The following is a 56,203-nucleotide window of genomic DNA, read 5'->3' as shown; positions in this document are numbered from 1 at the left end:
CGGATGGCTGCCGGTGCCGAAGGCCAGGCCCGGATCCAGCTCGAGGATGAGCCCATTCGGATCCGGCGCCTCGTGCCAGCTCGGCACGACCCAGATGTTCTTGCCGATGTGGATGGGCTCGAACTGCGACTGCGTCAGGCGCACCCAGTCGGCGTCCGCCACCGCGCGGGTGGTGAAGGAGGGCACGACGGGCAGCTTGATGGCGTTGGCGGCTTCCTGCACGATCGCGAACTGGTCGGCGTCGGTGTCGGTCAGCGCGACCACGCGCGAATGGTCCCACGCCGTTTCGGTCGGTTCCATGCCCGGCTCGCCGAACAGCGGCTTTTCCGCGTCCGTGCCTTCGTCCGCGTCTTCCACCGAGACCGACAGGGCGCCCGCTTCCATCAGGGCGTCCGACAGGGCCTCCGCGTGGTCTCGCGCTACTTCGATGACGACTTCCGTCCAGCTCATGCGTTGGTTTCCGATTTGGCGCCGATGCCCGTTTCCTTCGGCAGGTCCGGCTTGGAAGCCAGCTTGTGCTCCAGGTAGTGGATGTTGGTGCCGCCCTCGATGAAGCGGGCGTCGACCATCAGCTCACGGTGCAGCGGGATATTGGTGAGAATACCTTCAACCACCATTTCCGAGAGCGCGATTTGCATGCGGCGAATTGCCTGCTCGCGCGTCGCACCGTAGGAAATTACCTTGCCGATCATCGAGTCGTAATGAGGTGGAACATAATATCCTGCATACGAGTGCGAATCGACACGGATGCCGGGACCGCCCGGCGGGTGCCAACCGGTGATGCGGCCCGGCGACGGGGTGAACTTGAACGGATCTTCGGCGTTGATGCGGCACTCGATCGCGTGGCCCGACAGCATGATGTCGCGCTGGCGGAAGCGCAGCTTCTCGCCGCAGGCGATGCGGATCTGTTCCTGCACGATGTCGATCCCGGTGATCATCTCGGTGACCGGGTGTTCCACCTGCACGCGGGTGTTCATCTCGATGAAGTAGAACTCGCCGTTCTCGTACAGGAATTCGAAGGTGCCGGCGCCGCGGTAGCCGATCTTGCGGCAGGCTTCGGCGCAGCGGTCGCCGATCTTCTCGATCAGCTTGCGCGGGATGCCCGGCGCCGGCGCTTCTTCGATGACTTTCTGGTGGCGGCGCTGCATCGAGCAGTCGCGCTCGCCCAGCCAGACGGCGTTCTTGTGCTCGTCGGCCAGCACCTGGATCTCCACGTGGCGCGGATTTTCCAGGAACTTCTCCATATAGACTTCCGGATTGCCGAAGGCGGTGCCGGCTTCGGTCTTGGTCATCTGCACGGCGCCCAGCAGCGCGGCTTCGGTATGCACCACGCGCATGCCGCGGCCGCCGCCGCCGCCGGCGGCCTTGATGATGACCGGGTAGCCGATCTTGCGCGCGGTCGTGATGATTTCCTTGGGATCGTCCGGCAGGGCACCGTCCGAACCCGGCACGCAGGGCACGCCGGCCTTGATCATGGCCTGCTTGGCCGAGACCTTGTCGCCCATCAGGCGGATCGAGTCCGAACGCGGGCCGATGAAGACGAAGCCCGATTTCTCGACGCGCTCGGCGAAGTCGGCGTTCTCCGACAGGAAGCCGTAGCCCGGGTGGATAGCCTCGGCGTCCGTCACTTCGGCGGCGCTGATAATCGCCGGCATGTTCAGGTAGCTGAGCGCCGACTGGGCCGGGCCGATGCAGACGGATTCGTCCGCCAGCTTCACGTACTTGGCGTCCTTGTCCGCCTCGGAGTGAACGACGACCGTCTTGATGCCCAGTTCGCGGCAGGCGCGCTGGATACGCAGCGCGATTTCACCACGGTTGGCGATGAGGATTTTTTCAAACATGGTAGGTTCGGTGTTTCAGTGAAAACCGGCGCAACAGTCTGGATCAGAAAGCGCGCCGGACACGACATGGATGGGCTAGCGGCAGGACGCCGCCGGGCCGGACAGAGATCGGCTAACAAAACCCCAGGGCAAGGCGCATCGTCGAAGACAGTACGCTAGTACGGCGAGACGATGCAACGCCGCCATGGGGAATTTGTTAGGCGATCTTAGCCGATCACGAACAGCGGCTGGCCAAATTCGACCGGCTGGCCGTTTTCCACGAGAATCTTGGTGACCGTGCCGGCGACGTCGGCATCGATCTCGTTCAGGAGCTTCATCGCTTCGATGATGCACAGGGTGTCGCCCGACTTGATGCTCTGGCCGACTTCGACGAACGCCGGGGCGCCCGGAGCCGACGAGCGGTAGAAGGTGCCGACCATCGGCGACTTGACCACGTGGCCGGTTTGCTCGGCGGCGGCAGGGGCGGCGGCCGGAGCGGCTGCTGCGGGTGCCGGTGCGGCCTGCACGGCCGGCGCGGCGTAGTGCTGCACGGCCTGCTGCGGCAGCATCATCATCTGGCCTTGCGGGTTTGCGGACGACTTGACGATGCGGACCTTGCTTTCGCCTTCGGTGACTTCGAGTTCAGCGATGTCCGATTCGGCGACCAGGTCGATCAAGGTCTTGAGTTTTCTGAGATCCATGTGAAACCCCTTGGTGTTTTATTCGTTTTAGAGAGCGGGCGTCGCGCTGGTGGGTGGCCGCGTCGCCGCTGATACATGAAGTTGACGTAGATTAACGCGATTTAAGCGCAAAGTCGATGGCAAACCGGTATCCGTCCGGACCCAAGCCGCAGATTACGCCTTGCGCAATTGCGGACAGGTACGAGTGGTGCCGGAAGGGCTCGCGGGCATGGACATTCGAGATGTGTACCTCCACGAACGGAATTGCCACCGCGGCAAGCGCATCGCGCAGGGCCACGCTGGTGTGGGTCAGGCCGCCCGGATTGATGACGATCGCCTCCACGCCTTCGCTGCGCGCGGCGTGGATGCGGTCGATCAGGGCTCCTTCATGGTTGCTCTGGAAGCAGTCGAGGCTTGCGCCTGCGCTTGCCGCCTGTGCCTTGGCTGCCTGCTCGATGTCGGCCAGCGTCGTCGCGCCGTACACCGCCGGCTCCCGGGTCCCCAGTAAATTGAGGTTGGGGCCATTAAGCAGCAGTAGCTTTTTCGCCATGTTTAGAGTCTGAACGCCCGAAAGGAAGGCATTGTGCCGCCAAGCTCGGCTATTGGCAAGCAGTAAAATTGCCAGTTGATGAAGGCATGTTCGAAGAAATTCGGAAAAGAACGGTCGTTCGCTAGACCGATTTTCAGCCTTCCAGTTTCGCCAGGTCCGCGCGCAGTTCGTCGAACTTCAGCTTGCCCAGGTAAGTCTTGCGCACCTGCCCATCCGCGCCGATCAATACTGTATACGGCAGGCCCCCGGCCGTATTGCCGAACTCCCGCGACAATTCGGTCCCGCCCATCCCCGCCACATACAGCGGGTAGGCGATCTTCAGCTTGGCCGCGAATTCCTGCATGTTCGACGGCGAATCGATGCCGATGCCGATCACGTTGAAGGTCTTGCCGCCATCCTTGCCTGCCAGCTCGGACAGCTCCGGCATCTCCTGCACGCAGGGCGCGCACCAGGTTGCCCAGAAATTCACCAGGAGCGGCTTGCCGCGCCACTTGGCCAGCGATTGCGGCGCGCCCTGCAGGTCGTTCAGCGACTGCGCGAACAGATTGTCGACCGCCGTGTGCGGCTTGCCGCCGGTCGGGGCGATGGCAGTGGTAATCGGGGGAGGGTCTTTCTTGTTGATCGCCACCAGGGCGCCCATGATGCCGAACATGGCGGCAACGGCCGCATACACGGCCACGTGTTTCTTGTTCATTCGTCCTATTCCAGTGTTACGGGCCGCTCGTCAAACCTACTGCGCGTTGCATTTCGGCCCTGCGATGCTCACCGTACTGAAGTACGGCTGCGCTTCTCGAGCCGAACTGCCGCCGCTCGCTACGGTTTTACGAGCAGCCCTTCGTCGTTCGCCATCAGCGCGCGCAGCCCGGCTGCGTCCACCCGCTGCAGGCGGCCATCGGCGCGCGGCTTCAAGGCCCCGCGCAAGTCATGAAAGTCGTACAACTCGGCATGGATAGTTTCCTTATGCCACATAAAGCTGACCGTTTCAACCGGATCGTGCCGGCCGCCCTTGAAATGGGGCGTTTCCGAGATCTCTATATTGACGTTGCGGTTGAGCAGGTAGATCTCGACTTCCTTGGCGCTGTCGGCGAACAGCTGCAGGTGGATGTCGTCGTGTTCGCCCGCCGTGCCGTTCAGGACGGCGCCGGTGAGGTAGGGACGGAAGTCGGTGAGCTGGTCCATGACCTGCAGGGCGGTCTTGCGCATGGCGCTCAAGCGCGCGGCCTGGCCGGGACCGCCGAACAGGGCCTGGTATTGACGGACCTGTTCCTCGATCTGCATGTTGTCGGGCATTAGGTTGGGGCTGGGGCGGTCCACCCCGAGCACCTGGCGGGCCGCCTTGCGGCGCGCGGTGTCGTAATCGGCGCCATCCTGGGCGATCATGCGCGCAGCAAGGGCAGCAATTTCGGCGCGCAGCTGGAGTACGTCCTTGTTCGGTGTAGGCATGTCTGAATCATACTCTTAAGCGGAAAATAACAGCGGGTCGGGTAAAATCGCGCTTTCGGACAACAAGCGCAGCTAATTCTTCCTCGACCATGCACATTCATATCCTCGGTATTTGCGGCACCTTCATGGGTGGCCTGGCGGTCCTGGCCAAGGAAGCCGGCCACCGCGTCACCGGATGCGACGCCAACGTCTATCCCCCGATGAGCACCCAGCTGGAAGCCCAGGGCATCGAGCTGATCCAGGGCTATGGCCCGGAACAGGTGTCGCTCAATCCCGACCTGTATGTAATCGGCAATGTCATGACGCGCGGGAATCCGCTGATCGAGGAAATCCTGAACCGCGGCCTGCCTTACGTCTCCGGCCCGCAATGGATCGGCGAGCACATCCTGCGCGAGAAATGGGTGCTGGCCGTCGCCGGTACCCACGGCAAGACCACGACCACCTCGATGCTGGCCTGGATCCTGGAAGACGCCGGCTATGCGCCGGGCTTCCTGATCGGCGGCGTGCCGATGAACTTCGGTATCTCGGCGCGCCTGCACGGCGACAAGCCGAGCGACTTCTTCGTGATCGAGGCGGACGAATACGACACCGCCTTCTTCGACAAGCGCAGCAAGTTCGTCCACTACCACGCCAAGACCGCGGTGCTGAACAACCTGGAATACGACCACGCCGACATCTTCCCGGACATCGGCGCCATCGAGACCCAGTTCCACCACCTGGTGCGCACCGTACCGGGCGTGGGCCGCCTGGTCGTCAACGGCGACGAAGCCTCGCTGGGACGCGTGATCAAGCGCGGCTGCTGGAGCGAGAAGGAGAGCTTCGGCCTGTCCGAGGGAGCGAACTGGAGCCTGGTCGAGCACCAGGGCGGCAGCTTCGACGTCCTGTTCAACGGCGACGTCCAGGGCACCGTGCACTGGGAGCTGACCGGCCACCACAACCGCTCGAACGCGCTGGCCGCGATCGCCGCCGCGCGCCACGTCGGCGTGCCGACCTCGCAGGCGATCGCTTCCCTGGCGCGCTTCCAGAGCGTCAAGCGCCGCATGGAAGTGCGCGGCGTCGTCAATAATGTGACCGTGTACGACGACTTCGCCCACCATCCGACCGCGATCGCCACCACCGTGGGCGGCCTGCGCCAGAAGATCGGCACGACTGGAAGAATCCTGGCCGTGCTCGAGCCGCGCTCCAACACCATGAAACTGGGCGCCATGAAGGATGCGCTGCCGGGCAGCCTGAAGGACGCCGACCTGGTGTTCGGCTTCGGCAGCCAGCAGGCGCTGGGCTGGTCGTTGGCCGACGCATTGAAGCCGCTGGGCGGCATCGCCCACAGCTTCGACCAGCTCGACTACATGGTGCAGGCGATCGTGCAGGCGGCCCAGCCGGGCGACCACATCCTGGTGATGAGCAACGGCGGCTTCGGCGGCGTGCACCAGAAACTGCTGGACGCGCTGGCCCCATGATTCTGTATTTGCACGGATTTCGCTCCTCGCCCAAGTCCTTCAAGGCGCGCGTGGTACAGAAAGCGCTGGAAGATGCCGGGCGCGCGCACGAGCTGATCTGCCCGCAGCTGCCGGCCTCGCCGAAGGAGGCGATGGCGCGCTGCCTGCTGCTGGCCGAGCGCCATGCACCCGACAATTTGTCCATCATCGGCTCCTCGCTGGGCGGCTTCTACGCCACCTGGCTGGCCGAGCGCCTGAGCGTGCCGGCGGTGCTGCTCAACCCGTCCGTGAATCCCTTGAAGAACCTCGAGCACCACGTCGGCGTGACCACGGCCTGGCACTCGGATGAGCCCTTCGAGTTCCGCCGCGAATACATCGACGAGCTGGCCGCGCTGCGTATCGAGAAGATCACCAGGCCGGAACGTTACTTCCTGATCGCGGCGACCGGCGACGAAGTGCTGGACTACCGCGACATGGTGGCGCACTACGCCGGGGCCAGGCAGCATGTGATCCAGGGTAGCGACCATGCGATCTCGGAATTCCCGCAGTATGTCGACGACGTGCTGGCCTTCTGCACCAATGCGGGCATGGCGCAGTGAGGGGAAGTTCGCTGAGACTGGCGGCCTGGCAGCCGCATGCCAGCGCCGTGCGCGCGCCGGCAGGCATGCGCGACTGGCTGACCACCGAAGGCTCGCTGACCGCGCGCCTGATGGCGCACAGCGAGGTCTTTCGCGTGCGCCGGCTGCACCAGAACGCCGCTACCTGCCTGGCGGACGAGGCGCGGGCGATCGGCCTGCCGCGTCCGGGCCGGGTGTGGGAGCGCGAAGTGCTGCTCGAATGCGACGGCCGCCCGCGGGTATTCGGCCACACGGTGGTGCCGACAGGCTGCACCGCCAGCGACTGGCCGCTGTTTTCGGCGCTGGGCGAGCGTTCGCTCGGCACCACCCTGTTCTACGACCCGCTGGTGCGCCGTGGCCAGCTGGAATACGCGCGCATCCGCGCGGGCCATCCGCTGATGGAGCGCGTGCGCGCCGCCCTCGGCGGGAGTCACGAACATGTTCGTGACGACTCTCTTTATTATGCGCGGCGCTGCGTCTACCGCCGCCGTCAAGGCCTGCTGCTGGTCACCGAGGTATTCTTGCCCTCGGTGCTGGACCTGAAGCCGACCGGAACACAACAGAACACGAAATAACATGAACGTATTTTTTGAAGAGTCGGGCGATTTCAAGGTCGGCACGGTATTGTCGCAGGCCGGCGAGGCCTACCAGGTGGAGCTGGCCAGCGGCAAGCGCAGCAAGGTCAAGTCCAGGGACGTATTGATCCAGTTCGACAAACCCGAGCCGGAAGCGCTGCTGGCCGCGGCCAAGGGCATCGCCGCCGAGGTGGACCTGGACTTCCTGTGGGAGGTCGCGGGCCAGGAAGAATTCGGCTTCGCCGAACTCGGCCTGGAGTATTTCGGCCATGCGCCGCTGCCGAGCGAGGCCGCCGGCCTGGTGCTGGCGCTGCACGCCGCGCCGATCTACTTCCATAAAAAGGGGCGCGGGCGCTACAAGGCCGCCCCCGAGCAGACCCTGAAGGCGGCCCTGGCCGGCATCGAAAAGAAGAAGCAGCAGGCCATCGTGCAGGCCGGCTACGTCGACGAGCTCAAGGCCGGCAAGCTGCCGCAATCGATGCAGTCCATCGTGCAGCAGCTGCTGTTCAAGCCGGACAAGAACACCATCGAATACAAGGCGCTGGAAGCGGCCGCCTCCGAGCTGCAGACCACGGCGCCGCGCCTGATGCTGAGCACGGGCGGACTGGCTTCGCCGAAGGAACTGCACATGTCGCGCTTCCTGTTCGAGCACTTCCCGCGCGGCGCCGGCTTCCCGGCGGTCGAGGTGCCGAAGGCACCAGGCGACCTGCCGCTGGCGGACGTCGCCGCCTTCTCGATCGACGACGTCACCACCACCGAGATCGACGACGCCATGTCGGTGGTCTGGCTGGACGACGGCACGGTGCAGGTGGGTATCCACATCGCGGCGCCGGGCCTGGGCATCCGTCCTGACGATGCGATCGACAAGATCGCGCGCGCGCGCATGTCCACCGTCTATATGCCGGGCGACAAGATCACCATGCTGCCGGACGAGGTGGTGGACGCCTTCACCCTGTCCGAGGGCAAGGACTGCCCGGCGCTGTCGCTGTACGCGGTGCTCGATCCCGCCGACTGGAGCGTGGTGTCGACCACCACCCGCGCCGAGCGCGTGCCGATCAAGCGCAACCTGCGCCTGAACGAGCTCGACGCCATCGTGACCGAGGAAGCGCTGAACGAGGGCAGCGGCGAGTACGAGCACAAGAAAGAGCTGGGCCTGCTGTGGCAGTGGGCATTGCACCTGGAAGCGGGCCGCATGAAGAAGCGCGAAGCCTTCGGCCTCAAGCCGGAGCAGGCCAACCGCGTCGACTTCAACTTCTACGTGGAAGACGACGTGGTGAGCATCGTGCGCCGCAAGCGCGGCGCGCCGCTCGACAAGATCGTGGCCGAACTGATGATCTTCGCGAACAGCACCTGGGGCAAGCTGCTGCACGACTCGGGCGTGCCGGGCATCTACCGCTCGCAGGGGCCGGGTGCGGGCGGCTGGAACGCCAAGATCCAGGTGCGCATGGTCACGCATGCGGCCCCGCACCAGGGCCTGGGCGTCGACCAGTACGCGTGGAGCACCTCGCCGCTGCGCCGCTACACCGACCTGGTGAACCAGTGGCAGATCCTGGCTTGCGCTTCGCACGGCGTGACCGCGCCGCTGGTGGCGCCGTTCAAGCACCGCGACGCGACCCTGTTCTCGATCGTCTCGGCGTTTGATGCGGCCTACGCGGCCTACAACGACTTCCAGCAGAACATGGAGCGCTACTGGTGCCTGCGCTGGCTGGGTCAGGAGAACGCCAAGCAGGTCGACGCCGTGGTGCTGAAGGAAGACGTGGTGCGCCTGGTCGAGATCCCGCTGGTGGCGCGCCTGGCCGGCATGCCGCAGCTGGCGCGCGGCGCCCAGGTCAGGCTCGATATCGTGCGCTGGGACGAAGTCGACCTGTCGCTCGAGGCGCGCCTGCTCGAGGTGGCGGCGGTGGCGCCGGATGCGTCGCTGGAGCTGGAAGAAGAGGAAGAGGGCGATACCGGCGAGGCGGCGCTGGCCGAAGTCGTGGAAGCCGAGGGTGTCGTGGCTGCGGTGACGACCGAGGAAGGTGTCCAGGTTCCTGCTAGCGCAGGAACGCAGTGACTTAAACGTCAAATTGGGTTCCGGCCTTCGCCGGAACGACGGTCTTAGGGCTAGCCACTACGCTATGAGCTGTCATGCGCGCCACTGGCGCTCATGACTCCCGGCGAAGGCCGGGATCCAAGTTCGTTCCGCAGCCGCCATCGATGTTGCACCACACCCCCGCAATCTCCCCATGCCCGCAGTTGCAGGTTAGAATGCCCCATCCCTGATCCAACAGCCCGTCCGGGCACGCGCAGTGAAGTATTTGCAAGATAACCGTCCCCTGATGATCGCCCTCGGCGTCTCCGTGCTCGCGCACGCGGGGCTGCTGGCGCTGCGTTTCGCCGCGCCGGATGCCTTTCGCCAGCAGCCGGCCGACCCGGGTCTCGAAGTCATCCTGGTCAACGCCAAGCATGCCGAGGCTCCGGTGAAGGCCGACGCGCTGGCCCAGACCAACCTGGAAGGCGGCGGCACGGCGGACGCCGGGCGCGCCCGTTCCCCGCTGCCCGACCTGCGCAAAGTCGAGAACGGCGAAAGCATCAAGGCCCTGCAGCGCCGTATCGCCGAACTGGAACAGCAACAGCAGAACGTCCTGACCCGCGTGCGCTCGTCAAGCTTCCATGCGCCGCCGAAGACCGAGCAGGACAAGCCCGACCCCACCCGTACCGGCAGCGACGCGCTGGACACCAGCCGCGCCATCTCGCGCGCCGCGGCCGAGGTCATCGAGCGCATCGAAGACCAGAACAAGCGCCCCAAGCGCACCCAGATCACGCCCAGCACGCGCCAGGTCGGCTATGCGCTCTACTACAAGGAGATGCAAAAGCGGATCGAGGAAGTCGGCACGCTCAACTTCCCGCAGCAGAACGGCAAGAAGCTGTACGGCGAGCTGGTGGTCTACATCCCGGTGTTCCAGGACGGGACCCTCTATACGAAGGATGGCGGCCCGCGCGTCGAACGCAGCTCCGGCAACCCGGCCCTGGATGCGGCCGCTTTGCGAATCGTGCGCCAGGCCGCGCCCTTCGGGAACTTCCCGGCCAACATGCGCACGCAGGGCAAGGACGACCTGTGGGAAGTGATCACGCGCTTCCGCTTCACCCGCGAAGAAAAGATGCAGACGGAACTGCGAGGAGAGAACGGTTGACTGACAAGTACTGCGTGATCGGCAACCCGATCGCCCACAGCAAATCCCCCGAGATCCACCCCATCTTCGCGCGCCAGACCAGCCAGGACCTGGTCTATGAGCGCTGCCTCGCGCCGCTCGACGGCTTCGCTGCAACCGTGCGGCGCCTGGTGGCCGAAGGCTACCAGGGCGCCAACGTCACCCTGCCGTTCAAGATCGAGGCCGCCCAGGTCTGCACCCGGCTGGAAGAGCGGGCCCGGGCCGCCGGCGCCGTCAACACCCTGGTGTTCGCGCATGGCGAGATCGTCGGCGACAACACCGACGGGCCCGGCCTGGTGGCCGACATCACCCGCAACGCGGGCGTCGCGCTGCGCGGCAAGCGCATCCTGCTGCTGGGCGCCGGCGGCGCCGCGCGCGGCGCCCTGCTGCCTTTCATCCAGCAGGGCCCGCGCGAGATCGTGATCGCCAACCGCACCGTGGCCACCGCCGTGCAGCTGGCCCGCGACTTCGCTCCTTACGGCATCCCGGTGCACGGCACCGGCTTCGACGCGGTGCCGGGCAGCTTCGACATCGTCGTCAACGCCACCTCCGGCAGCCTGGCGGGCGAGGTGCCGCCGGTAGCGGCGAGCGTGTTTGGCCCGGGTACGCTGGCACTGGACATGATGTACGGGAACCAGCCTACCGTGTTCATGGCATTCGCGGCCGGCCACGGCGCCGCCACCCGCGACGGCCTGGGCATGCTGGTGGAGCAGGCGGCCGAAGCCTTCGCCATCTGGCGCGGCGTGCGGCCCAATACGGCGGAGGTATTCAGGAAGATGCGCCCCTAAATAACAACGATGAGCACAACGACAATAACGATGGGTAAAACCCGCAAGGTGGGCGCGAAGTCCTCGCGCCGCTGGCTCAAGTGGCTGATCCTCGGGCCGATCCTGCTGGTGCTGCTGGTCCAGCTCTACTTCTTCGTCATGGTCTGCTGGTATGCGATGTTCAATCCGTCCTCGACCAGTTTCATGCGCCAGCAGCTGGCGGCGCTGCAGGAAAAGAACCCGAAGGCACAGCTCAAGCACCAGTGGGTGCCCTACGAGCGCATCTCGAACAACCTCAAGCGCGCCGTGATCGCCTCGGAAGACGCGCGCTTCAACGAGCACGACGGCGTCGACTGGGAAGCGCTGGAAAAGGCGTATGAGAAGAACAACCGCCGCAGCAAGGTGGTCGGCGGCGGCTCGACCATCACCCAGCAGCTGGCCAAGAACCTGTTCCTGAGCGGCTCGCGCAGCTACCTGCGCAAGGGGCAGGAGATGATCATCGCCTTCATGCTCGAAACCGTGATGCCCAAGCGCCGCATCCTCGAGATCTACCTGAACGTGGTCGAATTCGGCCGCGGCGTGTTCGGCGCCGAAGCCGCCGCCCGCCATTACTACCGCAGCTCGGCCGCCAACCTGGGCCCGGCCCAGGCAGCGCGCCTGGCGGTGATGCTGCCCAATCCGCGTTACTACGACAAGCGCGGCGTGACCAATTACCTTGCGCGCCGCGCCAACGCGATCCAGCGCCAGATGCGTTTCGCCGAGCTGCCCTGAGCGCCGGGCGCCGCCGTCCTGTGACGAAATTGTCGTTACGGGGTGGCCGCTTGCCGGGGCTGTCGGTTACACTTGCGGCAGTTTTCGAATCCCGGCCGAGAAAAGCGCATGATCAACGTATTTGTCCTACAAAATGGCCGCCTGAACCAGGTCAGCGTCGACTCGCGCGAAGACCTGGAGAATGTGACGCCGGTCTGGGTCGACCTGAACGAGCCCACCGACGAGGAGCGCATCCTGGTCAAGACGACTTATGGGGTGACGCTGCCGGGCGAGGACGAGGTGTCGGACATCGAGGCCTCGGCCCGCTACTACGAAGCCGAGAACGGCGACCTGCACCTGCGCACCGACTTCCTGCTCGAGGAAGAGGACGGCCCCTCGCGCGTGGTCACGGTCGCCTTCATCCTGTCCGGGAAAATCCTGTTCTCGGTGCACAACGACGACCTGCCGGTGTTCCGCCTGGTGCGCCTGCGCGCGCGCTCGCGTCCCGGCTCGATCGAAGACTACATGGACGTGCTGCTCGACCTGTACGCGACCGACGCCGAGTACTCGGCGGACGCGCTCGAGGGCATCTACGAGGCGCTGGAAGAAGTCTCGACCCGCGTGCTGCAGAAGGAATTCACTGACCAGGATGCGGCCGCCGCGCTGAACGCGATCGCGCACGAGGAAGACTTGAACGGCCGGATCCGCCGCAACATGATGGACACGCGGCGCGCGGTCAGCTTCCTGATGCGCGGCCGGCTGCTGAACGCCGACCAGTTCGAGGAAGCGCGCCAGATCCTGCGCGACATCGAATCGCTGGACGGCCACACGTCCTTCCTGTTCGACAAGGTGAACTTCCTGATGGATGCCACCGTCGGTTTCATCAACATCAACCAGAACAAGATCATCAAGATCTTCTCGGTGGCCTCGGTGGCCTTCCTGCCGCCGACCCTGATCGCCAGCATCTACGGCATGAACTTCAAGGTCTTCCCGGAGATCGAGTGGGCCTACGGCTATCCCTTCGCGCTGGGCCTGATGGTGGCGGCGATCGCGGCGCCGCTGCTGTACTTCCAGCGCCGCGGCTGGCTGCGCTGATGAAATAAAATTTCAAAAAGAAACGGGCGGTGAAATATTATTTCACCGCCGTTTTCTTTTTACAGCCTAGTCAGCCGATGCGCTTGAACACCCGGCGCGCCGCCTCGACCGTCTCGTCGATCACCGCATCGCTGTGCTGGGCCGACACGAAACCGGCCTCGAACATGGCCGGCGCAAAATACACGCCCTCGTCGAGCATGCCGTGGAAGAAGCGGTTGAAGCGCTCCTTGTCGCCCGCCATCATCTGGCCGTAGGTCGACGGGATGCTGTTCGAGAAGTAGAAGCCGAACATGCCGCCCACCGCGTCGCCGCAGAAGGGAATGTCGTTCTCCTGCGCCGCCTCGGTCAGGCCCTGCACCAGGCGTGCGCTGGCCGCGCCCAGCTTCTCGTAGAAGCCCGGCTCCTGGATCAGCTTCAGGGTCGTCATGCCGGCCGCCACCGCCACCGGGTTGCCCGACAGGGTGCCGGCCTGGTACACCGGGCCGAGCGGCGCCATCTTCTGCATCAGCTCCGCATGGCCCCCGAAAGCCGCCACCGGCAGGCCGCCGCCGATCACCTTGCCCAGCGCGGTCAGGTCCGGCCTGATGCCGTACATCTCCTGGGCGCCGCCCAGGCCCACGCGGAAGCCGCACATCACTTCGTCGAAGATCAGGACCGTGCCGTACTCGGTGCACAGCTCGCGCATGCGCTGCAGGAATTCCGGCGTGGCGCGGATCAGGTTCATGTTGCCGGCCACCGGCTCCACGATCACGCAGGCGATGGTGTCGCCCATCGAGGCAAAGGCGTCTTCCAGCTGCGGAATGTTGTTGTAGTCGAGGACCAGGGTGTGCTTCACGAAGTCTTCCGGCACCCCGGCCGATGTCGGGTTGCCGAAGGTGAGCAGGCCGGAACCGGCCTTCACCAGCAGCGAATCGGCGTGGCCGTGGTAGCAGCCTTCGAACTTGACGATCTTGTCGCGTCCGGTGGCGCCGCGCGCCAGGCGCAGCGCGCTCATGGTCGCCTCGGTGCCCGACGAGACCAGGCGCACCTGCTCGATCGACGGCACCAGGCGGCAGATCTCCTCGGCGATCTCGATCTCGCCCTCGGTCGGGGCGCCGAAGGACAGGCCCCGGCTGGCGGCTTCCTGCACCGCCTTGATCACCTGCGGGTGCGCGTGGCCGACGATGGCCGGGCCCCAGGAACCGATGTAGTCGATGTAGCGCTTGCCGTCGGCATCCCAGAAATACGGGCCTTCGGCGCGGGTGATGAAGCGCGGCGTGCCGCCCACCGAGCGGAAGGCGCGCACCGGCGAGTTCACGCCGCCCGGCGTGGTTTGCTGGGCGCGGGCGAACAGTTGGTCGTTCTTTGACATGGAAGGCTGGGTGTCAGTCATGGTAGCGAAGGGGGCTTGTTCAGCCCCGGTAGGATTTGTTGGGAATGAACTTGCCCATGCCGAAGCGCTGGGCGTGTTCGAGCGCGCCGGTGGTGTACTCCTGGGCGGCGAACAGCGCCTGCGGCGCTTCCATGCCGCAGGCCATCAGGGCGGTGAAGGCCGCCGAATAGGTGTTGCCGGCGCCCACGAAAGGGCCCGGCAGGTGCTGGTACTCGACCTTGGCGACCACGCCGTCGGCGTCGAACAGGGTGTTGGAGCAAGTGCCGTCCTTGTCGCGGGTGCCGGTGACGAGCACGTACTGGCAACCGGCATTGGTCAGTTCGGCGACGTCCGCCAGCAGGGCGTCCGCGCTCTCTTCGCCCTCGTCGGGCACGTCGCGCCAGGTCTCGGCCATGCGGCCCAGTTCCGACTGCGACAGCATCAGGACGGTGGTCTGGGGCGCCAGGATCGAGCGGATCGCGGACAGCATCTCCTCGTCGGCCAGGCCCGAGTCGGGCAGGGCGGACAGGAAGGGGTCGAGGATCAGGGGCGCGTCCGGATAGTCGGACACGATCTCGGCGATCGCCGCCAGCTGCAGCACGGTGGCCACGGCGCCGACCTTGAAGGCGGCCACCGGCATGTCCTCGAGCAGGACGCGGGCCTGGTCGGCCATCCAGTCGCTGTCGACTTCGTGCAGGTTTTCCACCTTGGCGCTGTCGGCGACCAGCAGCCCGGCGACCACCGACAAGCCGTGGCATCCGTGCGCGGCGAAGGCGGCCAGGTCGGCCTGCACGCCGAGCGCGCCGACCGGGTCGGACACGCCAAATGTCAGGATCAGGGGTAAGGTTTGGTTTTGCACGACGCCTGGATTAATATACGCGACTCTCCATTTTACTTTACCGAGGAAGCATATTGTGAGTAACGAATCGACGGCCCCCTTCCAGACCTGGATGTGCCTGATCTGCGGCTGGGTCTATGACGAGGCCGCCGGCGCCCCGGACGACGGCATCGCACCGGGCACCCGCTGGGCCGATGTGCCGATGAACTGGACCTGCCCGGAATGCGGCGCCCGCAAGGACGATTTCGAGATGACCGCTATTTAAGATTGCGTCAAAAACATGTGTGTTTGCAGGATGTTACGGGAATGTGAACTCCATAGTTGACGTATTGCAACATATCACGCACAAGGCGAAAACCCTGTGCTATCGTGGCGCTTCATGCTGAAGTGAAACGAAAATGACGACATCGCCGCACCCAACCGGCCTGACCATCATGGTGATCGACGACAGCAGCACGATCCGCCGCTCCGCCGAAATCTTCCTGACCCAGGCCGGCTACCAGGTGGTGCTGGCCGATGACGGCTTCGATGCGCTGGCCAAGATCAACGACCATCACCCTGCGCTGGTGTTCTGCGACATCCTGATGCCGCGCCTCGATGGCTACCAGACCTGCGCCCTGATCAAGAAGAGCGCGCGTTTCCACGCCACCCCGGTGCTGATGCTGTCGTCCAAGGACGGCCTGTTCGACCGTGCGCGCGGCGCCATGGTGGGCGCCAGCGCCTACCTCACCAAACCATTTTCCAAGGACAGCCTGCTGGCCGCGGTGCGCGAGCACACGGCGGCGAAGGCTTGACCGATTACCGACCCCGGAGCCCAAGGTGGCCATTCAACACATCCTGATCGTCGACGATTCCCCGACCGAACGCTTCTACCTGACCGACATCCTGGCGCGCGCCGGCTATGCCGTGAGCACCGCCGTCAACGGCGAAGAGGCGATCGACAAGATCCGCGCCGAGCGCCCGCAGCTGATCCTGATGGACGTGGTCATGCCCGGCGCGAACGGCTTCCAGGTGACGCGCTCGATCGCGCGCGACCCGGAGCTGAGCACGATCCCGGTCATCATCTGCAGCAGCAAGAACCAGGAAACCGACCGCATCTGGGGCATGCGCCAGGGCGCCAAGGACTACCTGATCAAGCCGGTCGACCCGGCGCTGCTGCTGGCCAGCATCGCCTCGCTCGACGCCAGCCCGGCGGCCGCCGCAGCATGAGCGGGGGCGAGGCCAGGCTCGACCCTGCGGCACGCCGCACCCGCCTGCGCGAATACCAGGAGCAGCTCCTCGAGCGCATGCAGGCGGCCAAGGGCGGCGGCGGCGCGCCGATCCAGCAGCTCGGCATGCAGGTGGGCGGCACCCGCTACCTGCTCGACCTGCTGGAAGCCGGTGAAATCGTGTCGCCGGTGCCGCTGGCGCGCGTGCCCCTGACCCAGCCCTGGTACCTGGGCCTGGCCAACGTGCGCGGCACCCTGGTCGGCGTCATCGACCTGGCGCGCTACCTCGGCGAGGAGGGACAGCCGGCCTCGGGGCCGTCCGCCCGTCTCGTCACCTTCGCCCCCACGCTCGGCTTCAACTGCGCGCTGCTGGCCGACCGCGTGTACGGCCTGCGCCAGGCGGCCGGCATGCAACGCGAGGGCGAGGTCCTGCGCGACGCCGACGACCAGCTGTGGACGCCGCTTTCGCTGGCGGCCCTGGTGCGGGAAGAGCGTTTCCTGCACGTGGCGCAGCAGCCGGACGGACGCAGCTAACCAATACAACAAAAGCAGGACCAGGAGCCGGTATGGGATTCGCCTCGAAACTCAGCATGAACGTATTCTCGAAGGACAGCGCGGACGACGATACCGTGCTGGCCTCGCCCGACACCCAGTTCGGCCCCGGCGTGCTGGCGCCGCCCTCCCATGACGCCGCGCATGGCTCGGCCGACGCCGCCGCGCGCCGCCTCGGCAGCACCCGCCCGCGCAAATCCCAGCCGGGCGCGGGTGAATCCGCCGGCGAGGGCGACGAGCTGCGCCTGCCGCTGATCGGCCACCTGTCGCTGTCGCGCCAGCTGCGCCTGGTGCTGGCCGCCTTCGTGGCCGGCATCCTGCTGACCGTGCTGTCGATGTGGCAGAACGCCGCGCGCACCGACGTGGTCTCGAACCAGGGCCAGATCGCCTCCGACGCCCTGATGCATGCCCAGCGCGTGGCCAAGGCCGCACCGAACGCCCTGCGCGGCGAGATGGGCGCCTTCAACGAACTCGACGACAGCCGCGCCGAAGTCGGCCGCCTGCTGCAGCTGCTGGCGCGCGGCGGCCAGGCCGACGGCAAGGCCATCCCCGCATCCTCCGGCGAGCTGCAATCGCTGCTGGCCAAGGCGCGCTCGGCCTGGGTCGCCTCGAACGCGGCCGCCACCACCATCGTCGGCAACAAGCGCCACCTGGTCGGCTTCGGCGCCAGCGTCGACAAATTCGAGCCGCTCGCCAAGGAGCTGCAATCGATCGCCGACAAGCAGCCCGGCAACGCCGCCCTTGGCCGCCTGGCCGCGCTGGCCGAGCGCCTGTCGGTGTCGACCCATGCCTTCCTGGCGCCGGGCGCGGCCCACCGCGAGGCGGCGCGCGCCATCGTGCGCGACGGCGCCGAACTGGGCGCGCTGCTCGACAGCCTGGCCGACGGCAACGGCGCCGGCATCGATCCCGTCCTGCGCGAGCGTGTCGTCGATGCGCGCACTGCCTACAAGGGCTGGCAGGAAGGCCTGGCGCCGCTCTCCACCAACGGGCACAACTTCAACGCCTCCCACGCCGCCGAGCAGGTCATCGCGCGCGACAACGAGGGCCTGCGCTCGACCCTGGCGCGGGCGCAGCTCCAGTACCGCAGCGCGCTGGACACCAGGAGCGGCTGGTTCTGGCTGCTGGTCGGCGCCTCGATCTTCACCCTGGCCATGGGCGGCAGCATCAGCCGCGTGATGCTGCTGGACTCGCGCAACCGCGCGCGCGGCGCCGAAGCGCGCCGCCGCGAGGCCGAGGCGATGCGCCAGCTGGCCCAGGCCAAGGAAGAGGAAGCCAAGGCCACCAACGACCAGAACCAGGCGGCGATCCTGCGCCTGATGAACGAACTGCAGGAAGTGGCGGACGGCGACCTGACCGTGCACGCCACCGTCTCGGAAGACATCACCGGCGCGATCGCCGACTCGGTCAACTACACGGTCGAGGAACTGCGCGAACTCGTCTTGCGGGTCATCAGGACCACCGAGCAGGTGACGCGCGCGGCCGGCGGCGCCCAGGCGGTGTCGACCGAGCTGCTGGGCGCGGCCGACGCCCAGTCGCACGAGATCCAGGAAGCATCGAGCACGGTGCTGCGCATGGCCACCGAGATTTCCGAGGTGTCGCGTTCGGCCACCGAATCGGCCGACGTGGCGCGCCAGTCGGTGGCGGCGGCGGAGCAGGGCGCGCGCGCCGTGCAGAACGCGATCCTGGGCATGAACGAGATTCGCGAGCAGATCCAGGAAACCTCGAAGCGCATCAAGCGCCTGGGCGAATCCTCGCAGGAGATCGGCGAGATCACCGACCTGATCTCGGACATCACCGAACAGACCAACGTGCTGGCGCTGAACGCGGCGATCCAGGCCGCGTCGGCGGGTGAGGCCGGGCGCGGTTTCTCGGTGGTGGCGGAAGAGGTGCAGCGCCTGGCGGAGCGTTCGGCCGAGGCGGCCAAGGGCATCGGCGCGCTGGTGCGCACCATCCAGGCCGACACCCACGACGCCGTGGCGGCAATGGAAAAGTCGACCCAGGGCGTGGTCGAGGGCGCGCGCCTGTCCGATGCCGCCGGTGCGGCGCTGATCGACATCTCGCGCGTGTCGAACCGCCTGGCGGAGCTGATCCAGGAGATTTCGGGCGCGGCTGAACGGCAGGCGACGTCCGCCAACGGTGTGGCCCATAATATGCAGCATATCCTCTCGGTGACCGAGCAGACCCAGGGCGGCACGCGCCAGACGGCGCAGTCGATCCGCGAACTGGCGCTGCTGGCCCAGGAACTGAAGGATTCCGTGTCGCGCTTCCGCGTGGCGGCATAACCAGCATCATCACCTGTAACCCGAGCCCATGACGAACCCATCCTCCCAACGCATGCCAGCCTTCGATACCGGTCCCCTGTCCTGGGTGATCGGCGAGATCAGGGATGCATTGGGACGCTCGGGCACGGCCCTGCGCGATGCGGCCGGGCGCAGCCCCGAGGCGCAGCCGACCCTGCTGCTGCACGCGAAGACCCACCTGCACCAGGCCGACGGCGCCCTGCAGCTGGTGGACGTGGAAGGCGCCGCGGTGCTGGGCGGCGCGGCCGAACAACTGATCGACGCCTTCAAGGACGGACGGGTCGCGTGCACGCTTGACGCGGTCAAGACCGTGCAGGACGCCTACCAGGCCCTGGTCGAATACCTCGACGAGCTGCTGGCCGGCAGCCGGCAGCAGCCGGCGCGCCTGTTCCCCTATTACCGCGACCTGCAGGAGCAGCTGGGCGTGGAACGCATCCACCCGTCCGACCTGCTGCCGGCCGACCTCGGCAAGGGTGTCGAACTGGATATACCCGCATCCGGCGACAAACCGGACGTCGCGGCCTGCCGCGCGCGTTTCGAAAAAGCGCTGCTGCCCTACCTGAAGAGCGGGGACGCGCAGCACGCGGCCGGCATGCGCGATGCGCTGGCTCCCATCGCGGCCAGCCAGGAAGAGCCGCGCGCGCGCCTGTTCTGGCAGGCGCTGCATGCCTTTGCCGGCGTGGTGGCCGACGGCCAGATCGACAGCGACCTGTATGTGAAGCAGCTGCTCGGCCAGGTCAACCTGCAGCTGCGCCGCCTGTCGCAGGGGCAGGGCAGCACGCCGGACGCGATGCTGCGCGACGCGCTGTTCTTCGTCGCGGCAGCCGCCCAGCCGAACCCGGACGCCCAGCGCCTGCGCCAGGCCTGCCGGCTGGACGGCCTGGTGCCGCACGACTACGCGGCGCGCCATTACGGGCGCATCGACCAGGCCACCTTGCAGGAAGCGCGCGAGGCGCTGGCCCGCACCAAGTCGGACTGGGACCGCATCGCCACCGAGGGCGACCGCGAGGTCGAGGAAGATTTCAACGAGCAGCTCTCGCGCCTGGCCGGCGCCAGCGAAAAGCTGGGCGCCCCGGCCCTGGCCCAGCTGATGCGCGAACTCGGGCGCGCCGCGACGGACGCCATGCAGGCCGGCCGCAGCGACGAGGTCAAGCTCGAGATGGCCACCGCCATGCTGTTCGTCGAGAATGGCCTGGACCAGCTGCGCCAGCTGCCCGAGGACTTTGCCGAGAATGCCGAAGCGGTCGGCGCGCGCCTGCTGGCGCTGGCCGCCGGCGAGACCCCGCCGGATGCGCCGCAGTGGCAGGGAGAACTGGCGCGCCAGATCCAGCAGGGCCAGACCGTGGCGGTGCTGGCCGGCGAGATCAAGGCCGGCCTGCGCCAGGTCGAGAAGCTGCTCGACGATTACTACGACAACCCGGCCAGGCGCGAGGTGCTGGCCCAGGCCGAGCCGGTGCTGCACCAGCTGCAGGGCGCCCTGGCCATCCTCGACCAGGAACAGGCCGTGCAGGCCGTGCGCCACGTCGCTGGCGAGGTGCGGACCCTGGAGGGCAGCGCCGGCGAGGTAAGCACGCAGTCCGCCGTGCTGCACAACATCGCCCAGAACATCGGCGCGCTCGGCTTCTTTACCGACCTGCTGGCGCAGGACAGCGAGGCGGCCAGGGGCCGCTTCACCTTCGACCTCGAGAAACGCCTGCTGCGCGAGCTGCCCTTCGAATTCGTCGAGGCGGCGCCGGAGCCGGTCCCGGCCCAGGAAGCCGCGACGCAGGAAGCACGGCAGCAGGAAGCGACCATCGAGTCCGAACTGCTCGAGATCTTCATCCTGGAGGCCCAGGAAGTGCTGGGCTTCGTGCTGGAAGCGCTGCCCCAGGCCGAGAGCAATCCGGGCAGCCAGGAGACCTTGACCCTGTTGCGCCGGGGCTTCCACACGCTCAAGGGCAGCAGCCGCATGGTGAGCCTGAACAGCTTCGCCGAAGGCGCCGCCGCGGTCGAGCGCGTCATGAACCTGTGGCTGGCCGAGGCGCGCAGCGCCACGCCCGAGCTGCTGGGCCTGCTGCGCCAGGCGCATGCGGAACTGTCCGCCTGGGTGGCCGAACTGGCCGCCGGCGGCGCAGCGCAGCGCGACAGCGCGGCGCTGGTCGCGGCCGCGGCGCGGGTGCTGGAGGGCGCCGCGCCTGAGGAGCTCCCGGTGCCGGTGCTCGAGGATATCCTCGAGCCCGAACCCGAGCCCCAGGCGGACACCAAACGCATCGGCGGCCTGGACATCCCGCTCGGCCTGTACACGATCTACCTCGACGAGGCCGAGACCCTGGTGCAGCTGCTGGCGCAGGACTTCGAGGACTGGCGTGCGGAACCGGAACGGCGCGCTTCGCCAGAGGCCCTGAAGGCGGCGCACACCCTGGCCGGCACCTCGTCCACGGTCGGCTACGCCGCGCTGCGCGACGTCGCCCATGCGCTCGAGCTGGTGCTGGAAAAGCTGGCGGCGCCGGGCCCGGTGCTCGACGACGACGGCCGTGAGCTGCTGGAGTCGACCCTGTCGCGCGTGCGCACGATGCTGCAGGTGTTCGCCCTCGGCGAACTGCCCCCGGCCCAGCCGGAGCTGATCGCCCAGCTCGACACGCTGCTGGCGCGCCTGGCCAGCCAGCAGGCGGCAAGCGTGTACGGCGAGGTCGACCCGGAGCTGGCCGTGACGCTCGACGCCTTGTTCGCCTCCGCCTACGGCGAGATCCTGGCGGCGCCGCCTCCGCCCGAGCAGCTAGCTGCGCCGCGCGAAGAACAGCAGCAGGAGCGCGTGGCCGACGAGATCGACGAGCTGTTCGACAGCTTCCTCGACGACCCGTTTGCCGCCCCGGCCCTCGACCAGGCCGCGCCGGCGCAGCCGGAGCCGGCTTTTGTCGCGGTCACGCCGGACGAGGCGGTGCTCGATGCGGCGCCGGAAAGCGTGGCGGCGGTGCCGGACATGGTCCCCGAACCGGTGCCGGAACCCGCGCCGGCGCCTGCGCCTGCCGCGGCCGACAGCGTGCTGGCCACCAGCCCGGCCTTCACCGACGAACTCGACCCCGACCTGCTGCCGGTGTTCCTGGAAGAGGGCGCCGACCTGTTCCCGCAGATCGGCAACGGCCTGCGCCAGTGGCAGCAGAACCCGCAGGACCATGCCATCGCCCAGGGCTTGCTGCGCGCGCTGCACACGGTGAAGGGCAGCGCCCGCATGGCCGGCGCGATGCGCCTCGGCCAGCACACCCACGAGCTGGAAACCCAGATCGAGAACATGGTCCACGCCGGGACCACCACGCCGGCCGCGTTCGACGAACTGCTGGCGAACTATGACGGGGCCCTGCTGCTGTTCGAACAGCTGCAGCAGCCCGCGGCGATGGCGGCGCCTGCAAGCGTACCGGCGCCCGCCGAGCAGCCGGGCAGCCGCGCGCCGCTGGTGCGGGTGCGCGCCGACATCCTCGACCGCGTCGTCAACCAGGCCGGCGAGGTGTCGATCTCGCGTTCGCGCCTGGAAAACCAGGTCGGGGTGCTCAAGGGCGCCTTGTCCGACTTCTCGGACAACCTCGACCGCCTGCGCCGCCAGATGCGCGAGATCGAGATGCAGGCCGAGTCCCAGATCGCATCCACCCTGTCGATCGCCGGCGAGGAGAAGTTCGACCCGCTCGAGTTCGACCGCTTCACGCGCCTGCAGGAACTGACGCGCATGATGGCCGAAAGCGTGAACGACGTGGAAGCCTTCCACGACAGCCTGTCGCGCACGGTGGACAGCGCGGCCGAAGACCTGGCGGCGCAATCGCGCATGACGCGCGACCTGCAGCGCGACCTGATGCGGGTGCGCATGGTGCCGTTTGCGAACCTGGCCGAGCGCCTGTTCCGTATCGCGCGCCAGACCGCAAAGGAACTCGAGAAACGCGTCAACCTCGACATCCGCGGCGGCTCGGTGGAAATCGACCGCAGCGTGCTGGAACAGATGGCGGCGCCCTTCGAACACCTGCTGCGCAACGCGATCGTGCACGGCATCGAAGCGCGCGCCGCACGCGCGGATGCCGGCAAGCCCGAGACCGGCGAGGTGCTGGTGCAGGTGAGCCAGCACGGCAACGAAGTGGCGATCGTCTTCAGCGACGACGGCGCCGGGCTGGACCTGGAGCGCATCCGCGCCAAGGCGCGCGACCTGGGCCTGCTGGGGCCGGACCAGGTCGTGAACGACCAGGAAGCGGCCGAACTGATCTTCGAGCCGGGCTTCTCGACCGCCGACACGCTCACCGAGCTGGCCGGGCGCGGCGTCGGCATGGACGTGGTGCGCTCCGAGGCGCAGGCGCTGGGCGGCCGGGTGCTGGTCTCGACCGAGCCGGGTAGAAGCACGCGCTTCGCCATCCACCTGCCCCTGACGCTGGCGGTGGCCCAGGTCGTGCTGGTCGCGAGCGGCGGGCGCACCCATGCCTTGCCGGCGACCCTGGTCGAGCAGGTGCTGCAGGTGCGCGACACCGAACTGGGCGCGGCGCAGGCCGCCGGCGCGATCGCCGTGGCCGGCCAGCCGCACGCCCTGCACACGCTCGCCGTGCTGCTGGGCGAAGGCAAGGGCGGCGCGCTGCAGCGCCTGAACCCGGTGCTGGTCGTGCACGGCGCCGGCGGGCGCATCGCGCTGCGCGTGGACGAGGTGCTGGGCAACCGCGAAGTGGTGGTCAAGAACATCGGCCCGCAGCTCTCGAGGGTGCCGGGCATCGCCGGCGCCACGGTGCTGGGCACGGGCGAGATCGTGCTGATCCTCGATCCGGTGGCGCTGGCCCAGCGTCCCGCGGCGCAGGCAGCGGACATCGTCGAGGAGGCGCAGCCGGAACGGAAAGCCGCCATCATGGTGGTGGACGACTCGATCACCGTGCGCCGCGTCACCCAGCGCCTGCTGGAACGCGAAGGCTACCGGGTGATGCTGGCCAAGGACGGCGTCGACGCGCTCGAGCAGATCGAGGAGTCGCGGCCGGATTTGATGCTGGTGGATATCGAGATGCCGCGCATGGATGGCTTCGACCTGACGCGCGAGCTGCGCAGCAGGGAGACGACCAGGGCGATTCCGATCATCATGATCACCTCGCGGACGGCGGACAAGCACCGCAATGTGGCGCTGGGCCTGGGTGTGAATGCCTATTTCGGGAAGCCGTATCAGGAGCCGGTGTTGCTGGCGGCGATTGAGAGTTTGCTGAGTAAAGTGAAGAGCTAGGGGCTGCAGCACGAACTTGGCGGGACGACGTGCATGCGTCAACGCTGAGAGCATTTGTACCATTATCCTGGAGACCGTCATCCCGGCGAAGGCCGGGATCCAAGTTTGCATGATCAGCCCGCAGCCTTCTTCACCACCGCAAACCGTTCCAGCGTCCGCTTCCTTGCCACGTCATGGTCGACCACCGGCAGCGGATAATCCCTTCCCAGCACGACGCCGCGCTCGGCCAGTACCTCCGCGTCGACCAGCCAGGGCGCATGAATCTCCTTCGCGTCCAATCGTGCCAAGGCCGGCACCCACTCGCGAATGAAGTCCCCGTGCGCATCGAAGCGCTGCGACTGCGCCACCGGATTGAAGATCCGGAACCACGGCTGCGCGTCGCAGCCGGTCGACGCCGCCCACTGCCAGCCGCCGTTGTTCGAGGCCAGCTCGTAGTCGTTCAGCTTGAGCGCGAAATAGCGTTCCCCGCGCCGCCAGTCGATCCCGAGGTCCTTGGTGAGGAAGCTGGCCGTCACCATGCGCAGCCGGTTGTGCATGAAGCCGGTGCGGTTGAGCTGCGCCATCGCCGCGTCCACCAGCGGATAGCCGGTGCGTCCCTCGCACCAGGCCGCGAACATCTCCTCGGCTTCCTCGCCGCTCTCCCATGCCAACTGGTCAAAGGCCGGCTTGAACGAGCGCGTGACCACGTGCGGGTTGCGTGCCAGGATCATCGAATAGAAATCGCGCCAGATGAGTTCCGACAGCCACACCGAGGCGCCGGAACCGCCCGCGCCGTTCTCGATCATCTGGCGCGCCGTGCGCACCAGGTGGCGGATCGAGGTGGTGCCGAAGCGCAGGTGGGTGGACAGGCGCGAGGTGCCGTCCTCCGAGGGGAAATCGCGCGCCCGGCCGTAATCGGCGATGTGCGCGATGAAGCCTTCGAACAGTTCCTCGGCGCCCTCCATGCCGGCTGGCAGCGGCGGCTCGCCCGCTTCGAAGCCGATCTCGGCCAGCGAGGGCAGGGGCGGCGCCTCAAGCGGCGCGGGCGCGAAGGCCTGCGCGTAGGGATCGACCGGATACGCCGCCAGCGCCTCGGGCATGCTGGCCAGGCGCTTGAGCCAGGCGTTCTTGTAGGGAGTGAACACCGAGAACGGTCCCTTGGCCAAGGTCAGCACCTCGTCCTGTTCGAAGACGACCTGGTCCTTGAAGCTCAGAAATTTCCTACCATCGGCCGCCAGGCGGGCTTTCATCCGTGCGTCGCGATCCACCGCGTCGGGTTCATAATCGGCACATACGAACACCGCGTCGACACCCAATTCGGTGGCGAGCGCTGGGACCACTTCAAGAGGGCGGCCCTGCCGCACGATCAAATAAGCGCCGAGCCGACGCAGCTCGGCCTCGAGGCTGGCCAGGCTGGCGTGGATGAACCGCACACGGCGGTCATCGCGCGGCAGCGGGTCGAGAATGTCGCTGTCATACACGAAAACGCAGTACACACAATTAGACGAGGTCAAGGCCTGGTGAAGGGCGGCATGGTCGAATGCCCGCAAGTCACGCCGGAACCAGACCAGGGAGTTGCTCATATTCATCATCGTGTGCAGGGTCAAGGTGGCGGCCGATTTTACTGGGTAGGATTCTTCCTAACAGGACTGCGTTTGCAGCTGGGCGGGACAGATCCGGGTCGGCCTGGCGGGCTTTTCAGGGTATGCATCGAGGGTCTATCGGGCCGCTTCCATCGGCCCCGGAGCGATTCGGTGTAAACTATCGAAAAGCGTAACGTTGTTTTGTGGACACTTCGCGGTCAAACCTGAGTGGGCCCATGTGAGAGTAAGCGTATGAAAAAAAGCAAAGTTGGCAGCACTCTACCGATGCCCGGCATGCCACCGGAACAGAGTGAAACGCTCGGTAAGATCAGCCCGGCTTCTTCAGGGCTGAACCTCGCCAACCATTTCTTGATCGCAATGCCTTCGATCCAGGATCCGATCTTCGGCGGCACCGTCGTCTATATTTGCGAGCACAACGAGAAGGGCGTGCTTGGCGTGGTCATCAACAAGCCGACCGACATGACGATGGAAGTCCTGTTCGACCGCGTCGACCTGAAGCTCGCCCCGGGCTTGCGCTCCTCGGTGGTGGACCAGCCCATCATGTTCGGCGGCCCGGTGCAGGACGACCGCGGCTTCGTGCTGCATTCGCCGGGCGGACGCTTCTCGTCCTCGCTCTCCGTCACCGACGACGTCGCCTTCACCACCTCGATCGACGTGCTGGAAGCCGTGGCCAGCGGTTCCGGCCCGGCCCGCATGCTGGTCTCGATCGGCTATGCCGGCTGGAGCCCCGGACAGCTCGAGGAAGAACTCTCGCGCAACGGCTGGCTCACCGTGGGCGCCGACGCCAAGGTCCTGTTCGACCTGCCGATCGAGGAACGTTACACTGCCGCCATCAAACTGCTGGGAATCGATCCGCTGATGCTCGCGACCGAAGCCGGCCATGCTTGAAGAGCTTCGTTTGTTCGAGATGGCCCGTGGTTGATATCGTTTTCGGATTTGACTTCGGTGTCAAACGCATTGGCATTGCCATGGGCAACACCCTCACCGGGCAAGCCCAGCCCTTGACCGTCATCAAAGCGGTCGACAACGCCACCCGTTTCCAGGTCATTGGCGAGCTCATCAACGAATGGAAGCCGGCCCGCCTCGTGGTCGGCGAGCCGCGCCATCCCGACGGCGCCGAGCACGACATGACCCTGCGCAGCCGGCGCTTCGCCAACCAGCTCCACGGCCGCTTCAACCTGCCAGTCGAACTCGTCGACGAGCGCTATTCGTCCGCTGTCATTCCGCAACGGCGCGGCGAGATCATCGACGCCAAGGCGGCCGCCATCATTTTGCAACAATACTTTGACGCTCATGCCAACATCTAATCAAGACTACGATGCGGAAGCGCTGTACCGCGAGCTGCTGGGCCAGGTCCGCGCCGGCCTGGACGGCGTGCCCGATGCCGCCATCGTCGGCATCCACTCGGGCGGCGCCTGGCTGGCCGAACGCCTCGCGCGCGACCTCGACCTGACCGGCCGCTTCGGCACCATCGACGTCTCGTTCTACCGCGACGACTACGCCAAGAAGGGCCTGCACCCGGACGTGAAGCCGACCCACATCCGCTTCCCGGTCGACGGCGCGACGGTGGTGCTGGTGGACGACGTGCTGCAGACCGGCCGCACCGTGCGCGCCGCGATCAACGTGCTGTTCGACTACGGTCGTCCGGCCTGCATCCGCCTGGCGGCCCTGGCCGACCGCGGCGGGCGCGAGCTGCCGGTGGCGCCCGACTACGTCGGCACCCGCGCCGAGCTGGCGCCGCAGCAGTCGCTGTGCCTGCAACGCGACGACGCCGGCCAACTTTCGCTGACCATTGAAGAAGACAATGTCCAAGATCTTTCTTAACCCGCAACTGAACAAGAACGGGGAGCTGCAGCACCTGCTCACCATCGAAGGACTGCCCAAGTCGGTCATCAACCACATTCTCGACACCGCCTCGAGCTTCGTGGGCATTTCCGACCGCGAGGTCAAGAAGGTGCCGCTGATGCGCGGCAAGAGCGTGTTCAACCTGTTCTTCGAAAACAGCACGCGCACCCGCACCACCTTCGAGATCGCCGCCAAGCGCCTGTCGGCCGACGTCATCAACCTGAACATCCAGGCCTCGTCGGCCAGCAAGGGCGAGTCGCTGCTCGACACCATCGACAACCTGTCGGCCATGCACGCCGACATGTTCGTGGTACGCCACGCGCAGTCCGGCGCGCCCTACCTGATCGCCAAGCACCTGGTCGAGACCGGGCAGTCGCACGTGCACGTCGTGAACGCCGGCGACGGCCGCCACGCGCACCCGACCCAGGGCCTGCTCGACATGTACACGATCCGCCACTACAAGAAGGACTTCACCAACCTGCGGGTGGCGATCGTCGGCGACATCCTGCACAGCCGCGTGGCGCGCTCGGACATCCACGCGCTCACCACCCTGGGCGTGCCGGAAGTGCGCGCCATCGGCCCGCACACGCTGCTGCCGGGCGGCCTCGCCGAAATGGGCGTGCGTACCTTCACGAACATGGACGAGGGCCTGAAGGACGTCGACGTCATCATCATGCTGCGCCTGCAGAACGAACGCATGAGCGGCGCGCTGCTGCCTTCGGCGCAGGAGTACTTCAAGAGCTACGGCCTGACCCCGGAGCGCCTGGCGCTGGCCAAGCCGGATGCGATCGTGATGCACCCGGGCCCGATGAATCGCGGCGTCGAGATCGACTCGTCGGTGGCAGACGGCAGCCAGGCGGTGATCCTGCCGCAGGTGACCTTCGGCATTGCGGTACGCATGGCAGTGATGAGCATTTTGGCGGGAACCCACGGATGAACTACCACATCAAGAACGGCCGGGTGATCGACCCGGCGAACAATGTCGACCAGGTCACCGACCTGTTCATCGCCGGCGGCAAGATCGCCGCCCTCGGCAATGCCCCCGAGGGCTTCACGGCCGAGCAGACCATCGACGCCACCGGCCTGGTGGTCGCTCCCGGCCTGGTCGACCTGTCCGCGCGCCTGCGCGAGCCGGGCTACGAATACAAGGCGACGCTGGAATCCGAAATGCAGGCGGCGATGCAGGGCGGCGTGACCACCCTGGTCTGCCCGCCGGACACCGACCCGGTGCTGGACGAGCCGGGTCTCGTGGAGATGCTCAAGCACCGCGCGCGCATCCTCGACCAGGCCAACGTGCACCCGCTGGGCGCGCTGACCATGGGCCTGAAGGGCCAGGCGCTCACCGAAATGGCCGAGCTGACCGAAGCCGGCTGCATCGGCTTCTCGCAGGCCGAGGTGCCGGTGCTGGACACCACCGTGCTGCTGCGCGCCATGCAGTATGCCAAGACCTTCGGCTACACCGTGTGGCTGCGCCCGCAGGACGCCCACATCGGCCGCGGCGGCGTGGCCCACAGCGGCCCGCTGGCCTCGCGCCTGGGCCTGTCCGGCGTGCCCGTCATGTCGGAAACCATCGCCCTGCACACCATCTTCGAGCTGATGCGCGCCACCGGCGCCCGCGTGCACCTGTGCCGCATGTCCTCCGCGGCCGGTCTGGCGCTGGTGGCCGGCGCCAAGAAGGAAGGCTTGAACGTCACCTGTGACGTCGGCGTGCACCACCTGCATATGACCGACGCCGACATCGGCTTCTTCGACCCGAACGCGCGCTTCAACCCGCCGCTGCGCAGCCAGCGCGACCGCGACGCGATCCGCGCCGCCCTGCTGGACGGCACCGTGGACGCGGTCTGCTCCGACCACACCCCGGTCGACGAGGACGAGAAGCTGCTGCCCTTCGCCGAAGCCACCCCGGGCGCGACCGGCCTGGAGCTGCTGCTGGCGCTCACCCTGAAATGGACCGAGGACCAGGACGGCAAGGACGCGCTGGCCCAGGCGCTGGCCAAGGTCACCTCAAGCCCGGCGCGCATCGCCGGCCTGCCCGCCGGCACCCTGTCGGTGGGCGCGGCGGCCGACGTGGTGCTGTTCGACCCGGAGGCCCGCTGGAAGGTCGAGCGTAAGGCCCTGGCGAGCCAGGGCAAGCATACGCCTTTCCTCGGCTTCGAGCTGGCCGGGCAGGTGCGCGCGACGCTGGTGCGCGGGCGCGTGGCCTTCCAGCGTTGATGAGGTGAGCCCGCTCGCATCGTGAAGATCCGGCTTGCCCTGCGCCTGGCGCGCGTCGTGGTCCACCTGGTGGCGGGCCTGGCGACCTGCGCCCTGGTGTTCCCGCTGGTCTCGCTCGCCACGCGCGAGCGCCTCACGCGGCGCTGGTCGCGCAAGCTGCTCGGCCTGTGCCGCGTGAGCGTCGAACAGGCGCCGGGAGCGCCCGTGCTCGAGCACGCGCTGATCGTGGCCAACCACGTCTCGTGGCTCGACATCTTCGTCATCAACGCGCTGCATCCCTGCCGTTTCGTGGCCAAGGCCGAGATCCGCTCCTGGCCCGTGCTCGGCTGGCTGGCCGCCGCCGCCGGCACGGTCTTCATCGCGCGCGGCAACCGGCGCGAGCTGCGCCACATCTTCAAGGGCCTGGTCACCGTCTTGCAGGAGGGCCAGCGGGTCGCCTTCTTCCCCGAAGGGACGACGTCCAGGCAGGGCGAAGTGCTGCCTTTCCACGCCAACCTGTTCGAGGCCGCCATCGATGCGAAAGTGGCGGTGCAGCCCTATGCGCTGTCCTATGTGGACGCGAGCGGCGCCTATCACCATTCGGTCGACTACACCGGCGACACCACCTTCGTGGACAGCCTGTTCACGATCCTGGAAGGCAAGCCGGTGATCGCGCGGCTGCAGCCGCTGGCGCCGATCGATGCAACAGGGGCGCACCGCCGCGAGCTGGCCGAGGCCGCGCAGGAGGCGGTCGGCGCAGCACTGCTCTGTGATATGTAAAACGTATCACAGAGCAATAAATCATATATTGGACAACTCACAGCCGAGGCGGCACGCTGGTGCCTTATCTATAGGCTGTTCGAGGAGACCACCATGCCGACTTACCGTTCCCGCACCACCACCCAGGGCCGCAACATGGCCGGCGCCCGTGCCCTGTGGCGCGCCACCGGCATGAAGGACGGCGACTTCGAGAAACCGATCATCGCGGTGGTCAACTCCTTCACCCAGTTCGTGCCCGGCCACGTGCACCTGAAGGACCTGGGCCAGCTGGTGGCGCGCGAGATCGAAGCCAGCGGCGGCGTGGCCAAGGAATTCAATACCATCGCGGTCGACGACGGCATCGCCATGGGCCATGGCGGCATGCTGTATTCGCTGCCCTCGCGCGACCTGATCGCCGACTCGGTCGAGTACATGGTCAACGCCCACTGCGCCGACGCCATGGTCTGCATCTCGAACTGCGACAAGATCACCCCGGGCATGCTGATGGCCGCGATGCGCCTGAACATCCCGGTGGTGTTCGTCTCCGGCGGCCCGATGGAAGCGGGCAAGGTGGTCAAGGTGGTCAACAATGACCGCAAGGTGATCAAGCTGGACCTGGTCGACGCCATGATCAAGGCTGGCGACAGCACGGTGTCCGATGCCGACGTTGCCGAGATCGAACGCTCGGCCTGCCCGACCTGCGGCTCCTGCTCGGGCATGTTCACCGCAAACTCGATGAACTGCCTGACCGAGGCCCTGGGCCTGTCGCTGCCGGGCAACGGCACCATCGTCGCCACCCATGCCGACCGCAAGGAACTGTTCCTGCGCGCCGGCCGCCTGATCGTGGAAGTCGCCAAGCGCCACTACGAACAGGACGACTACTCGGTGCTGCCGCGCTCGATCGCCACCAAGGCCGCCTGGGAAAACGCGATGGCGCTGGACGTCTCGATGGGCGGCTCCACCAACACCGTGCTGCACCTGCTGGCGGCAGCGCACGAGGCGGGGGTGGACTTCACCATGGCCGACATCGACCGCATCTCGCGCAAGGTGCCCTGCCTGTGCAAGGTGGCGCCGATGACCGACAAGTACCACATCGAGGACGTGCACCGCGCCGGCGGCATCATCTCCATCCTGGGCGAACTGGCGCGCGCCGGCCTGCTCGACACCTCGCTGCCGACCGTGCACAGTCCGACCATGGGTGAGGCGATCGAGAAGTACGACATCAAGCGCAGCGACGACCCTGCCGTGCACCGGATGTTCCGCGCGGCGCCGGGCGGCGTGCCGACCCAGGTCGCGTTCTCGCAGGCCGAGCGCTACGAGGAAAATGACCTCGATCGCAGCACGGGCTGCATCCGCGACCGCGAACACGCCTATTCGCAGGACGGCGGCCTGGCGGTCCTGTACGGCAACATCGCCGAGAAGGGCTGCATCGTGAAGACGGCGGGCGTGGACGAGAGCATCCTCAAGTTCAGCGGCAAGGCGCGCGTGTTCGAAAGCCAGGACGCGGCGGTGGAAGGCATCCTCGGCGACACGGTGCACGCCGGCGAAGTGGTCATCATCCGCTACGAAGGCCCGAAGGGCGGGCCGGGCATGCAGGAGATGCTGTATCCGACCTCGTACATCAAGTCCAAGGGCCTCGGCAAGGCCTGCGCGCTGTTTACGGACGGGCGCTTCTCGGGCGGCTCCTCGGGCCTGGTGATCGGCCATGCCTCGCCGGAAGCGGCCGAAGGCGGCGCGATCGGGCTGGTGGAGGAGGGCGACATCATCGACATCGACATCCCGGCGCGCACCATCAACCTGCGCGTGAGCTTCGAAGAGCTGGCGCACCGGCGCGGGAAGATGGAAGAGCGCGGCCGCGATGCGTGGAAGCCGGTGGCGCGCGAGCGCTACGTGTCGCAGGCGCTGCAGGCGTATGCGGCGCTTACGACCTCGGCGGACCGCGGCGCGGTGCGCGACCTGAGCCAGCTGCACCGCTAACGCTCGAATTGCCGCGTTACCGTAGGGGTGATCTGGTCCAGTGGACCAGATCACGGTCTCCCGCCCACGCGGTGATAGGTAGCAGCAAGATCATCCGGCACGAAAGCGGAGCCGGTAGCGATCACCGCGTGGGCGGCAAAGCCGCCCACCCTACGTAAGTCATTTCTTGCCGCTGTGCTCCCGATACTCGGGACAATCCACCTGCAGCAGCGAGCGGTCGTCCAGGCACACCGCCGTCAGCTTCCCGCCCCACACGCAGCCGCTGTCGAGTCCCACCAGGTTGGGCCGCAGCACCAGCCCCAGCGCCGACCAGTGCCCGAACACCACGGTCACGTCGGCCGTGGCCCGCTGCGGCAGGTCGAACCAGGGCAGCAGGCCGGAGCCTTCCGGCCCGCTCTCGCTTTCCTTGTGCAGGAAATCCATGCTCCCGTCCAGCGCGCACAGGCGCATGCGCGTGAGCGCGTTGACGATGCAGCGCAGGCGCGCCATCCCGGTCAGGCTGTCGTCCCACCGGTTCGGCTCGTTCCCGTACATCTGGCCCAGGAAATCGATCCAGCCGTCGCCGCGCAGCACGGCTTCGACCTCGTGCGCCAGCGCCATCGTCTGCGCCGCGCTCCATTGCGGCGCGACGCCGGCGTGCACCAGCAGGTGCGCGTCGAGGAGCATCGCCAGCGGGCGCTGGCGCAGCCACCCGATGAGTTCATCGCGGTCGGGTGCGGCCAGGATCTCGTCGAGCGTGTCGGAGCGGCTGCTGCGCTGCGCGCCGACCGCCACCGCGATCAGGTGCAGGTCATGGTTGCCGAGCAGCGCTTCGATGCGGCCGGGGTTCTCTTCGGACAGCGCCTTCATGCGGCGCAGTGCGGTCAATGAATCGGGACCGCGGTTGATCAGGTCGCCCACGAACAGGATGCGCGGTTGCGTTTGTCCATGCTGGTGCGCGTCGTCGACGATGCGGTCGATCAGGAGTTGGGCTTCGTGGGCACAGCCCTGCAGGTCGCCGATGGCGTAGGTTCTCATGTTGTTCTTATCGAAGTGGTGGAGCAGAGGCGGAACAGGACCGCTGTGGGGATACTAAATGATTTCGCCAGTGGCCGCATCGGCACGGCGAAACGCAGGCGAATAAGGAGCACGTGCGCGCAATCGAACTGGCGCGAATTTGATGCAATCGAACGACGCCGTGCACAATCGCATTCGGCTCCGGAGCGCCTCATCTATTCCGGTACAATGGGCCACCATTCCCACGATAAGAGTGCGGTGTTTTTTTTCCGCAGGGTCGACGCGGAAACGACTTACAGTGTGCACCGAAAGAATAATAAAATGTTCTCCTTTTTCGTCGGTTTCGTATCCTGTGCACTGCTCACCCTGCTGGTGATTAAGTATGCGAAGCGCAATGGCTTTGCGCTCGATACCGATTATGGCGGCGTGCAGAAGTTCCACGCGCATCTGGTTGCGCGCATCGGCGGAGTGCCGATCTTTCTCGCCGTCTTATTCACCGCCGCGATGTCGACGATGCGCGAACCGGCGCTCGGCGCATGGATCGCGCCGCTGCTCGGATGCGCTTTCATTGCCATGGCCGGCGGTATCGTCGAAGACTATACGGGCCGCGTTTCACCGGCGCGCCGGCTGCTGCTCACGATGCTTGCCGCGCTGTTCGCCTATTACCTGCTCGATGCAAAACTGGTGCGCCTCGACCTGCCCTGGGGCGCGCTGCCGCTGCAATGGGATCTGGTGGTGCTGCCGCTGACGGTGCTCGCGGTGGCGGGCATCGCGAATGCCGTGAATATCATCGACGGCTTCAATGGCCTGGCCAGCATGGTCAGCATTTGCATGCTGCTGTCGCTGGCCTATGTGGCGCTGCAGGTGGGGGACATGGTGGTGCTGGTGACCGCGCTGATCGTGGCCGGCGCCACTGCGGGCTTCCTGATCTGGAATTACCCGGTGGGCCTGATTTTCCTCGGCGACGGCGGCGCCTACTTCATCGGTTTCATGCTCGGCGAGCTGGCGTTGCTGCTGGTGATGCGCAATCCCGGCGTGTCCACCTGGTACGCCGCGCTGCTGCTGATTTATCCCGCATTCGAAACGATATTCTCCGCTTACCGCCGCATGTTCGTGCGCGGTAAATCACCGGCACTGCCGGACGGAATTCATCTGCATAGTTTGATATTCCGGCGTATCGTGCAATGGACGGTGGGACCGCGCGAGGCGCGCGCACTGATGAAACGGAACGCGCGCACCTCGCCTTATTTATGGCTGTTTTCCCTGATGGCCGTCATTCCGGCAACCGTGTTCTGGAAAAACACCAGTGTGCTCATCTTCTTCAGTTTGTTGTTTATAATCAGTTACCTCTGGTTATATGCGCGTATTGTTCGATTTAAGTCGCCACGCTGGCTTTTCTTACAAAAGAAAAAGCGCAATTAACTTATTAATGCTAGTATATTGCGACAATTGGTGAGTATCTCGCCATGCCGTATAAGCTTTAATTTCAACCTTTCATTCAAGAGGGAACGACGATGGATCTGTCCAATATGTCCGTAGGCGATTTGCGCAACCTGCAGGAACAAATCAAGCAGGAGATGAAGAAGCGCGAAGTCCAGGAAGTGCAAAAGGCGCGCGAACAGATTCTGGCGATCGCGCAGAGTGTTGGCGTGCCCCTCAAGGACCTGCTGGCGACCGGTGGCCGCGGCAACGCGACCAAGGGCAATTCGGTGGCCGTGCGTTATCGTCATCCGGACAATGCATCGCAGCAGTGGACCGGCCGCGGCCGCCAGCCGAAATGGGTCAAGGAATGGGTCGAAGGCGGCAAGTCGCTCGACAAGCTGCGCGTCTAAGCTTATTCAGGCCGGACTTCCCGGCCCTGGCAGGACCAGCGCGAGCGGTCCGTCCGTTTCCCACCGGACGCCGCTTGCCGCTACAATAGCTGCATTTGTCATTCCTTCAAGGAAGCGCGTCAGTGCTCCCTCGATGACTATCCAATAATTAGGCGCCGACGCCTGCCGCGTCCTCCGGCTGCTTTCGTATGCCCGCGCCCCAGCTTTCCAAGGACATCATGGTTGCTCTCTCGAAAACGATCTTCAAGGCCTATGACATTCGCGGCGTCATCGACAAGACGCTGGACGAAGGCATTGCACGCCACATCGGCCGCGCATTCGGCGCCGCCGCCCTGGCGAAGGGAGAGCGCAAGGTCGTGATCGGCCGCGACGGCCGCCTGTCGGGTCCCGGCCTGGCCGCCGCCCTGGGCGAAGGCCTGCGCGACGCCGGCGTGGACGTGATCGACCTCGGCATGGTCGCCACCCCGATGGTCTACTTCGCCACCAACGTGCTCGACACCCGTTCGGGCATCATGGTCACCGGCAGCCACAACCCGCCGGACTACAACGGCTTCAAGATGGTCATGGCGGGCGAGGCGATCTACGGCGACGCCATCCTGGCTTTGCACGACAGCATCGCAGCCAGCATTGGCAACGACAGCGGCAAGGTCGCCGAACAGCGCGGCGCCTACGGCACCCACGATATCCGCGCCGCCTACCTCGAGCGCATCATTGGCGACGTCAAGATCGCGCGCCCGATCAAGATCGCGGTCGACTGCGGCAACGGCGTGGCCGGCGCCTTTGCCGGCGACCTGTATCGCGGCATGGGTTGCGACGTGGTCGAACTGTTCTGCGAAGTGGACGGCCACTTCCCGAACCACCACCCGGACCCGGCGCACCCGGAAAACCTGCAGGATTTGATCCGCGCGCTGCAGGACACCGACGCCGAGATCGGCCTGGCCTTCGATGGCGACGGCGACCGCCTCGGCATCGTCACCAAGGATGGCCAGATCATCTTCCCGGACCGCCAGATGATGCTGTTCGCCAGCGACGTCCTGTCGCGCAATCCGGGCGCCGAGATCCTGTACGACGTCAAGTGCACCCGTCACCTCGCTCCCTGGATCGAGAAAGCCGGCGGCCGCCCGCTGATGTGGAAGACCGGCCACTCGCTGGTCAAGGCCAAGCTGAAGGAAACCGGCGCGCCGCTGGGCGGTGAGATGAGCGGCCACATCTTCTTCAAGGACCGCTGGTACGGCTTCGACGACGGCCTCTACGCCGGCGCGCGCATGCTCGAGATCCTCACCAAGGAAGCCGATCCCTCGAAGCTGCTCAACAGCCTGCCGATCGCCAGCAGCACCCCGGAGCTGCACCTGCACCTGAAGGAAGGCGAGAACTTCGCCCTGATCGACAGCCTGCGCGCCAATGCGACATTCCCGAGCTCTACAAGCATCAACGGCATCGACGGCCTGCGCGTGGAATACCCGGACGGCTTCGGCCTGGCGCGTTCCTCGAACACCACCCCGGTGGTGGTCCTGCGCTTCGAAGGCGAGAACCCGGAAGCCCTGGCGCGCATCCAGGCCGAGTTCAAGACCGTGATCCTGGCGGCCAAGCCGGACGCCGAACTGCCGTTCTAAGGACCTGCGCTTGAAGATCCTGCTGGTGCGCGTGTCGTCGCTGGGCGACGTGCTGCATAACCTGCCGATGGTGGCCGACATCCTGCGCCACCATCCGGGCGCCACCATCGACTGGGTGGTGGAAGAGGGCTATACCAGCCTGGTGCGCCTGAATCCGCACGTCCGCAAAATCATCCCCTGGGCGCTGCGCCGCTGGCGCAAGGGCCTCGGCAAGGCGGAAACCCGGGCCGAGATCAAGGCCTTCTTCTCTACCTTGCGCGAGGAGGAGTACGACTATGTGTTCGATACCCAGGGCCTGCTCAAGACCGGCGTCATCATGGGCGCGGCGCGCGTGCGCAAGGGCGGCAGGAAGGTCGGCCTGGCCAACGGCAGCGAAGGCTCCGGCTACGAGGGCATCTCGCGCATCTTCCACACCGACAGCATCCCGCTGAATCCACGTACCCACGCGGTGGCGCGCGGACGCATGGTCGCCGGCGCCGCGCTCGGCTACACGGTCGACCATGCGCCGGATTTCGGCCTGCCTGCGCCGCAGGCAGCGTCGCGTCCCGGCTTCCTGCCGCCTGAAGACTATGCCGTGTTCTTCCACGGCACCGCGCGCGACGCCAAGCGCTGGTCGCGCGAGAACTGGATCGAACTCGGCCGCGCCCTGGCGCCGATGCCGGTGCTGCTGCCCTGGGGCTCGCCCCAGGAACAGCAGGAGGCTGAGGCCATGGCCGCCGGCCTGCCGAACGCGCGCGTGCTGCCGAAGCTGTCGATGATGGACGCGGTGGCCCTGGCCCAGCATGCGCGCCTCGCGGTGGGCGTGGACACCGGCCTGACCCATATCGCCGCCGCCTTTGTCCGCCCGACGGTCGAGATCTACTGCGATTCGCCGAAGTGGAAGACCGAGGGCAACTGGTCGGACAGGATCGTCAACCTCGGCGACCAGGGCGCGCCGCCGTCCGCGCCTGAAGTCATCGCCGCCGCGCGCCGCCTGCTGGAGGCCGTGTGAAGCGGTGGCTGTATTCGCTGGCCTGGTGGCTGGCGCTGCCGCTCGTGTTCGGGCGCCTGTGGTGGCGCGGGCGCAAGGAGCCCGGCTATCGCGCCCACTGGGCCGAGCGCCTCGGTTTTCCGGCTGCGCCCCCATCGACGCGCACGACCTTGTGGGTGCACGCCGTCTCGGTCGGCGAAACCCGCGCCAGCGAACCGCTGGTCGAGGCCTTGCTCGCCGCCTATCCCGATTCCCGCATCCTGCTGACCCACATGACGCCGACCGGCCGCGCCACCGGCAAGTCCCTGTTCGGCCACCACGGCGAGCGCCTGGTGCAGTCCTACCTGCCTTACGACACCGGCTTCATGGTGGGGCGCTTCCTGCGCCGCTTCCAGCCGCACGTGTGCATCCTGATGGAGACCGAGGTATGGCCGAACCTGGTCGACAGCTGCGCCTCGGCCGGGGTGCCGGTGGCGCTGGTCAATGCGCGCCTGTCGGAACGCTCGCTGAGGCGCGGGCAGAAGATGGGCACCCTGATGCTTGACGCGGCGCGGGCCATCACGCTGGTGGCGGCGCAGACCGAGGCTGACGCCGGGCGCATCCGTTCGCTCGGCGCGCCGCAGGTAGCGGTGACCGGCAGCATCAAGTTCGACGTGGTGCCGCCCCAGGCCGCGCTGGAGAAGGGCGCCTGGCTGCGCGCGCAGTTCGGCCAGCGTCCCGTGTTCCTGTGTGCCAGCACGCGCGAAGGCGAGGAAGCCCTGATCCTGGACGCCTGGCAGCGTGCGGCGGACAAGCCGGCGAATGCGCTGCTGGCGATCGTGCCGCGCCATCCGCAGCGCTTCGACGAAGTCGAGAAACTGGCCGCGGCGCGCGGCTTGACGGTACAGCGGCGCTCGCGCCTGGAGGCGGGCATCGGCAACGCCGACGTCCTGCTGGGCGACTCGATGGGCGAGATGTTCGCCTACTACGCCGCCTGCGACTGCGCTTTCATCGGCGGCAGCCTGATGCCGCTGGGCGGGCAGAACCTGATCGAAGCCTGCGCCCTGGGCAAGCCGGTGCTGGTGGGCGAGCACACCTTCAACTTCGCCCAGGCGACCGAGGAAGCGGTGGCGGACGGCGCCGCCCTGCGCGTGCGTGACGCCGACGCCTTGATCGCAGCCGCGCTGCGCCTGCTGGAAGACGAGGCCGCCCGGCTTGGCATGGGCGCGCATGCGCTCGCGTTCGCGGGCCGCCACCGCGGTGCCACCCTGCGCACTGTTGAACTCCTGCGACGACTTATCCGGTAGGTTTTGCTACCATTCCGGTTCGAGCTCGGATAATAACCAGGGGATGCGCTATGTTGTCGTTTAATCACCCGAGGCCGCTTAGTGACCCAATGGGCAGCAATCAACCTGTCGCCATGCCGGTACAACAGCAGGCCGACGACAAGCTGCTGCACATGCCTGTGGGTGACGGCCCGGTGGATATCCCGGCGCCATCCGCTGCGCCTCCCGTTCCCTTATCCGAACTGCATTTCTTCGTGCGCTACACGCTGGGCGAATACATCAGCTTCATGTGGCAGCACGGCGGTTTCCTGATCCGCCGCCGGCGCATCCGCTGGCCAGCCAGCCTCTACCTTCGCCTGAAAAGCACCTTCGGCGCCGCCCTCCATTTCGTCATGCTCGGCCGCGGCCGGCGCACCTATGAATTCACCATCGACCAGCACGGCATCGTGCGCACCAGCGGGGGCGTGACCCTGATCGGGTGGGAAGACGTGATCGGCGTGCGCACCTATTCGCGGGGGTTCATGATGGTGCTCAAGCGCGGGACGCTGCCGATTCCGTATCGGGCGCTGTCGGAGGCGCAGGAGGCCGCGATGCGGGAGCTGGCGACCGCACGCCGCGATTCGCTTTTGTAGGGTGGGCAGGGCACTTCATGCCAGTGGCATGAAGTGCGCCCACGCGTTCAACCAGCAGCGAGATCATCCCGCACGACATCGCAGCCGCCGCCTATCACCGCGTGGGCGGGAAACCCGCCCACCCTACGGTCTACGACAAATCCAGCGCCGCGAATCAATCCGCGAATAGCACCGGCATCTCGAGCGACCGCTTCTTGAGCGCCAGCCGCGCCCCGTCGTAATCCGGATACACCGCGCCCACCGTCGCCCAGAAACGCGGGCTGTGGTTCATCTCGCGCAGGTGCGCCAGTTCGTGCACCACCACGTAGTCCACCAGCGACGCGGGATAGTGGACCAGCCGCCAGTTCAGGCGGATACTCCCCTCGATCGTGCACGAACCCCAGCGCGTGCCCGCCGAGGACAGCGCAAAGGCCTTGTAGGCCACGTTCAGCTGCGGCGCGAAGAAATCCAGGCGCTCCTTGAACAGCCGTTTCGCCTCGGCCTGGAACCACAGCTTGACGCGTTCCTTCAGCTGCCATTCCGACAGGCCCGGCACCACGCCGATCCACAGCTCGCGCTTGGCCGCGTCGTACTGGCAGTGGCTGCGCGCCGCTTCTTCCAGGCGCAGCGTGATCTCGCCGCCCAGGTAGGGCAGGCGGGCGCCGTCCTTCCATTCGACCGGTGCCCGTTCCTGGCGCAGTGCACGGCGCTCCCCGCGCTCCAGCAGCTTGGTGAGGATCCAGCGCTGCTTGGCGCGGATCGCGTTGTCGATGTCGATTTGCGTGCAGCGGCGCGGGGCGGTCACGCGCAGGCCGTCGTCGTCGATCATGAAGCCGATCGAGCGGCGCGTCGAGCGGCGCAGGGCGTAATCGACCGTATGGGACCCGAGGACGATGCGCTTGAGCGGCGGCTCGCCATCGGCGACGGGCGGACTCGGGATGAGGTGGCGCGGCGCCGGGGGCGGCGCCTTGAAGAGAGGCTGCGAGGGCGGGGCCGGTTTATCCGAAGGCTTGAGCGCCGCGAAGAATTCCTGTGCAAACAGTTCCAGCTGGTGCCCGTCGATCCTGGAAGAGGTCATAAGTTGCTGCGGTTTCGAATTCCTGATCTGGGCGCTGACGTCGCTCAGCCACCTTTGTAGACGTGGGGCGAGATAACGCGCATTTCGGATTCTATCCAATTTTCGACCTCTTGCATCATGCTGTCGGGGGTGTGGTTTTCCGGCGAAATCGGCTTGCCGATCGAGACCGTGATCAGGCCGGGGCGCTTGAGGAAGGAATTCTTCGGCCAGCACTCACCTGAATTATGCGCGATCGGGACGACCACGGTTTGGGTTTCGACAGCCAGGCGCGTACCGCCGCTCTTGTACTTGCCTTTCTGGCCTACCGGGATGCGCGTCCCTTCCGGGAACATGATGATCCACTGGCCGTCCGCGAGCCGGCGGCGGCCATGCCGGACCACCTGGGCGAAGGCGTTCTTGCCCTGCGAGCGGTCGATCGGGATCATGCGCAGCAGCGCCATGCCCCAGCCGAAGAAGGGGATGTAGAGGATCTCCTTCTTGAAGACGTAGACCAGCGGCCGCGTGAGGTTCGGCAGCAGGAAGATGGTTTCCCACGCCGACTGGTGCTTGGACAGGATGATGGCCGGGCCGTCCGGCAGGTTCTCGTAGCCCTTGAACTCGTAGCGGATGCCGCAGATGACCTTCGCACACCAGATGATGAAGACATTCCAGCGCGAGGTCACCCAGAAGCGCTTGTTGTAGGGCAGCGGCGCCGCCAGGAAGCATACACAGGCCCACACCACGGTGGCCACGATCATGACGATCTTGAAGAGCAGGGAACGCAGGAACAGACTGAGGGTATGCAAAGGGGCTCCGGACAATGGACTGGTTCTGGATGTTATAGCTTACTTATTTACTCAGGCCGCTGTGCCGCGGTCTTGAGGAAGGCATTCACCATCGACGCGAGGTCGGGGAATACCTGGGTGCCGGGCGGCAGGCCGCCGGTCTGCTGCGTCTTTTCGCCCTTGCCGGTCAGGACCAGGTAGGGCACGCAGCCCATGATGAAGCCGGCCTGCAGGTCGCGCAGCGAGTCGCCCACGGTGGGCACGCCCTTCAGGCTCAGCTTGTAGCGCTTGCTGATCTCCTCGAACATGCCGGCCTTGGGCTTGCGGCAGTCGCAGTTGTCGGCCGCCGCATGTGGGCAGAAGAAGATGGCGTCGATGTCGGCGCCGACCAGCTGGGCGCTGGCGTGCAGTTTCTGGTGGATCGCGTTCAGGGTCGTGATGTCGAACAGTTCGCGCGCGATGCCCGACTGGTTCGAGGCGATCACGACCCGGTAACCCGCCTGGTTCAGGCGGGCGATCGCTTCCAGCGAGCCGGGAATGGGAATCCACTCCGCCGGCGACTTGATGAAGTCCGGCGAGTCGTGGTTGATGACCCCATCCCGGTCGAGGATGATGAGTTTCATGATAATGCCTTATGCCGCGAGCTTCGAAATGTCGGCCACGCGGTTCATCATGCCGTGCAGCTGCGACAGCAGCGCCAGGCGGTTGTTGCGCAGCTTGACGTCTTCCGCCATCACCATGACGTCGTTGAAGAAGGCGTCGACTTCATCCTTCATCAGCGCCAGCGTCTTGAGGGCGCCGGTGAAGTCGCTCTTCTCGAACGCGCTGCTGACTTCGCCCTCGAGCGCGGTCATCTTGGCCGCCAGCGCGCTTTCCGCCGGTTCGACCAGCAGCTCCTGCGCCACCGAAGCGTCCTGCGGCAGGGCGTCCTCGTTCTTCTTCAGGATGTTGGTGATGCGCTTGTTGGCGGCGGCCAGCGAGCTCGATTCCGGCAGGGCGGCGAAGGCCTGTACCGCTTCCAGGCGCTGGACCACGTCGTCGACGCGGTCCGGGTTCTGGGCCAGCACGGCCTCGACCTCGTTCGGCGAGAAGCCGCGCTCGCGCAGCATGCCGCGCAAGCGGTCCAGCATGAACACGGTGACCTCGGCACGCGGATCCTTGAACGCGGCCTGGCCTTCGAACACGCCGGCCGCTGCAGCCAGCAGCTCGGAGATCGACAGCGGCAGGCGCTTCTCGACCAGCATGCGCATCACGCCCAGGGCATGGCGGCGCAGCGCGAACGGATCCTTCTCGCCGGTCGGCTGCAGGCCGATGGCCCAGATGCCGACCAGGGTTTCCAGCTTGTCGGCCAGCGCGGCCACCAGGCCGGTATTGGTCGAGGGGAGCGCATCGCCGGCGAAGCGCGGCTGGTAGTGCTCGGAGGCGGCCAGGGCGACTTCCTCGTGCTCGCCGTCGTGGCGCGCGTAATAGGTGCCCATGATGCCCTGCAGTTCCGGGAACTCGCCCACCATGTCGGTCAGCAGGTCGGCCTTGGCCAGGCGTGCGCCGCGTTCGGCCAGCGGCACGTCGTAACCCAGGCGGCGCGCGATGCTGCTTGCCAGGATGGTGACGCGTTCGCTGCGCTCGAGCTGGGTGCCGAGCTTGTTGTGATAGACCACGTTTTCCAGCAGCGGCAGGCGCGATTCCAGGGTCTTCTTCTTGTCCTGCTCGAAGAAGAACTTGGCGTCCGACAGGCGCGGGCGCACCACGCGCTCGTTGCCGCCGATGATGGCCGATGGGTCATCGGTTGCCAGGTTCGAGACGATCAGGAAGCGCGAGCGCAGCTTGCCCGAGGCATCGGTCAAGGCGAAATACTTCTGATTGGTCTGCATCGTCAGGATCAGGCATTCCTGCGGCACCGACAGGAACTCCTCCTCGAAGCGGCATTCGTAGACCACCGGCCACTCGACCAGCGCGGCCACTTCGTCGAGCAGCGATTCCGGCATCAGGACCTGGTCGGCGCCAGCCTTGTCGAGCAGCTGCTTGCGGATGCTTTCCTTGCGCGCTTCGGCGCTCGACAGCACCTTGCCTTCGCTTTCCAGCACGTGTGCGTACTGGTCGGCGTGCGGGATGGCGATTTGACCGCCGTGCGACAGGAAGCGGTGGCCCATGGTGTGGCGGCCAGCCTCCAGGCCCAGCAGCGTCAGCGGCAGCACCTGTTCGCCATGCAGGGCGAGCAGCAGGTGCACCGGACGCACGAAGTGCACCGTGTCGCCGCTCGGGCGCTGGTAGCTCATGACCTTCGGGATCGGCAGCTTGGCGACGGTATCCTGCAGGACGTCCTGCAGGGCGCCGGCGAGCTGGCTGCCGCTGGCGGTGTAGGTGTAGAAGAAGGATTCGGCCTTGCCGTCCTGGGCGCGTTCGAGGTCGCTGATCTTCAGGTCGGGGAAGCCCAGCGCGGCCAGCTTCTTGCCAAGGGGCGCGCTCGGGTTGCCGTCCTTGTCCAGGGCGACCGAGACCGGCAGCACCTTTTCGCGGATCGATTTGTCGGGCGAGGTGCCGCGCACATTGGTGATCGTGACCGCCAGGCGGCGCGGGGTGGCGTGCGACGTGACGACGCTATCAAGCTCAAGAAAGTCGCGCGCCTTCAGGCCATTGGCGATGCCGTTCGCAAAGGCGGCGCCCAGCTTGACGAGCGCTTTCGGCGGCAGTTCTTCGGTCTGGATTTCGACGAGGAGAGTCTGGTTCATGGTTTGTTCTGTTCTTCTTTAAGCAGCAGCCTTGTCGGCACCGGGCAGCATCGGGAAGCCGAGCTTCTCGCGCGAGTCGTAGTAGGCCTGGGCCACCAGGCGCGACAGGGTGCGCACGCGGCCGATGTAGGCGGCGCGTTCGGTCACGGAGATCGCGCCGCGCGCGTCCAGCATGTTGAAGCTGTGCGAGGCCTTCATGATCTGTTCGTAGGCCGGCAGCGTCAGCTGCAGTTCGACCAGGCGCTTGGCTTCGGCTTCGTGGTTGCTGAACGCCTGGAACAGCAGCTCGGTGTTCGCATGCTCGAAGTTGTAGGTCGACTGCTCGACTTCGTTCTGGTGGAAGACGTCGCCGTAGGACAGGGTCTTCTTGACCCCGTTCTCTTCCCACTCGGTCCACACCAGGTCGTACACGTTCTCGACGCCCTGCAGGTACATGGCCAGGCGCTCGATGCCGTAGGTGATCTCGCCCAGCACCGGCTTGCAATCGAGGCCGCCGACCTGCTGGAAGTAGGTGAACTGGGTGACTTCCATGCCGTTCAGCCAGACTTCCCAGCCCAGGCCCCAGGCGCCCAGGGTCGGGCTTTCCCAGTCGTCTTCCACGAAGCGCACGTCGTTCTTCTTCAGGTCCAGGCCCAGAGCCTCGAGCGAGCCGAGGTAGAGGTCGAGGATGTTTTCCGGCGCGGGCTTGAGCACCACCTGGTACTGGTAATAGTGCTGCAGGCGGTTCGGGTTCTCGCCATAGCGGCCATCCTTCGGGCGGCGCGACGGCTGCACGTAGGCGGCGCGCCACGGCTCCGGGCCGATCGCGCGCAGGAAGGTGCCGGTGTGGAAGGTGCCTGCGCCGACTTCCATGTCATAGGGCTGCAGCAGTGCGCAACCCTGCTTGTCCCAGTAGGTCTGCAGGGTGAGGATGATTTGTTGGAATGTGAGCATCGGATGTGAGCAATATGTGGGGCGCTGCGGCATTGCCTGCCGCGGTCACGGTAAATTTGCCAAATGACCAATTCTACTAAGTTTTACCGGTAGGCTGGGGAGCGATTCAACTCAGCAGTACGAATTGGTGGGGTTTTTGTAGGGTGGACGGGAGACCCGTCCACCCTACGAATCCCGATTGCGGTAGCGGCCGGCGATCCATGCGCCGAGCAGCATCAGCCCGCCGAGCGCCAGGAAAGCCAGGTTGCCGGCGCGGACGTACGGGGTCAGGCCTTCGGTGCCGCGCACCGTGGCCGCCAGCACGCCGCGCTCGTAGAAGGACAGGCGCTGCACGACATTGCCGCGGCCGTCGATGACGGCGGTGGCGCCGTTGTTGGTCGAGCGCAGCATCGGGCGGCCGGTCTCGATGGCGCGCATCTGCGAGATCTGCAGGTGCTGCGGGATCGCCACCGATTCGCCATACCAGGCCAGGTTCGACACGTTCAGCAGCAGCGTTGCCGGCTTGGCGGCATTGCGCAGCTGGGCCGCGATCTCTTCGCCAAAAGCGTCCTCGTAGCAGATGTTGGGCAGCACCAGCTGGTCCTTGACCGGGAAGGGCGCCTGCAGCGGCTCGCCGCGGGTCTGGTCGCCCAGCGGGATGCTCATCAGGTCGGTGAACCAGCGGAAGCCCGGCGGGATGAATTCGCCGAAGGGCACCAGGTGGAACTTGTTGTAGAGGTAACCCTGCGTGCCCGCCGCAGCGCGTGGATCGAGCGCGATCACGCTGTTGGCATAGCGTCCCTCGCGGCTCAGGGTCGGAATGCCGATCATCAGGTGGCTGCGGGTCTGCTGGGCAAAGCCCTGCAACGCATCCAGGTAGCCCGCGGGTAGCTGCTGCGGCGTGACGGGGATCGCGGTCTCCGGCGTGGCGATCAGGTCGGCCGGGGCCGCCGTGATCATCGCCTGGTAGCGCTCGATGATCTCGAACAGGTAGGCCGCGTCGAATTTCTGGTCCTGCCGCACGTCGCCCTGCAGCAGGCGCACCGTCACCGGCTGTCCGACCTCCTGGGTCCAGGCGACGTGCTTGAGGCCGAAGCCGGCCGCCATCACGGCCGCCAGCAGGCCGACGGCCGGCCAGCGCGCGCGCTGGGTCAGCATCACCAGGCAGCCGGCGCACAGGGCGGCCAGCACGCCGAGGCCGTAGACACCGACGAGCGGCGCGTAGCCGGCGAGCGGCGAGACGTTGTGGGCATAGCCCGAGGCCGCCCACGGGAAGCCGGTGAAGATCCAGCCGCGCATCCATTCCGATACGCCCCACACGGCGGGCAGCACCAGCAGCACGAAGGCGCTCACCGGCAGCGACCACTTGCGGCGCAGCCAGCTGGCGGCGCCGCCGGCGAAGGCGCCGAACAGGCCCATGTACAGGCCGAGCAGGGCGATCGCGATCGCCCCCAGGATGGCGGGCAGGCCGCCGAAGCGGGTGACGGCGATGTACAGCCAGTGCATGCCGGCCACCGACCAGCCGAAGCCGAAGGCCCAGCCCAGCCACACGCCGCGCCGCGGCGACGTGCCCATGCCGACCTGGTAGAAGAAGTAGGCGAGGGCGAGGAACTGCAGCGGCCACCAGCCGAAAGGCTGGAAGGACAGCAGCGAGGTAGCGCCGGCCAGCGCCATCAGCACCAGGGCCTTGGGGGAAGGCCTGGTGCCGCGCAGGCTGGGGTCGGGAGCGGTTGTGGGCTGGGTACGGCGGCGCAGCATCAGTCGCGGTCGTCTTCGGCGTAAGGCAGCTTCTCGACCAGCAGCACGTGGATCTGGCGCGCGTCGGCGCGCAGCACTTCGAAGCGCAGGTTCTGGAGGTCGAACACTTCGCCCTTGTGCGGCATGCGCCCGAGGTGGCTGGCGACCAGGCCGCCGATGGTGTCGGCATCGATCTCGGGCAGGTCGGCGCCGACTTCTTCGTTGAACTGCTCGATCTCGGTCAGGGCCTTGACGCGCCAGCGGGGGCCGAGCTGGCCTTCCTTGATCGACAGGATGTTGTCTTCGTCCTCGTCGAAGTCGTACTCGTCCTCGATGTCGCCGACGATCTGCTCGAGCACGTCCTCGATGGTGATCAGGCCGGCCACGCCGCTGTACTCGTCGACGACGATGGCCATGTGGTTGTGGTTGGCGCGGAAGTCGCGCAGCAGCACGTTCAGGCGCTTCGATTCCGGGATGAAGATCGCCGGGCGCAGCATCTTGCGCACGTCGAAGGATTCCTCGGCGTAGTAGCGCAGCAGGTCCTTGGCCAGCAGGATGCCGACCACCTTGTCGCGCTCGCCCTCGATGGCGGGGAAACGCGAGTGCTGGGTCTCGAGCACGATCGGCAGCCACTGCTCGATCGGATCGGTAATGTCGATCACGTCCATTTGCGAACGCGGCACCATGATGTCGCGCACGGACAGGTCGGAGACCTGGAACACGCCCTCGATCATCGAGAGTGCGTCGGCGTCGATCAGCTTGCGTTCGTGGGCTTCGTGCAGGACTTCGAGCAGTTCTGCGCGGTTTTCAGGCTCGGGGGAGATGAGTGCGGTCAGCCGTTCGAACAGCGACCGGTGGGGTTTGACGTCCGATCGGACGTCACTGGGATACTCGGGCATAGTTTGGCGTGAAGCCGTTGTTGCGATGGGTATAGGATACACCAAAAGCGGCGATGGCCCACAATGCGCGCGGTTAGCACATATTGCTGCAGGTAAAGACGTAGGGTGGGCGGCTCTGCCGCCCACGCGGTGATAGTTGGCAGCAAGATCATCCCGCCCGAGAACGGAGCCCGCAACATTCACCGCGTGGGCAGGGAACCTGCCCACCCTACAGTTCAATCCGAATACGGATCCGGATAGCCGAGCACTTCCATGATGTCGCGCTCGAACTGCTCCATCTCCTCGGCTTCCTCGTCGTGCTCGTGGTCGTAGCCCTGGGCGTGCAGTACGCCGTGCACCACCAGGTGGGCCGCGTGTTCCTCGACCGTCTTCTTCTGCTCCTCGGCCTCGCGCAGCAGGACGTCGGTGCACAGGATGATGTCGGCCTGGGTCGGGTCGTCCTCGCCCAGTTCCTCGCCTTCGTTGTAGGCGAAGGTCAGCACATTGGTCGCGTAGTCCTTGCCGCGGTACTGGCGGTTCAGGGCCAGGCCTTCCTCGGCATCGACGAAGCGGATCGACAGCTCGGCCGGGCCGAGCAGGGCGGCTTCCACCCAGCGCTGCAGCATCGTTTCCGTTATTTCCTGTTCCAGGCGGGTGTCGGGATACTGGACTTCGAGGTCGAGCTTATGTTTTTTTTCTTGCATTTTTCACAGGGGTCGGTTTGGGGAGGGCGGCCAGTTCCTCGATCGAGGAGTTTTTCTCGTAGGCGTCGATGATGCGCGCCACCACCGGGTGGCGCACCACGTCTTCGCTGGCGAAATGGGTGAAGGCAATGCCGCGCACGTTCTTCAGCACGTGGATGGCGTCGACCAGGCCGGAGCGCTGCGACTTGTGCAGGTCGACCTGGGTGACGTCGCCGGTGATCACGGCCTTGCTGCCGAAGCCGATGCGGGTCAGGAACATCTTCATCTGCTCGACTGTCGTGTTCTGGGCTTCGTCCAGGATCACGAAGGCGTGGTTCAGCGTGCGCCCGCGCATGTAGGCCAGCGGGGCGATCTCGATCACCTGTTTCTCGAACAGTTTCTGGGTGCGGTCGAAGCCGAGCAGGTCGTACAGCGCGTCGTACAGCGGGCGCAGGTAGGGGTCGACTTTCTGGCTCAGGTCGCCCGGCAGGAAGCCGAGGCGCTCGCCCGCTTCTACCGCGGGGCGGGTCAGGATGATGCGCTTGACCGCGTCGCGTTCCAGCGCGTCCACCGCGCAGGCCACCGCCAGATAGGTCTTGCCGGTGCCGGCCGGGCCGACGCCGAAGCTGATGTCGTGCTCGAGCACGGAGCGCAGGTACTGGATCTGGTGCGGCGTGCGGCCGCGCAGGTCGCTGCGGCGGGTTTTCAGGGTCGGGCTGACCAGTTCGGACAGTTCTTCGGCGCCGGCTGCCGCGCCGTCGTCCTCGTCTTGCTTGCTTGCGGCTTCCGGCGCTTCGGCTTCGCCCGGTGCACGCGGCTTCAGGCCGGAACGCTGTTCCACCAAAGCCAGCTGCACTTCCTCGATCGGCACGACCTTGTTGGCGACCGCGTAGAAGCGCTCCAGCAGTTCGACCGCGCGCTCGGCATTGCTGCCGCTGACGATGAATTTCTCGCCGCGCCGGAAGATGGTGACGTCAAGCGCGGCCGAGATCTGGCGCAGGTTTTCGTCCAGTGGACCGCACAGGTGGGCAAGCCGCGTGTTGTCGAGCGGCTCGGGGATGAAGTACGAAGGCTGGGTAGGTGTGTTTTTCAACTGGCTTTGGCAATCGTGTCTAGGTTGGCGACGAGTTCGCCGCTGAGGAAATAGTCATGGCTGGTTACGATGCGCACGTCGACCAGTTGTCCAACCAGGCCGACGCCATCGTCTGCGCTGAAGTTGACCACGCGGTTGTTTTCGGTACGGCCTTGCAGCTGTTCCGGGTGTTTCTTGGAGGGGCCTTCGACCAGCACGCGCTGGACGCTGCCGACCATTGCTGCACTATACCTACGTGTATTCGCGTCGATCAAGCCTTGGAGGCGCTGCAGGCGCGCGAGTTTTACTTCATGTGGGGTGTCATCCTCGAGGTTGGCGGCCGGGGTGCCCGGGCGCTTGCTGAAGATGAAGCTGAAGCTGTTGTCGAAACCGACGTCCTCGACCAGTTTCATCATGGCCTCGAAATCGGCGTCGGTCTCGCCGGGGAAGCCGACGATGAAGTCGGACGAGAAGGCCATTTCCGGGCGCACCGCGCGGATGCGGCGGATGATCGACTTGTATTCGAGGGCGGTATAGCCGCGCTTCATGGCGCCGAGCACGCGGTCGGAACCGTGCTGCACCGGCAGGTAGATATGGTTCACCAGCTGCGGGATCTTCGCGTAGGCGTCGATCAGGCGCTGGGTGAACTCCTTCGGGTGGCTGGTGACGTAGCGCAGGCGCTCGACGCCGGGAATATCGGCGATGTATTCCAGCAGCAGCGCAAAGTCCGCGGCTTCGCCGCTCTCCATGCTGCCGCGGTAGGCATTCACGTTCTGGCCCAGCAGCATGATTTCCTTCACGCCCTGGGCGGCCAGGCCGGCGCACTCGGTCAGCACGTCCTCGAACGGGCGCGAGACTTCCTCGCCGCGGGTGTAGGGCACCACGCAGTAGCTGCAGTACTTGCTGCAGCCTTCCATGATCGAGACGTAAGCGACCGGACCTTCTACCTTGGCGGGCGGCAAGTGGTCGAATTTCTCGATTTCCGGGAAGCTGATGTCGACCTGGGCGCTGCCGCTATGGCGGCGCTCGCGGATCAGCTGCGGCAGGCGGTGCAGGGTCTGCGGCCCGAATACCACGTCCACGTGCGGCGCACGCTTGACGATGGCTTCCCCTTCCTGCGACGCCACGCAGCCGCCCACGCCGATCACCAGGTCCGGCTTGTCGCGCTTGAGCGCCTTGAAGCGGCCCAAGTCGGAAAACACTTTCTCTTGCGCTTTTTCGCGCACCGAGCAGGTGTTCAGCAGGATGACGTCGGCATCTTCGGGCGAGTCGGTACGGACCAGTCCATCGGATGCGCCGAGGACGTCCGCCATCTTGTCCGAATCGTATTCGTTCATCTGGCAGCCGAAGGTCTTGATGAATACTTTTTTCTGCATGGAATGCTGTATTAAAAGGGGGAGCGAATGCTTTGGCAAAAACAGGTGCTCAGTTTAGCGTAAATCGTTTGACCCCCCTGAATGGCGATGTGCGCCTGCATTTTTAATGCCACGGGGAACGATAGGTTTCTTAACCTAAAGTCGTTGCCAAGCTGCTCAGATTGTTAAATGTGAGATGATGAGAAAAAGCCCTCGATTCCTTGAAAATGGTATGTTGGAATCGATTCTTTCTTCTTGTAAATCAAGAGCTTCGGCTCAACTTCTGACTAGGAAAATTTATTGCAGAAATCTCTTGCGTGCGCCACAAATAATCCCCATGTGCTGAAATGCCTATGTGACAAGCTTTCCGCGCGATAGCTTGATTTCTGACAATGAGTCACATGCGCCGCTCGGATGTACTGTGGACGTATGAGCCTGATAATTTGTTTGAAAGACAAGTGCGCATGCGGAGAGGGTACGCGGGAGTATGCAATTCGGACCATGTCTTTTAAGGGGATCTTCAGGCTTGACCTGTTTAATTTCCTGAAGGTAGTCCGGGAACTTATGTTGACGAGGTAGTCTTTAACAAAAGTTCGTAAAGGAACTATTTTAACCAAACTGAAGAGGTAAATATCATGGCACAACAGCATCATGCTCTGTCTTCGCAGGAAAGCTACAACCCGAACCATCTGCTGGACATCCTGCTCGGTAAAATGCAGCTGAAGAATGACGCCGCGTTGTCGCGCATGCTCGAAGTTGCGCCGCCAGTCATCAGCAAAATCCGTCACCACCGCCTGCCGGTCGGCGCTTCGCTGCTGATCCGCATGCACGAAGTGACCGGCATGAGCATCCGTGACCTGCGCGACCTGATGGGCGACCGCCGCACCAAGTATCGCCTCTCGGACGCACAAGGCCGCCCGAAGCCAGAAGAGAAGGCAGCCCAGGCAGCCGCCGCAGCGGCAGCCCAGCAGCAACAGCAGCAACAGCCTCAGCAACAGCAGCAAGGTAACGAAGCAAATCCGTCGACCGGCAATTATGCTCACTGATGCCGTTGGCATGACGGCCGCGCCTGTCATGCCTTCGGTGCCAGCGGGCTGCGGCACCGCGCCCTGAGCGTTGTGCCGCGCCGGTTCGGCCGGCTTTCGCGCAGCCCATCTGCGCTATTCCCGTTTCCGTCAGGCCATCAGGATGGCCGACATCTCCTCGTACTGCAGTTCGGTTTCATGGAAGACCTGCAGCCACGCTTCTTCCGCCATGCCCAGCGCCGTCCAGGCCACCGAGGACACGCGCGGCACCAGCTCGTCCGGATTTCCGGCCAGGTCTAGCGCATGCACGACCGCGCTTGCCACGTGCACGATCGTCGCCAGGAAACCGGCGCCCGCCGCCTCCGGCGCGTGGTGGTAGGCGATCGCCTGGCGCATGGTGTCCGAGAAATTCCAGTGCGCCGCCAGCGCCACGCCGGCGTCGACGTGGTCCACGCCCAGCAGGGCGCGTTCGGCATCGATCAGTTCACCGTCAAGCTTGTCGCGCAGCGACAGCACCGCCTGGTAGCGCTCGGGGAAGCGCGACACCAGCACCAGCCGCCCGATGTCGTGCAGCAGGCCGGCGGTGAAGGCGTAGTCCGCATTGAAGCGAACCCGGCGCGCCAGCGCACGGGCGCAGGCGGCGGTGGCGATCGAGTGGCGCCAGAAGGCCTTGTCGTTGAAGCCCGGGCAGCGCCCGGCCGGGAAGCAGCCGGTCAGGGCGGCCGTCGTGATCAGGTTGCGCGTGGCCTCGAAGCCGAGGTAGGTCATGGCCTGCTGGATCGTGGTCGCCTTCACCTGCAGGCCGAAGGCCGAGGAGTTGGCCAGGCGCAGGGTCTTGGCCGTCAGCGCCGGGTCGTTCGATACCTTCTTCGCCAGCACGGCGATGTCGAGGTCTTCCTGGTCGAGGCTGCCGAGCAGCTCCATGACCACGGCCGGCAGCGAGGGCAGGTCCTCGACGCCGCCGAGGATGTCCGCGCTGTCGATCCCGTCGCCCTGTTCAAGGTGTGCGTTCATGGCGCCACATCGCCCCGCAGGCGGTAATCCTCGACGTAGCGGCGCAGCAGGCCGGTAGCCCAGTCCGCATGGTCGTCGCGCTCGTTGCGGCGGAACAAATGGTCCAGGCGCGCCTGCACCGCGCCCGGGTCGGGCTGGTCCAGGGAGATGGCGCGGCGGATCGGGGCCGCGCCGACGCCATGCCGGGACAGCGACAGGATGGTCGCCTCGCCCAGTACCGCGCCTTCGGCCAGCAGCACGTTCCCATGCGCATCGAGCAGCGCATCGGCGAGCACCATGCCCGGATACAGGTGCGCCAGCGGCACCAGTTCGTAGCTATCGCTCATTCTTTCTCCTGTTCTTTCCTGCTTCCAATAACTTGGACGATCTTAACACCGGGGTGGCGGCGCCACCCGGCCTGGCACAGCTTTGTGGCATTCCCGCAGTGTGTATTGAGAAATGTTGTACGCTTGCAATTTGCGACCGTGTCGCCCCATCATGAAAGGAAAACGATGAAGCTCTATATCAGTCCAGGCGTGTGTTCGCTGGCGCCGCACATCGCGCTGATCGCTGCCGGCCTGCCGTTCTCGGTCGAGCGCGTGAACATGAAGACCAAGACCATCGCCAGCGGCGGCGACTACCGTGAGATCAACGACAAGGGCGCGCTGCCGGCCCTGCAGCTGGACGACGGCAGGGTGCTGACCGAAGCCGCGGTCCTGCTGCAATACGTCGCCGACCAGGCACCTGGCGCGAACCTGGCCCCGGCTTACGGGACCTTCGAGCGCTACCAGGTCATGGAGTGGCTCAACTATATCGCCACCGAAGTGCACAAGCGCTTCACGCCGCTGTTTACGCCGGGCTGTACCGAAGAGGGCCGTGCCGCGGCGTGGGCGGCGCTGGCGCGTCCGCTGGATTACCTGGCCGGCAAGCTGGCAAGCCGCGATTTCCTGATGGACAGCGGGTTCAGCATCGCCGACGCCTACCTGTTCACGGTGCTGAACTGGGTGCAGTTCGCCAAGTTCGGCCTGGACGACTGGCCGGCCCTGCAGGCCTATCAGGCCAGAATCGGCACCATCCCGGCCGTGCAGGAAGCGCTGCGCGCCGAAGGCCTCGCCTGACTCCGTCGAAGGTCGAGCACTGCGCCACGCCGGGATCGCCTCGGGTAGGATCGCGCCCATGAACAGCTCCTGCTACATCGCATTCTTGCGAGGAACTAACGTCGGACGCGCCAAGCGCATTGCCATGGCCGACCTGCGCACGCTGGTCGAGGGCCTGGGCTATACCGGCGTGCGCAGCCTGCTCAACAGCGGCAACCTCGTGTTCCGGGCGGAAGGCGCCACGGCGCAGGAAGCCGCCGCGGCGATCGAGGAAGCGCTGGTGCTCAGGCTCGGCGTGGCGGCGCGTGTGTTCGTGCTCGGCCGCGAGGAACTGGGCGCGCTCATCGACGGCAACCCGCTGCTCGATGTGGCGACCGACCACGCGCGCCTGATCGTCTTCCTGCTGGGTGCGGCCGCGCAGCGCGACAAGCTGGCTGCGCTCGACAGCCGCGACTGGGGCTGCGAGCGGCTCGCGCTGGGGGAGCACGCTGCCTATGTCTGGTGTCCGGAAGGGATGTTGCTTAGCGCTGCGGCTACGTCTCTTGGGAAACTTCTTGGGATGGCACCACATCCCGTAACTGGAACACGCTGCTGAAACTGCAGGCCCTGTGCGATGGCGCCTGAGCGCCCGGTCCAGCGATGTGGACCAAGGCGCTAGTTCAGGCCCGATGGCTACTTGAACTTCTCGCTGCTGTCGCGCCCCGCCTTGTAGCCGATCAGGATCAGCCCCAGCAACATCATCGCGAACACTTCCGGTTCGGGCAGCTCCGACATGTTCGCCGGCGGCGCCACCACGTCCTGGCGCTGGGTGACCGCCAGGTTGCGTACCGGTTGCTGTACGCGCGCCATGGCCTGGTTGCTGGTAGAGAGGTCGATCAGGGCAGCTTGCGCGGGACTGCCGAGGCAGATCGCCAGTGCTGCTGCCAATGCGTATCTATTCATAGCCGTTCCTCTTGATGTTGCTCGCTTGCTGATACTGGTGTTCTTGCCCGGTCTTGCCTGCGTGGCGACTTGCTTCCGGCTGAGACAGCCCCATATATGACAGGTCGCATCACGGCACTCCGGTGAAATCAGCATATCAAAAGCGGGCAAATTGCTGCGCTCAATTGAATTGCGGTTTGCACAAAGAAGTCATCAGTTTGATGAAAGATGAGTGCATGTTGCGCTCAATCAAAGAAATCCTGTTGTCGCAGATTAGCCTCGCAGGCATCCTGACATTATTGCAAGCGGATGCTAGGAATGGCATGTCGTTTTAGCAAAGAAATCGCTTTTATTTAAAAGTTCGATAATTTTTGCTGATAATCTGCCAATGAATTTAATTATTTATTTACTCACTATCGTTGCGATCGCTATTTTTTTCGTCGCTCCGTATACACCTCGGTTTTTTTTACAGGTATAGTCTCCTTATCCCATTGCCCTCGGGCATCAAAACAATACCAAACGAACACGTTTGGACACGGCATGTAATGCCTAAAAGCGGCCACCACGCGCCGCACGCCGATCCCGCGAGAGACCAACGCCGGCACGGCACCCCAGAAGCACCGCTGTCCGACAACTTTGCTTAAAGATCAAACGATGCCGAATTTCGCCCAACTTCAGGTTGCTTTCAAGAACGCATTCAAGAGCGTGTACGTCCGCATTTCGCTGGCAGTGCTGCTCGGTGTGATTGCGGCAGTGACAATCTGGAAATCGACCGTGCCGCAGGATTCGAATCCGGTGGTGCAGTCGCAAAATATTGCCGAGATCACCGAACTGGCCGCGCACAAGGGCCGCCTGGAATACCTCCTGATCGCCAAGCCGCTGTCGGAGTCGCCGCGCTACGTCTACAAGTTCAAGGACGCCGATGCGATCCAC

General features: G+C 65.8%; 54 protein-coding genes (2 of these 54 only partly in view). 31 read left to right on the top strand and 23 right to left on the bottom strand.

All coding sequences use genetic code 11. The features are described 5' to 3' along the window. The 6 genes from prmA to FG94_RS20040 all read right to left on the bottom strand — a co-directional run. Positions 1-450, bottom strand: the start of a protein-coding gene (gene prmA, locus FG94_RS20065) for a 50S ribosomal protein L11 methyltransferase (RefSeq protein ID WP_036215339.1). Its footprint begins 507 nt before the window's first position; only the first 450 of its 957 coding nucleotides appear in the window; the start codon lies at positions 448-450; its stop codon lies beyond the left edge, outside the window. Next, a complete protein-coding gene (gene accC / locus FG94_RS20060) occupies positions 447-1,841 on the bottom strand; it encodes an acetyl-CoA carboxylase biotin carboxylase subunit (RefSeq protein WP_036215337.1) in 1,395 nt (464 codons plus the stop codon). Before accC ends, prmA begins: the two co-directional genes overlap by 4 nt. A 206-nt stretch (positions 1,842-2,047) precedes the next feature. Next, positions 2,048-2,521: an acetyl-CoA carboxylase biotin carboxyl carrier protein gene (gene accB, locus FG94_RS20055; protein ID WP_036215335.1), complete on the bottom strand. Its 474-nt coding sequence runs from the start codon at positions 2,519-2,521 to the stop codon at positions 2,048-2,050. A gap of 91 nt (positions 2,522-2,612) precedes the next feature. Beyond that, positions 2,613-3,050 (bottom strand): type II 3-dehydroquinate dehydratase, encoded by a 438-nt coding sequence (aroQ, locus tag FG94_RS20050; RefSeq protein WP_036215333.1) that lies wholly within the window; start codon positions 3,048-3,050, stop codon positions 2,613-2,615. A 133-nt stretch (positions 3,051-3,183) separates the two neighbouring features. Then, positions 3,184-3,744 (bottom strand): TlpA disulfide reductase family protein, encoded by a 561-nt coding sequence (locus tag FG94_RS20045; protein ID WP_036215331.1) that lies wholly within the window; start codon positions 3,742-3,744, stop codon positions 3,184-3,186. 119 nt (positions 3,745-3,863) lie between these two features. After that, positions 3,864-4,493: a hypothetical protein gene (locus tag FG94_RS20040; protein ID WP_036215328.1), complete on the bottom strand. Its 630-nt coding sequence runs from the start codon at positions 4,491-4,493 to the stop codon at positions 3,864-3,866. Positions 4,494-4,582: 89 nt separating this feature from the next. Here FG94_RS20040 and mpl point away from each other — a divergent pair, with 89 nt between their 5' ends. The 8 genes from mpl to corA all read left to right on the top strand — a co-directional run bounded on the left by mpl (position 4,583) and on the right by corA (position 12,924). After that, complete coding sequence (mpl, locus tag FG94_RS20035; RefSeq protein WP_081926092.1) at positions 4,583-5,950, top strand: UDP-N-acetylmuramate:L-alanyl-gamma-D-glutamyl-meso-diaminopimelate ligase; 1,368 nt, start codon at positions 4,583-4,585, stop codon at positions 5,948-5,950. Beyond that, positions 5,947-6,528 (top strand): YqiA/YcfP family alpha/beta fold hydrolase, encoded by a 582-nt coding sequence (locus FG94_RS20030; protein WP_036215322.1) that lies wholly within the window; start codon positions 5,947-5,949, stop codon positions 6,526-6,528. The genes mpl and FG94_RS20030 overlap by 4 nt, the downstream gene beginning before the upstream one ends. After that, the gene (locus tag FG94_RS20025; RefSeq protein ID WP_036215319.1) at positions 6,525-7,121 is read left to right on the top strand and encodes a chorismate lyase; all 597 of its coding nucleotides are present in this window, start codon (positions 6,525-6,527) and stop codon (positions 7,119-7,121) included. Before FG94_RS20030 ends, FG94_RS20025 begins: the two co-directional genes overlap by 4 nt. Before the next feature lies 1 nt (position 7,122). Beyond that, entirely contained in the window at positions 7,123-9,174 is a 2,052-nt protein-coding gene (locus FG94_RS20020; RefSeq protein WP_036215316.1) for a ribonuclease catalytic domain-containing protein, read from the top strand. 265 nt (positions 9,175-9,439) lie between these two features. Next, positions 9,440-10,294 carry a TonB family protein gene (locus FG94_RS20015; protein WP_051996938.1) on the top strand — a complete coding sequence of 285 codons (855 nt, stop codon included), beginning with the start codon at positions 9,440-9,442 and terminating at the stop codon, positions 10,292-10,294. Further along, on the top strand, positions 10,291-11,100 hold the full coding sequence (gene aroE / locus FG94_RS20010; RefSeq protein ID WP_036215310.1) for a shikimate dehydrogenase: 810 nt from the start codon (positions 10,291-10,293) through the stop codon (positions 11,098-11,100). Before FG94_RS20015 ends, aroE begins: the two co-directional genes overlap by 4 nt. Before the next feature lie 30 nt (positions 11,101-11,130). Continuing rightward, positions 11,131-11,850 carry a monofunctional biosynthetic peptidoglycan transglycosylase gene (gene mtgA / locus FG94_RS20005; RefSeq protein ID WP_036215308.1) on the top strand — a complete coding sequence of 240 codons (720 nt, stop codon included), beginning with the start codon at positions 11,131-11,133 and terminating at the stop codon, positions 11,848-11,850. Between the two features lie 108 nt (positions 11,851-11,958). Then, positions 11,959-12,924, top strand: a complete 966-nt coding sequence (gene corA, locus FG94_RS20000; protein ID WP_036215305.1) for a magnesium/cobalt transporter CorA — start codon at positions 11,959-11,961, stop codon at positions 12,922-12,924. Positions 12,925-12,994: 70 nt separating this feature from the next. Here the strand turns inward: corA and hemL are convergent, their stop codons facing one another. Both hemL and FG94_RS19990 read right to left on the bottom strand, forming a co-directional pair. Then, positions 12,995-14,275, bottom strand: coding sequence for a glutamate-1-semialdehyde 2,1-aminomutase (gene hemL, locus FG94_RS19995; RefSeq protein ID WP_373965456.1), 1,281 nt, complete (start codon positions 14,273-14,275; stop codon positions 12,995-12,997). Between the two features lie 40 nt (positions 14,276-14,315). Further along, positions 14,316-15,134: a hydroxymethylpyrimidine/phosphomethylpyrimidine kinase gene (locus FG94_RS19990; RefSeq protein WP_036215300.1), complete on the bottom strand. Its 819-nt coding sequence runs from the start codon at positions 15,132-15,134 to the stop codon at positions 14,316-14,318. A gap of 91 nt (positions 15,135-15,225) precedes the next feature. Between FG94_RS19990 and FG94_RS19985 the strand changes: the two genes are divergently transcribed. The 6 genes from FG94_RS19985 to FG94_RS19960 all read left to right on the top strand — a co-directional run bounded on the left by FG94_RS19985 (position 15,226) and on the right by FG94_RS19960 (position 24,382). Further along, the gene (locus tag FG94_RS19985; protein ID WP_029755924.1) at positions 15,226-15,378 is read left to right on the top strand and encodes a rubredoxin; all 153 of its coding nucleotides are present in this window, start codon (positions 15,226-15,228) and stop codon (positions 15,376-15,378) included. Positions 15,379-15,511: 133 nt separating this feature from the next. Next, entirely contained in the window at positions 15,512-15,907 is a 396-nt protein-coding gene (locus FG94_RS19980; protein ID WP_036215297.1) for a PleD family two-component system response regulator, read from the top strand. A 25-nt stretch (positions 15,908-15,932) separates the two neighbouring features. Next, positions 15,933-16,322: a PleD family two-component system response regulator gene (locus FG94_RS19975; protein WP_036215294.1), complete on the top strand. Its 390-nt coding sequence runs from the start codon at positions 15,933-15,935 to the stop codon at positions 16,320-16,322. After that, entirely contained in the window at positions 16,319-16,855 is a 537-nt protein-coding gene (locus tag FG94_RS19970) for a chemotaxis protein CheW (RefSeq protein ID WP_036215291.1), read from the top strand. The genes FG94_RS19975 and FG94_RS19970 overlap by 4 nt, the downstream gene beginning before the upstream one ends. A 56-nt stretch (positions 16,856-16,911) precedes the next feature. Continuing rightward, positions 16,912-19,155, top strand: a complete 2,244-nt coding sequence (locus FG94_RS19965; protein ID WP_229446005.1) for a methyl-accepting chemotaxis protein — start codon at positions 16,912-16,914, stop codon at positions 19,153-19,155. Positions 19,156-19,183: 28 nt separating this feature from the next. Next, positions 19,184-24,382 carry an Hpt domain-containing protein gene (locus tag FG94_RS19960; protein ID WP_036215285.1) on the top strand — a complete coding sequence of 1,733 codons (5,199 nt, stop codon included), beginning with the start codon at positions 19,184-19,186 and terminating at the stop codon, positions 24,380-24,382. Between the two features lie 113 nt (positions 24,383-24,495). Here the strand turns inward: FG94_RS19960 and FG94_RS19955 are convergent, their stop codons facing one another. Beyond that, positions 24,496-25,950 (bottom strand): deoxyribodipyrimidine photo-lyase, encoded by a 1,455-nt coding sequence (locus FG94_RS19955; RefSeq protein WP_036215391.1) that lies wholly within the window; start codon positions 25,948-25,950, stop codon positions 24,496-24,498. Between the two features lie 246 nt (positions 25,951-26,196). On the opposite strand from FG94_RS19955, the gene FG94_RS19950 reads away from it, so the two are divergent. The 7 genes from FG94_RS19950 to ilvD all read left to right on the top strand — a co-directional run bounded on the left by FG94_RS19950 (position 26,197) and on the right by ilvD (position 32,739). Next, a complete protein-coding gene (locus FG94_RS19950; RefSeq protein ID WP_036215282.1) occupies positions 26,197-26,853 on the top strand; it encodes a YqgE/AlgH family protein in 657 nt (218 codons plus the stop codon). Positions 26,854-26,933: 80 nt separating this feature from the next. After that, the gene (gene ruvX / locus FG94_RS19945; RefSeq protein ID WP_051306548.1) at positions 26,934-27,272 is read left to right on the top strand and encodes a Holliday junction resolvase RuvX; all 339 of its coding nucleotides are present in this window, start codon (positions 26,934-26,936) and stop codon (positions 27,270-27,272) included. Beyond that, positions 27,259-27,789, top strand: coding sequence for a bifunctional pyr operon transcriptional regulator/uracil phosphoribosyltransferase PyrR (pyrR, locus tag FG94_RS19940; protein WP_027866653.1), 531 nt, complete (start codon positions 27,259-27,261; stop codon positions 27,787-27,789). Before ruvX ends, pyrR begins: the two co-directional genes overlap by 14 nt. Further along, entirely contained in the window at positions 27,770-28,747 is a 978-nt protein-coding gene (locus FG94_RS19935) for an aspartate carbamoyltransferase catalytic subunit (RefSeq protein WP_036215280.1), read from the top strand. The genes pyrR and FG94_RS19935 overlap by 20 nt, the downstream gene beginning before the upstream one ends. Then, positions 28,744-30,024, top strand: coding sequence for a dihydroorotase (locus tag FG94_RS19930; RefSeq protein WP_036215278.1), 1,281 nt, complete (start codon positions 28,744-28,746; stop codon positions 30,022-30,024). The genes FG94_RS19935 and FG94_RS19930 overlap by 4 nt, the downstream gene beginning before the upstream one ends. A 21-nt stretch (positions 30,025-30,045) precedes the next feature. Next, the gene (locus tag FG94_RS19925) at positions 30,046-30,783 is read left to right on the top strand and encodes a 1-acyl-sn-glycerol-3-phosphate acyltransferase (protein ID WP_036215276.1); all 738 of its coding nucleotides are present in this window, start codon (positions 30,046-30,048) and stop codon (positions 30,781-30,783) included. A gap of 93 nt (positions 30,784-30,876) precedes the next feature. Next, entirely contained in the window at positions 30,877-32,739 is a 1,863-nt protein-coding gene (gene ilvD / locus FG94_RS19920; protein WP_036215274.1) for a dihydroxy-acid dehydratase, read from the top strand. A 159-nt stretch (positions 32,740-32,898) separates the two neighbouring features. Here ilvD and FG94_RS19915 read toward each other — a convergent pair whose 3' ends face one another. Beyond that, positions 32,899-33,756, bottom strand: coding sequence for a symmetrical bis(5'-nucleosyl)-tetraphosphatase (locus FG94_RS19915; protein WP_036215273.1), 858 nt, complete (start codon positions 33,754-33,756; stop codon positions 32,899-32,901). Positions 33,757-34,056: 300 nt separating this feature from the next. Here FG94_RS19915 and FG94_RS19910 point away from each other — a divergent pair, with 300 nt between their 5' ends. The 6 genes from FG94_RS19910 (at position 34,057) to FG94_RS19885 (ending at position 40,047) form a co-directional block, all read left to right on the top strand. Then, positions 34,057-35,157 (top strand): glycosyltransferase family 4 protein, encoded by a 1,101-nt coding sequence (locus FG94_RS19910; RefSeq protein ID WP_036215272.1) that lies wholly within the window; start codon positions 34,057-34,059, stop codon positions 35,155-35,157. Between the two features lie 92 nt (positions 35,158-35,249). Then, positions 35,250-35,567 carry an H-NS family nucleoid-associated regulatory protein gene (locus tag FG94_RS19905; RefSeq protein WP_027866660.1) on the top strand — a complete coding sequence of 106 codons (318 nt, stop codon included), beginning with the start codon at positions 35,250-35,252 and terminating at the stop codon, positions 35,565-35,567. 218 nt (positions 35,568-35,785) lie between these two features. Then, positions 35,786-37,180, top strand: a complete 1,395-nt coding sequence (locus FG94_RS19900) for a phosphomannomutase/phosphoglucomutase (RefSeq protein WP_036215389.1) — start codon at positions 35,786-35,788, stop codon at positions 37,178-37,180. Between the two features lie 10 nt (positions 37,181-37,190). Beyond that, complete coding sequence (gene waaC / locus FG94_RS19895; RefSeq protein ID WP_036215270.1) at positions 37,191-38,171, top strand: lipopolysaccharide heptosyltransferase I; 981 nt, start codon at positions 37,191-37,193, stop codon at positions 38,169-38,171. Continuing rightward, positions 38,168-39,436 carry a lipid IV(A) 3-deoxy-D-manno-octulosonic acid transferase gene (gene waaA / locus FG94_RS19890; protein WP_036215268.1) on the top strand — a complete coding sequence of 423 codons (1,269 nt, stop codon included), beginning with the start codon at positions 38,168-38,170 and terminating at the stop codon, positions 39,434-39,436. The genes waaC and waaA overlap by 4 nt, the downstream gene beginning before the upstream one ends. A gap of 89 nt (positions 39,437-39,525) precedes the next feature. After that, positions 39,526-40,047 (top strand): YcxB family protein, encoded by a 522-nt coding sequence (locus FG94_RS19885; RefSeq protein ID WP_229446004.1) that lies wholly within the window; start codon positions 39,526-39,528, stop codon positions 40,045-40,047. A 154-nt stretch (positions 40,048-40,201) separates the two neighbouring features. Here FG94_RS19885 and FG94_RS19880 read toward each other — a convergent pair whose 3' ends face one another. The 10 genes from FG94_RS19880 to miaB form a co-directional block, all read right to left on the bottom strand. Then, complete coding sequence (locus FG94_RS19880) at positions 40,202-41,104, bottom strand: M48 family metallopeptidase (RefSeq protein WP_036215263.1); 903 nt, start codon at positions 41,102-41,104, stop codon at positions 40,202-40,204. Positions 41,105-41,148: 44 nt separating this feature from the next. Then, positions 41,149-41,889: a 1-acyl-sn-glycerol-3-phosphate acyltransferase gene (locus FG94_RS19875; protein ID WP_152571060.1), complete on the bottom strand. Its 741-nt coding sequence runs from the start codon at positions 41,887-41,889 to the stop codon at positions 41,149-41,151. A 47-nt stretch (positions 41,890-41,936) separates the two neighbouring features. After that, positions 41,937-42,491, bottom strand: coding sequence for a D-glycero-beta-D-manno-heptose 1,7-bisphosphate 7-phosphatase (gmhB, locus tag FG94_RS19870; protein WP_036215260.1), 555 nt, complete (start codon positions 42,489-42,491; stop codon positions 41,937-41,939). A gap of 9 nt (positions 42,492-42,500) precedes the next feature. Further along, positions 42,501-44,597 carry a glycine--tRNA ligase subunit beta gene (gene glyS, locus FG94_RS19865; RefSeq protein WP_036215257.1) on the bottom strand — a complete coding sequence of 699 codons (2,097 nt, stop codon included), beginning with the start codon at positions 44,595-44,597 and terminating at the stop codon, positions 42,501-42,503. Between the two features lie 18 nt (positions 44,598-44,615). Then, the gene (glyQ, locus tag FG94_RS19860; RefSeq protein WP_027866669.1) at positions 44,616-45,530 is read right to left on the bottom strand and encodes a glycine--tRNA ligase subunit alpha; all 915 of its coding nucleotides are present in this window, start codon (positions 45,528-45,530) and stop codon (positions 44,616-44,618) included. Positions 45,531-45,695: 165 nt separating this feature from the next. Continuing rightward, positions 45,696-47,267 (bottom strand): apolipoprotein N-acyltransferase, encoded by a 1,572-nt coding sequence (gene lnt / locus FG94_RS19855; RefSeq protein ID WP_036215254.1) that lies wholly within the window; start codon positions 47,265-47,267, stop codon positions 45,696-45,698. After that, on the bottom strand, positions 47,267-48,145 hold the full coding sequence (locus tag FG94_RS19850; RefSeq protein ID WP_036215251.1) for an HlyC/CorC family transporter: 879 nt from the start codon (positions 48,143-48,145) through the stop codon (positions 47,267-47,269). Before FG94_RS19850 ends, lnt begins: the two co-directional genes overlap by 1 nt. A gap of 215 nt (positions 48,146-48,360) precedes the next feature. Then, on the bottom strand, positions 48,361-48,828 hold the full coding sequence (gene ybeY, locus FG94_RS19845) for an rRNA maturation RNase YbeY (RefSeq protein ID WP_036215248.1): 468 nt from the start codon (positions 48,826-48,828) through the stop codon (positions 48,361-48,363). Beyond that, positions 48,809-49,900: a PhoH family protein gene (locus FG94_RS19840; protein ID WP_036215245.1), complete on the bottom strand. Its 1,092-nt coding sequence runs from the start codon at positions 49,898-49,900 to the stop codon at positions 48,809-48,811. The genes ybeY and FG94_RS19840 overlap by 20 nt, the downstream gene beginning before the upstream one ends. After that, positions 49,897-51,255, bottom strand: a complete 1,359-nt coding sequence (gene miaB, locus FG94_RS19835; RefSeq protein WP_036215242.1) for a tRNA (N6-isopentenyl adenosine(37)-C2)-methylthiotransferase MiaB — start codon at positions 51,253-51,255, stop codon at positions 49,897-49,899. Before miaB ends, FG94_RS19840 begins: the two co-directional genes overlap by 4 nt. A 614-nt stretch (positions 51,256-51,869) precedes the next feature. Between miaB and FG94_RS19830 the strand changes: the two genes are divergently transcribed. Beyond that, a complete protein-coding gene (locus FG94_RS19830; protein WP_027866675.1) occupies positions 51,870-52,280 on the top strand; it encodes a hypothetical protein in 411 nt (136 codons plus the stop codon). 129 nt (positions 52,281-52,409) lie between these two features. Here the strand turns inward: FG94_RS19830 and FG94_RS19825 are convergent, their stop codons facing one another. Together FG94_RS19825 and FG94_RS19820 are read right to left on the bottom strand one after the other, a co-directional pair. Next, complete coding sequence (locus FG94_RS19825; RefSeq protein WP_051996937.1) at positions 52,410-53,273, bottom strand: HDOD domain-containing protein; 864 nt, start codon at positions 53,271-53,273, stop codon at positions 52,410-52,412. Further along, positions 53,270-53,599, bottom strand: coding sequence for a hypothetical protein (locus tag FG94_RS19820; protein ID WP_036215239.1), 330 nt, complete (start codon positions 53,597-53,599; stop codon positions 53,270-53,272). Before FG94_RS19820 ends, FG94_RS19825 begins: the two co-directional genes overlap by 4 nt. 165 nt (positions 53,600-53,764) lie before the next feature. Here FG94_RS19820 and gstA point away from each other — a divergent pair, with 165 nt between their 5' ends. Beyond that, positions 53,765-54,370 carry a glutathione transferase GstA gene (gene gstA, locus FG94_RS19815; protein ID WP_036215237.1) on the top strand — a complete coding sequence of 202 codons (606 nt, stop codon included), beginning with the start codon at positions 53,765-53,767 and terminating at the stop codon, positions 54,368-54,370. Positions 54,371-54,428: 58 nt separating this feature from the next. Further along, the gene (locus FG94_RS19810) at positions 54,429-54,944 is read left to right on the top strand and encodes a DUF1697 domain-containing protein (RefSeq protein ID WP_229446003.1); all 516 of its coding nucleotides are present in this window, start codon (positions 54,429-54,431) and stop codon (positions 54,942-54,944) included. 77 nt (positions 54,945-55,021) lie between these two features. On the opposite strand, the gene FG94_RS19805 is transcribed toward FG94_RS19810, so the two are convergent. Beyond that, positions 55,022-55,291, bottom strand: coding sequence for a hypothetical protein (locus tag FG94_RS19805; protein WP_027866679.1), 270 nt, complete (start codon positions 55,289-55,291; stop codon positions 55,022-55,024). 633 nt (positions 55,292-55,924) lie between these two features. Between FG94_RS19805 and FG94_RS19800 the strand changes: the two genes are divergently transcribed. Further along, positions 55,925-56,203 carry the beginning of an AAA family ATPase gene (locus FG94_RS19800; protein ID WP_036215234.1) on the top strand. The gene runs 1,692 nt beyond the window's last position, so the window shows 279 of its 1,971 coding nt (coding positions 1-279); its start codon is at positions 55,925-55,927; its stop codon lies off the right edge, out of view.

This window comes from Massilia sp. LC238, from assembly GCF_000735635.1.
GTDB lineage: Bacteria > Pseudomonadota > Gammaproteobacteria > Burkholderiales > Burkholderiaceae_D > Telluria > Telluria varians.
The sequence above is the reverse complement of the archived record's forward strand: the minus strand, read 5'-3'. Positions and strand labels throughout refer to the sequence as shown.

What these genes read in the sequence shown, in the direction of transcription:
- FG94_RS19970 (WP_036215291.1), top strand. Translation starts at nt 16,319, where the DNA reads ATGAGCGGGGGCGAGGCCAGGCTCGACCCTGCGGCACGCCGCACCCGC.
- FG94_RS20045 (WP_036215331.1), bottom strand. Translation starts at nt 3,744, where the DNA reads ATGAACAAGAAACACGTGGCCGTGTATGCGGCCGTTGCCGCCATGTTC.
- FG94_RS20030 (WP_036215322.1), top strand. Translation starts at nt 5,947, where the DNA reads ATGATTCTGTATTTGCACGGATTTCGCTCCTCGCCCAAGTCCTTCAAG.
- FG94_RS19980 (WP_036215297.1), top strand. Translation starts at nt 15,512, where the DNA reads ATGACGACATCGCCGCACCCAACCGGCCTGACCATCATGGTGATCGAC.
- ilvD (WP_036215274.1), top strand. Translation starts at nt 30,877, where the DNA reads ATGCCGACTTACCGTTCCCGCACCACCACCCAGGGCCGCAACATGGCC.
- FG94_RS20020 (WP_036215316.1), top strand. Translation starts at nt 7,123, where the DNA reads ATGAACGTATTTTTTGAAGAGTCGGGCGATTTCAAGGTCGGCACGGTA.
- FG94_RS19910 (WP_036215272.1), top strand. Translation starts at nt 34,057, where the DNA reads ATGTTCTCCTTTTTCGTCGGTTTCGTATCCTGTGCACTGCTCACCCTG.
- aroQ (WP_036215333.1), bottom strand. Translation starts at nt 3,050, where the DNA reads ATGGCGAAAAAGCTACTGCTGCTTAATGGCCCCAACCTCAATTTACTG.
- corA (WP_036215305.1), top strand. Translation starts at nt 11,959, where the DNA reads ATGATCAACGTATTTGTCCTACAAAATGGCCGCCTGAACCAGGTCAGC.
- FG94_RS19915 (WP_036215273.1), bottom strand. Translation starts at nt 33,756, where the DNA reads ATGAGAACCTACGCCATCGGCGACCTGCAGGGCTGTGCCCACGAAGCC.
- FG94_RS19950 (WP_036215282.1), top strand. Translation starts at nt 26,197, where the DNA reads ATGAAAAAAAGCAAAGTTGGCAGCACTCTACCGATGCCCGGCATGCCA.
- mtgA (WP_036215308.1), top strand. Translation starts at nt 11,131, where the DNA reads ATGGGTAAAACCCGCAAGGTGGGCGCGAAGTCCTCGCGCCGCTGGCTC.
- FG94_RS19825 (WP_051996937.1), bottom strand. Translation starts at nt 53,273, where the DNA reads ATGAACGCACACCTTGAACAGGGCGACGGGATCGACAGCGCGGACATC.
- FG94_RS19850 (WP_036215251.1), bottom strand. Translation starts at nt 48,145, where the DNA reads ATGCCCGAGTATCCCAGTGACGTCCGATCGGACGTCAAACCCCACCGG.
- mpl (WP_081926092.1), top strand. Translation starts at nt 4,583, where the DNA reads ATGCACATTCATATCCTCGGTATTTGCGGCACCTTCATGGGTGGCCTG.
- gstA (WP_036215237.1), top strand. Translation starts at nt 53,765, where the DNA reads ATGAAGCTCTATATCAGTCCAGGCGTGTGTTCGCTGGCGCCGCACATC.
- FG94_RS19905 (WP_027866660.1), top strand. Translation starts at nt 35,250, where the DNA reads ATGGATCTGTCCAATATGTCCGTAGGCGATTTGCGCAACCTGCAGGAA.
- FG94_RS19885 (WP_229446004.1), top strand. Translation starts at nt 39,526, where the DNA reads ATGGGCAGCAATCAACCTGTCGCCATGCCGGTACAACAGCAGGCCGAC.
- FG94_RS19830 (WP_027866675.1), top strand. Translation starts at nt 51,870, where the DNA reads ATGGCACAACAGCATCATGCTCTGTCTTCGCAGGAAAGCTACAACCCG.
- lnt (WP_036215254.1), bottom strand. Translation starts at nt 47,267, where the DNA reads ATGCTGCGCCGCCGTACCCAGCCCACAACCGCTCCCGACCCCAGCCTG.
- FG94_RS19960 (WP_036215285.1), top strand. Translation starts at nt 19,184, where the DNA reads ATGACGAACCCATCCTCCCAACGCATGCCAGCCTTCGATACCGGTCCC.
- hemL (WP_373965456.1), bottom strand. Translation starts at nt 14,275, where the DNA reads ATGTCAAAGAACGACCAACTGTTCGCCCGCGCCCAGCAAACCACGCCG.
- FG94_RS19935 (WP_036215280.1), top strand. Translation starts at nt 27,770, where the DNA reads ATGTCCAAGATCTTTCTTAACCCGCAACTGAACAAGAACGGGGAGCTG.
- FG94_RS19805 (WP_027866679.1), bottom strand. Translation starts at nt 55,291, where the DNA reads ATGAATAGATACGCATTGGCAGCAGCACTGGCGATCTGCCTCGGCAGT.
- FG94_RS19900 (WP_036215389.1), top strand. Translation starts at nt 35,786, where the DNA reads ATGGTTGCTCTCTCGAAAACGATCTTCAAGGCCTATGACATTCGCGGC.
- FG94_RS19880 (WP_036215263.1), bottom strand. Translation starts at nt 41,104, where the DNA reads ATGACCTCTTCCAGGATCGACGGGCACCAGCTGGAACTGTTTGCACAG.
- ybeY (WP_036215248.1), bottom strand. Translation starts at nt 48,828, where the DNA reads ATGCAAGAAAAAAAACATAAGCTCGACCTCGAAGTCCAGTATCCCGAC.
- glyQ (WP_027866669.1), bottom strand. Translation starts at nt 45,530, where the DNA reads ATGCTCACATTCCAACAAATCATCCTCACCCTGCAGACCTACTGGGAC.
- miaB (WP_036215242.1), bottom strand. Translation starts at nt 51,255, where the DNA reads ATGCAGAAAAAAGTATTCATCAAGACCTTCGGCTGCCAGATGAACGAA.
- accC (WP_036215337.1), bottom strand. Translation starts at nt 1,841, where the DNA reads ATGTTTGAAAAAATCCTCATCGCCAACCGTGGTGAAATCGCGCTGCGT.
- pyrR (WP_027866653.1), top strand. Translation starts at nt 27,259, where the DNA reads ATGCCAACATCTAATCAAGACTACGATGCGGAAGCGCTGTACCGCGAG.
- glyS (WP_036215257.1), bottom strand. Translation starts at nt 44,597, where the DNA reads ATGAACCAGACTCTCCTCGTCGAAATCCAGACCGAAGAACTGCCGCCG.
- FG94_RS20015 (WP_051996938.1), top strand. Translation starts at nt 9,440, where the DNA reads ATGATCGCCCTCGGCGTCTCCGTGCTCGCGCACGCGGGGCTGCTGGCG.
- FG94_RS19985 (WP_029755924.1), top strand. Translation starts at nt 15,226, where the DNA reads ATGTGCCTGATCTGCGGCTGGGTCTATGACGAGGCCGCCGGCGCCCCG.
- FG94_RS20040 (WP_036215328.1), bottom strand. Translation starts at nt 4,493, where the DNA reads ATGCCTACACCGAACAAGGACGTACTCCAGCTGCGCGCCGAAATTGCT.
- FG94_RS19810 (WP_229446003.1), top strand. Translation starts at nt 54,429, where the DNA reads ATGAACAGCTCCTGCTACATCGCATTCTTGCGAGGAACTAACGTCGGA.
- accB (WP_036215335.1), bottom strand. Translation starts at nt 2,521, where the DNA reads ATGGATCTCAGAAAACTCAAGACCTTGATCGACCTGGTCGCCGAATCG.
- ruvX (WP_051306548.1), top strand. Translation starts at nt 26,934, where the DNA reads ATGGGCAACACCCTCACCGGGCAAGCCCAGCCCTTGACCGTCATCAAA.
- FG94_RS19820 (WP_036215239.1), bottom strand. Translation starts at nt 53,599, where the DNA reads ATGAGCGATAGCTACGAACTGGTGCCGCTGGCGCACCTGTATCCGGGC.
- FG94_RS19930 (WP_036215278.1), top strand. Translation starts at nt 28,744, where the DNA reads ATGAACTACCACATCAAGAACGGCCGGGTGATCGACCCGGCGAACAAT.
- FG94_RS19955 (WP_036215391.1), bottom strand. Translation starts at nt 25,950, where the DNA reads ATGAATATGAGCAACTCCCTGGTCTGGTTCCGGCGTGACTTGCGGGCA.
- gmhB (WP_036215260.1), bottom strand. Translation starts at nt 42,491, where the DNA reads ATGAAACTCATCATCCTCGACCGGGATGGGGTCATCAACCACGACTCG.
- FG94_RS19965 (WP_229446005.1), top strand. Translation starts at nt 16,912, where the DNA reads ATGAACGTATTCTCGAAGGACAGCGCGGACGACGATACCGTGCTGGCC.